This is a genomic window from Glutamicibacter sp. AOP38-B1-38, from assembly GCF_052377485.1.
Lineage (GTDB): Bacteria > Actinomycetota > Actinomycetes > Actinomycetales > Micrococcaceae > Glutamicibacter.
On sequence record NZ_JBQSWU010000011.1, the window covers coordinates 55,343 to 112,117 of the forward strand.

Here is a 56,775-nt window from a genome sequence, read left to right on the forward strand (position 1 = left end):
TTGCAGATTGGTTTCGGCGCCGGGCTTGTCTTCGGCGCTCAGGTAGTACTCCTGCCCTAAGCTTTAACCCGAAGGCGAACACCGCCTGGTGGGAACCAGTAAAATTTTCACTAAGCCGGACAGTGCCCCGCACGGGGAACTGCGCCACACACAATGACCGGAATATTCCGGCACTACGAGAAAAGGAGCCACCTGATGGCTAGCAACGAAGAAATCCTGGCGGGCCTCGCCGAAATCGTGAACGCCGAGACCGGCCTGGACGTTGCCGACGTGCAGCTGGACAAGTCCTTCACCGAAGACCTGGACATCGACTCGATCTCGATGATGACCATCGTCGTTGAGGCAGAGGACAAGTTCGAGGTCAAGATCCCGGACGAGGAAGTCAAGAACCTGAAGACCGTTGGCGACGCAGTGAGCTTCATCGCCGCCGCACAGGCCTAAGCATTATCGCCCACCCGTAGCGGTGCGGCAATCCGTCGTGCGGGAAAGCCGCACGCACGGGCCGGTACGTGAAGCCGGCCCCCAATATTTTTACACCGCCCAGTAGAGAGTTTGATGATGGCGCGCAAAGTAGTGATCACCGGTCTCGGAGCCACAACCCCCATCGGTGGGGACGTCCCCACCCTTTGGGAGAACGCCCTCAAGGGCGTCTCCGGCGCCGCCACCCTGACCGATTCCTGGGTGGAGGAATACAACCTGCCCGTCACCTTCGCAGCGCGCGCCTCGGTCCCGGCCACCGATGTGCTTTCCCGCGTGGAAGCCAAGCGCATGGACCCTTCCACCCAGTTCGCCGTGGTTGCCTCGCGCGAAGCGTGGAAGGACTCGGGGATCGAAGAATTCGACCGCAATAAGCTGGCCGTCGCCTTCGCCACCGGCATCGGCGGGGTCTGGACCCTGCTGGACGCCTGGGACACCCTGCGCGAAAAAGGCCCACGCCGCGTGCTGCCGATGACCGTGCCGATGCTCATGCCAAACGGCCCGGCAGCTGCCGTGTCGCTGGACTTGGGTGCCGAAGCCGGCGCGCACACTCCGGTCTCCGCTTGCGCTTCGGGCACCGAGGCCATGCACGTGGGACTGGAACTGATCCGCTCGGGCAAGGCCGATATCGTCATGGTCGGCGGTGCGGAAGCCGCGATCCACCCGATGCCGATCGCCGCTTTCTCTTCAATGCAGGCGCTTTCGCGCAGCAACGACAACCCGCAGGGTGCCTCGCGCCCCTACGACATCGACCGCAATGGCTTTGTCATGGGCGAAGGCGCCGGAGCGCTGGTGCTGGAGGCCGAAGAGCATGCGCTGGCACGTGGCGCACGCATCTACGCCGAACTGGCCGGTACCTCGGTCACCTCCGACGCGCACCACATCACCGCGCCGGACCCTCAGGGCCTGGGCGCGACTCGTGCGCTGAAGGCGGCCATGTTCGATGGCCTCATCCAGCCCGAGGACGTCGTCCACGTCAACGCCCATGCAACCTCCACCCCGGTCGGCGACAAGCCGGAATACACCGCGCTGAAGGCCGCTCTGGGAGATCACCTGGACGATGTCTGGGTCTCGGCCACCAAGTCGCAGATGGGCCACCTGCTCGGCGCCTCCGGTGCCGTCGAGTCGGTGCTGACTACCTTGGCGATCTACAACCGCAAGGCTCCGGTCACGATCAACCTGGACAACCAGGATCCGGAGATCCCGTTGAAGGTCGTCACCGGCGAGCCTGCACTGCTTCCGGCAGAGGGCAGCATCGTGGCGCTGAACAATTCCTTCGGTTTCGGCGGGCATAACGCCGTGGTGGCAATCCGCAGCGTCTAGCGACCGCTTGATTCGATGGCGGGGCGCCTCTAGTTCTCTAGAGGCACCCCGCCATCGGTGTTTTAACCACCGGTTGGCGGGGCATAACTATTGTTCGCCGCCCCCAGCGTTGTTAGGCTCGGCGGTATCGGCAACCTAGGGAGAAGGGAACTGCCATGCGCAAGCTCATCGCGACAGCGTTTGTTTCGGCGGACGGGGTCATGGAGGCCCCGGGCGGCGAACCGGGGTACCGGAACACCGGGTGGACCATGTCCAGCGTCGATTTTGATCCCGCGGCCTATGAGCTGAAGGGAGCCGAACAAGATGAAGCCGAAGCCATGCTGCTGGGCCGAGTCAGCTACCAATCCTTCAGCGCCGTCTGGCCGGATTTGACCGAGGATTTCCCGAAGTACAACGCGATGCCCAAATACGTGGTCTCTACGACACTGCACGATCATGATCTGGTGGACAACTGGGGCCAGACGCAGATCTTGCGATCTGCCGCCGAGGTGGCGCGGCTCCGTGCCGGCGATGGTGGACCGCTGATTGTGCACGGGTCCGCGACCTTGCTTCATTCCCTGCAGGAGCACCAGCTGGTCGACCGGTACCACCTGTTGGTGTTCCCCGTGCTGCTCGGCGCGGGCAAGCGGCTGTTCAGCGAGGCTTCGTTGCCGGCGCAGAAATTGGAGCTCATCGATTCGGCCGTGTATTCCAATGGCATCCAGAAGAACGTGTACGACGTGGTGCGCTAACGAACCAACACCGGCAAACGGGATCCCGATTCACATCGGGATCCCGTTTGTATTGCGGTAACACCCCGCACCACCGGGGATTTACTCGGGAAGACGCAGACGGTCTCCCGGAGACTTATTAACCAGTTGTTATACCACCTGGTTGAGCCATCGAACAGGGATATCTTCACCTGCGTGGCGGAAAGGTTCAAGTTCTTCGTCCCAGGCTTCACCGAGGGCAATGGACATCTCCTGGAAGAAGACGGCCGCGTTCCCGTCGCCCTTTTCGTAGGCCCAACGGATGCGCTCTTCGCCGACCATAATGTTGCCCGAGACGTCGACGGTTGCGTGGAAGATTCCCAGATCCGGGGTGAAAGACCAGCGGCTGCCATCGCAGCCTTCACTTGGTTCTTCGGTGATTTCGAATCGCAGATGCTGCCAACCACGCATGGAAGAGGCGAGCGTGGCCCCGGTACCCTGTGGGCCGGTCCAGCTAATTTCGGCGCGACGAAGTCCAGGCGCTACGTGCTGGTCGGTCCAGTCCATCTTGACCGGTCCACCCAGCACCGCCTCTATGGCCCACTCCAGATGTGGGCATAACGCGGCAGAGGCCGAGTGAATAAAGATCACGCCTCTGGTCATCGGTGCAGACATGCCATCCTCCGTTACGATGTTGATCGTCTTCCCCTACGTCAACTTCGTCGAAGTGCAATTCCTACCGACAAGTACCATTTTGCCCGAACTGCCGCGCTTTCGCCAGCTGTACCGGGAACTTCTCCTAGATTTCACCCAAATCATCAGGCACGCGGGTGCGCTTGCCGGTAACTCTGCCGCAGGCGCTCCACCGATACGTGGGTATATAGCTGCGTGGTTCCCAAAGATGAGTGCCCCAAGAACTCTTGCACGGCACGCAGATCTGCTCCGCCGTCGAGCAAATGCGTTGCCACGGTGTGCCGCAACGCGTGCGGTCCGCTCGCCGAGGTGTCCCCCAACGATTCAAGAGCCTGCGCGATTACCTGGCGGGCCTGGCGCACATTGAGCCTAGCCCCGCGGGCTCCGACCAGCAATGCGCCTTCGGCTTCGGGCAGTGCCAAGACGCGGCGGTGGTTTTTCAGCCAAGGTTCGATGACGCGCTCTGCAGGCTTGCCGAAGGGCACCACGCGTTCCTTATTGCCCTTACCTGTCACCCGCAAGGTGCGCCGTTCAAAATCAATGTCTGCAATGTCCAGGGACACCAGCTCGCTGATGCGCAGCCCCGAGGCGTAGAGCAAATCCGCGATCACCCGATCTCGGGCTGCGATCGCCTGGCGTTTTTGTTCCGCCTGCCTGTCGGCCTTGGTCTTGGGGATGTCCGAAGATTCTGCGGGCGGCTCCGGCGCTGGCCGGGAGAGCAACCGGTCGATCTGCCCGGACTGCAGCACATGCGGCAGGCGCTGCTCCTTCTTTGGGGCCACCAACCGAAGCGCCGGATCCTTGGCGACAATTTGGTGTTTGAGCGCCCAGGCAAAAAAATTTTTCACCGACGAGATACGCCGGGCGATGGTGGTGCGGGAAATTTGGGCCTCGTGCAGCTGAGCCAACCATTCGCGGAGCATCTCCACGCTCACCTCGTCCAACTGCCGGACCTTGCAATTTCCGGCCAGATGGCCAGCGACGAGGCGAAGGTCAACGCCATAAGCACGCAAGGTATTCTCGCTCCGGCCGCGTTCCAGGCGAAGATAATCCAGATAGTCGGCGATCGGCTCGGCAATGGCCGCCGGGATCTGTAGAGGTGCGGGGCTGGAAAGTTCGGGCTTCATCTCCTTCAATTTACCGCGTTCTTCGCCGAAACGGATCCGCGGCGCACCAACCGCCAGCGCGCCCCATTGGACTCGACCTTTCCGAGCCGTTCCAAGGCGCTCAGAGCACGCAGGGTGTCCAGAATCGGAATGCCACTCAGGGCCGAAATTTCATCCGGCACGTTTCCCTGCACAAAATTCATCACGTCGTAGATCATTGATTGCGGCTTGCTCAGCCCGTCGGTCGGCCGCGCGTCCTGGACATCCACGGTTTCTGGCACCGGCCGAGGTGGCTCGGATGGAACACCGATCAGCTCCAGCACATCTGCCGCGCTGGTCACCAGGGCTGCGGTACCGGCGGCGAGCAGTCGGTGGGTGCCGGCCGAATTTGGTGAATAGACACTGCCCGGAACCGCGGCGACATCCCGCCCCAGGTCCACCGCGTGACTGGCGGTGTTCAGCGCCCCGGACCGGTGCCGAGCCTCCGTAACTAGCGTAAGCCTACTGATCGCGGCGATTAATCTGTTGCGATTGAGGAATCTGAAGCGAGTGGGCGCGGTCCCCGGAGGCACCTCGGAGAGCAGCAACCCGGTGTCGATGATCTGCCCGAGCAACGTCTCGTTTCCCGCCGGATAGGGCTTATCCGCTCCCCCGGCCAGAATCGTGATCGTCGGATAGCTTGGCGCCTCCAGATCCGCGGCCGAGAGCGCCGCTCGGTGGGCGCTGGCGTCGATTCCGTAGGCGCCACCCGAGACAATGGTAAATCCGCGCAGGGCCAATTTGCGTGCCAGCTCGTAGGTGATCTGGTGTCCATAGTCGCTGGAGTCTCGTGAGCCGACAATCGAAATGCAGCGCTGCGCCTCCTGCACGGCCAGTAGCTGCGGACGCCTGGTGCGCCACCATAGGCACAGGGGCTTGCCCAGGCCGAGCTCATCGAGCTGGGCCGGCCAGGCTGCATCGGTCGGCGTGAGTAATCCGCCGTTGAGCGCAGAGATGCGGTCAAGTGCGTCCAACGGGTTGCTGAAGCCCAGGCGTTTGCGCCAGCGGGTGAGCGCCACCGGCAAGCTCAGCGTCCGGCTTCCCGATGCACCCTGCCCCAGCACCTCGGCCAAGGCAACTGCCAGCCCGCCAGGTACATGGTCTTCGCGGCGAATGAGCCGCACGAGTTCGGCCGGGCTCATCAGTTGCAGCAGTCCATTGCAGGCGTAGTCGTTTGGCTCAATTAGCGTGTTGAGTTCTGCGAGGCACAACTGCTCGGGAGTGTAGGAACAATGCATGACCGATCTCCTATCGGGGCTCGAGGTTTTGCCGAAAATGCAGTGCGGCGTCCAGATCGTCCACCGTCGGCTCTTGGTGTTCTTGCTGGTCGGCTATGGTCCACGCGACACGCAGCATGCGGTCCATGCCGCGGGCCGAAAGATCCGCCTGCTCCGAGATGAGTTCCAGCGCCCGCCGCGTGGCCTGCGGGTAGTGAAGTTCTCGGCGCAAGACCTTGGCCGATAGGCGTGCGTTGCAATTCAGCCCCCAAGGCTTGAGTCTTTCGGTGGCCCGCGCGCGGGCCTGCAGAACTCGTTCGCGGACCTGTGCGCTGGCTTCAACGGCATCCCGCCCGAGCAGCTGCTGGCCGGTGACCGCGTTCATGCGAACCTGGAGGTCGATGCGGTCCAGCAGGGGTCCGGAAAGCTTGGAGAAGTAGCGCCTCCGGGCGTTGGGGGTGCAGGTGCACGCGGTGCCGGTTCCAAAGTTGCGTCCGCAAGGACACGGGTTGGCGGCCAAGATCAGTTGGAAACGCGCAGGCAATTGTTGATGTCCGCTGGCTCGGGCGAGGTTGATCCGCCCTTCCTCGACCGGTTGGCGCAGCGCATCGAGCACACCGGCTTGAAATTCGGTGGCTTCGTCGAGGAACAATATTCCGGCATGGGCCCGGGTGATCGCACCGGGGCGAATGGCTCTGCTTCCGCCGCCGAGCAAGGCCGACGCCGAGGCGGTATGGTGTGGCGCGACGAAGGGAGGCGTTCGTTGAAGTTGCTTGATGCCGCCTTGCCCGCCGCGGGTAATCGAATGGATCGCCGTCGCTTCGAGCGAGTCGGGGTCATCGAGCGGCGGGAGGATGCCCGGCAGGCAGCGCGCCAGCATCGTCTTGCCCGCTCCGGCCGGTCCCACCATGATCAGATGGTGACCGCCCGCGGCTGCGATTTCCAAGGCCAGCTTGGCTTCGAGCTGGCCGTTGACCAGGCATAGATCTTGGGGTGGCTCATCGGCCGCGGGCACTTGTTCGGTGGGTTGGCGCCGATGCCGAAGGTAGGTGCGAATGCTTTCCACCGGTGCCCCGCAAAATTCCAGCACTTCTCCGAGATGCTCCGCCCCGGTAACCCGCATACCGGGGACGAGCGCTGCCTCCTGGGCGTTAGCGGCACTCACCACCACATGAGTGTAGCCAGCGCCGAGCGCAAACCGTACGGTGGGCAGCACCCCGGCCACCGGCCGCAAGGTACCGTCCAGGGCCAGCTCGGCTAAGAAGATCGTCCGTGCTGGCACGGACAGCTGGTTGTCCGCGGCCAAGGCCGCGATGACGATCGCCAAGTCGAAGCCCGAGCCGAATTTCGGCAGCGTCGCCGGGCTGAGATTCACCGTGAGCTTCCGGTTGGCCAGGGGAATCCCGCTGTTTCGGGCGGCGGCTTTGATTCGTTCGCGGGCCTCGTTCAGGGAGGCATCCGGCAGGCCCAGAATCAGGAATCCAGGAATGCCGTTGCCAAGGTCCGCCTCCACATCGATCAGCGCGGCTTGCACCCCGTGCAGCGCGACCGCACAGGTGCGTGCCACGCTCATGCCCGCACCTGCTGGTGATGTTCGCAGCTGAACCCCGCGGCCTTGGGGTAGACCTCCACGATGTCGATCCGCAAGATGCCGATGTAGCGTTGGCGGGCTTGGCTCCATTGGATCAGCAATCGTTGCAGGCGACGATATTTCGTCGGAGTAATCGCCTCGAAGCCGGTGCCATAGCGTATCGAGCTTCGGGTTTTCACTTCGACTGCCAGCACAAACCCGTCGGCGTCTGCCGCCACCAGATCGAGCTCCCCGGATTTGCAGCGCCAATTGCGATCGAGGATCGTATAACCCTGTGCGGTGAGGTAGTCGGCGGCGGCTTGTTCGCCTTGCGCACCGAGAACTTGGTGTTTGTTTTTCATGACGAAACTTTCATATAGGACTCATGACTTGTCATTCATCATGCGGGCGCACGGGTTCAACGCGTGTTGCCTGGCTACCAGTTGTGGAGAAACCGTGGATTCAGGAAAATCCAGTCATCGGAGGACCTCCCCGCCGAACCGATCTGCTGGTTGGATCCGTTTCCCACCGACGGCAATCCCTGATTGCGGGCGCGACAGCGAGCCAAAGGGGCCGCGGCACTCGGAGCATCGGACTATTCGCCACTTCTGGAGTCCTCGCAACTTGGTGAATCGAAATCATGATGGTGCGCAACTTTCATGGAATAACGACCAACCAGCGAATTCTTGAAACTCGCATCCCTTTGGATTCTCCATGGATTCTGAATTTGCCCACGGAGTTTTACGCATGCATAACTATCTATAAAACAGGCCTACTCAGCGTTGCTCTTGCTGATATTTGATAAATCCCCGTCTTCAATTTCGGTCGTTCGTCTACGAAGAATTGGGCGTTTGAAATACGGCGACCAAGAAACTTCGTTCCCGGAAATAATCTTCATGAATATTCAACTTGGCAAGATTTCCATTAACTCGGCACATTGCGCACCGGACCCGCGAAGCCGGAATTCTGCTTGCGTGCGGGCGCCGATTGAACCGCACTGTCCGGATTCAAGCGGCTCTATGGGTCAGCCGGAGATCGGATCGCTGACCAGGATTTTGACCCACCGTCTATAACAATTGGGTAACTTGCGATTCAGCGCCTAGAATCCGCGATAAGTTGAGGTTTTAGGAGCATGATATTGGAGGATTTTGCACTTAGCCAGAGAACAATTCTCCGGCAATTTGTTAGTGTGGATATCCGGTCTCGACATGCAGTTTGTGTCGACCAAGAATAAAAGAATCAAGGACCCTGCACGAGCTGGAGGTTTACTTCGGGCCGTGCAAGCAAGAAGCGAGTGCCAGCGATCTTTAGTTCGAGGATTCGACTGCTGCGACCGCGGCTTGTGGTCCCCAATCGGCCCGTGCCTTCACAGGTAGACGGGCAGTGGAGACAATGACCAGCAACATCGCCGTCAAGGTCGAGAACTTGTATAAGGTCTTCGGTCGCAAACCGCAGGAAGCGGTGAAGAAGCTCAAAGCCGGTACGAAGCGGCAAGATCTGCCTGCATCGAACACCGCAGCCGTTATCGATGCCTCCTTTGAAGTTAAAGAAGGCGAAATTTTTGTCGTCATGGGCCTCTCCGGCTCGGGCAAATCCACGCTGATCCGCACGCTGAACGGCTTGTGGGACGCTACCTCGGGGCAGATCACCGTCGGGGAAGACAAGATCACCGGGATGTCGGCCGCGAAGCTGCGCGAGGTGCGGCGAAAACGTGTCTCTATGGTTTTCCAGCACTTCGCCTTGCTGCCGCACCGTTCCGTATTGGCCAATGTGGCCTACCCGCTCGAGCAGCAGGGCGTGGGCCGGGCCCAGCGGCTGTCCACCGCCGCGAAAACCTTGGATCTGGTCGGCTTGACCGGCTGGGGCGACAAGATGCCCAGCGAACTATCCGGTGGCATGCAGCAGCGCGTGGGCATCGCCCGGGCGCTGGCGGCAGACACCGAACTGCTGCTTATGGACGAGGCGTTCTCCGCCCTTGACCCGCTGATCCGCCGCGAGATGCAAGAACAGCTGGTTCAGCTGCAAGCCAAGCTCGGTAAGACGATCGTGTTCATCACCCACGATTTGAATGAGGCGATGTTCCTCGGGGACCGGATCGCGGTGATGCGCGACGGGCAGATCGTCCAGGTGGGCACCCCGGAGGAAATCCTGATGGATCCGGCCAACGACTACGTGGCCCAGTTCGTGCAGGATGTGGACCGCGCCCGTGTGCTGACCGCCTCCTCGGTGCTCGAGCCGACTAGGGCGGTCATCCAGGAGACGGCCGGGCCGCGCAACGCCCTGCGCACCATGCACGAGATGTTCCTCTCCGCGGCGATCGTCACCGACCGGGACCGCAAGGTGCTGGGGATGATCACCGACCGCGACGCGCTGAAGCTGGTCCGCCAGGGCGAGACTTCCATCGCCTCGAAGATCCAGCCGCTGGAATCGGTGAACCGCGACACGCAGCTGATCGACCTGTTCGTTCCCTCGGTGGAGTCCCCCTTGCCGGTGACCGTCACCGATAGCGAGAACCGCTTGCTGGGAGTGATCCCGCGGGTGACGCTGCTGGCGGCCCTGGCTTCCACTGCCCCACCGACCGAAGAAATGACGGTGCTGGATCAACCGCTGCCGGGCAATGTTGTCAGCGCGGCCCTGCAGGGCGCCGGGGAGGAAAACTAATGAACGACTTCATTATTCCGGTTGGAGATACCGCCGAAAAGGGCGTCAACTGGGTCGTAGACAATCTGGGCCCGTTCTTCGATTTTCTGCGCGCGATCTTCGTGGAGATGTATGACGGGGTCTATTACGTGCTGGGCACTCCGCACTTCTCGATCATCATCGCGTTGGTGGCACTCATTGCGCTCTTCGCCCGCGGCTGGCAGTTCATGCTCGGCGCGGCGCTCGGGCTGGTCTTGATCGTGGGCATGGACCAATGGGATAACGCCATGATCACTCTGGCTCTAGTACTCGTGGCAACCTTCTGGGCGCTGTTGATCTCGCTGCCGCTGGGGATTTGGGCGGCCAAGTCGCAGACCTTCTCGCAGATCGTCCGGCCATTTTTGGACTTCCTGCAGACCATGCCGGCCTTCGTCTACTTGATTCCGGCGCTGATGCTCTTCCGCGTCGGCGTGGCCCCGGGCATCGTGGCCACGATCGCCTTCGCGTTGGCCCCCGGCGTGCGCTTCACCGAACTGGGCATCCGCTCGGTGGATCGGGAAGTGGTCGAGGCCGGCCAGGCCTTCGGCTCCTCCCCCGGGCGCATCCTGCGCCAGATCCAACTTCCACTAGCCCTGCCGACCATCATGGCCGGCGTCAACCAGGTCATCATGCTTTCGCTGTCCATGGTCGTGATCGCCGGCATGGTCGGTGCCGGCGGCCTAGGCGGCGACGTGATCGCCTCGCTGGGCCGGCTGGATACCGCACTGGGCGTCGAGGCAGGACTGGGCGTGGTGATCCTCGCGATGATCCTGGATCGGTTGACCAATGCCTTCGGACGGCAGTCCGGGCTCTTCACCTGGTTCGCCAAGCGCCGCAAGGCCGCAGCCAAGGCGAAGGAACAAGAACTCGCGGCCTGAACCCCGTGCTGAATCACCAATGAATCCGGCGGAATTGACCGCCACACCGAAAGGAAACACGATCATGAAACGCAATTACTTCAAAGTTGGAGCGGTTCTCGCCGCCAGCGCCCTGGCGTTGACCGCCTGCGGCAACGATGGCGGAAACGAAGCCGCCGGAGAAGACAAGAAGCTGAATATCGCGGTCTTCAACGGCTGGGATGAAGGCATTGCCAGCAGCGAGCTGTGGAAGGCGGTGCTGGAGGAAAAGGGCTACGAGGTCGAGCTGACCAACTCCGACGTCGCTCCCCTCTTTGAGGGACTGTCCTCGGGCGACTACGACCTGACCACCGACGTGTGGCTGCCGGTCACGCACGCCTCCTACCTGGAAGACTACGGCGACGAGATCGAGGATCTGGGCGCATGGAACACCGAGTCGCGGCTGACCGTAGCCGTCAACGAGGACGCGCCGATCGATTCACTGGACGAGTTGGCGGCGAACGCGGACAAGTTCAACAACCGCATCGTGGGCATCGAGCCCGGTGCCGGATTGACCGAGGCCATGAACGAGGCGGCCATCCCGGAGTACGGTCTGGACGATATGGAATTCCTGACCAGCTCCACCGCCGCGATGCTCACCGAGCTGGAGACCGCGACAAATAACGGCGAGAACATCGTGGTCACCCTCTGGGAGCCACACTGGGCGAACGCCGCATTCCCGGTGAAGAACCTGGAAGACCCGAAGGGCTCCCTGGGTGACGCCGAAGGCATTCACACCTTCAGCCGCACCGGCTTCGCCGACGACCACGCCGAGGTAGCCAAGTGGATGGGCGACTTCAAGATGGATCTGGAGACCCTCTACGATCTGGAGAACCTGCTGTTCGTCGAGAACGACACCGACGACTACCAGCCGCTGGTCAAGCAGTGGATGGAAGAGAACCGCGAGTTCGTCGACGGCATGACCGACTAGTCACTAGCGTAAGCACTTGAGCACGCGGAAGGCTCCCAACCAGTTGCTGGTTGGGAGCCTTCGTGCGTTCGGTGCGTTTAGCCCTGCAATCCTTCTTTGGGGATCTGCAGTTCGTCGCGGTTCAGTTCCTCGACGTTCACATCCTTGAAGGTCAGTACCTTCACGGTCTTCACGAAGCGGCCCTGGCGGTAGATATCCCAGACCCAGGCGTCGGTGAGGTTCAGCTCGAAGTACACCTCGCCGGAATCGGTCAGGGTCTTCACATCGACCTGATTCGCCAGATAAAAGCGGCGTTCGGTTTCCACCACATAGTTAAACAGCCCCACCACGGCCTTGTACTCGCGGTACAGCTGTAATTCGAGGTCTGATTCGTAGTTTTCGAGGTCTTCGGCAGCCATGGTTCGTCCTTTGTCTCTAGGTTTTACCTTGGGCCTTTTCGGGCTTGGAAGTCAAGTTCCAACTTTTCCGGTGCAGGTTGCAGGGGCCAAGTTTTTCGATTGCCGCCCGATGCGTGGCGGTGGCATAGCCCTTGTTGATTTCCCAGCCGAAGGCCGGATACTCGGTGGCGGCCTGGACCATGATCCCGTCGCGCTCCACCTTCGCCAGGATCGAGGCGCCGGCGATCGCCTGGCAGGTCATATCTCCCTTGATGATCGTGCGCACCGGAATGTGCAGCCCCACCGGTTCGCGCTCATCGTCCAGCAGGTCGAAAAGATCCTGCTCCGGAGCGGTGAGCCAGTCGTAGCTGCCGTCCAAGAGGATCGCCTCGGGGGCCACGGCGCTCTGTGCGACGGCGCGGGTGCCGGCCAGGCGCAGCGCCCCGGTGACCCCGAGCTGATCGATCTCCGCGGCGCTGGCATGCCCCACGCCGTAGCCGAGCGCCCATTCGCGCACCGGGGTCACAAGTTCTTCGCGGCGCGCGGGGGTGAGCAGCTTCGAATCGCGCAGTTCGGGGAATTCGGTCACCTGCTGCATGTCGATGACGCTGACGCCCACCGTGATGGGGCCGGCCAAGGCGCCGCGGCCCACCTCATCCGCCGCGCCGATGAAGCGCACGCCGTGCTCGGCCGCCAAGGCCCGTTCGTGCTCCAGGGTCGTGGGCTGTGCCTTAGTCGTGGCCATGGGCCGGGGCCTAGTTGCTGCCTGCGTCAGGGACGTTGGCGAAGACTTCTTCGTGGGTGTCGATCCCGCCGAGTCGGTTCAGCGGCCAGGAGATGACCGAGGCGCGGCCCTGGACGGACTCCAGGTCCACGAAGCCGCCCTGGACATCGACGTGGAAGCGCGAGTCGGCGCTGGCGCCGCGGTGATCACCCATGACCCAGACCTTTCCCTCCGGAACCGTCACCTGGAACTTGATGTCGCTCGGTGCGTCGCCCGCGAAGATGTACGATTCGTCGATGGGTTCGCCGTTGATGGTGAGCTTGCCATCGGAGCTGCAGCACTCGACGGTGTCCCCCGGCATGCCGATGATGCGCTTGACCAAGTACTGCTCGTCGGCGGCCGGCAGGATGCCAACCCAGGACAGTGCGTTCTCCAAGGCAGTCGGGTCGTTTTCCAGCGGCGGCAGCCACTGCAGGTCGTCGCGGAAGACCACCACGTCGCCGCGTTCGAGGTCGAACGGGCCGGGAGTCATCAGGTTGGCGAAGATGCGGTCGTTGATCTGCAGCGTATTCTCCATCGACCCCGAGGGGATGTAGTACGCGCGGAAGAAGAACGTCTTGATGAGCAAGGAGAGCGCAATAGCGATGACGAGAATGATCAGCACTTCTCGTACAAATCGCCAAAGCCGGTACAACGGGCCCCGCGCTGGGGGTACTTCTGCGGATTCGGCGCTCACGTTCGGTTTCTTACCTTTCACTGTCATGCAATACTTCTCATCTTACTTGGCGCGCAGGTCATTGCGCCGGAGGCCAGCTCAGCGCGTAAAAATCGCGGCTTAACGTGCAAGGCCGGCCAAGCATCAGATGTGCTTGGCCGACCTTTTCCACTACCGGCTAGTTGGCTCGGGTGGCGATGCCGCCGCTCTTCTGGAATTCGACCGGGACGCCACCCAGTGGCTTCTCCGCTTCCAGCAGGGTCTTGATTTCCTCCAGGTGGCTGGAATCCACCGACAGGGTCAGTCCACCGATTTTCGGGTTCAGGGTGTAGCCGTGGATCGAAACGTTCAGCGGGGATTCCAGCCCTGCCTGCCACTTCATCACGTCCTTGATGGCCTGGCGAAGGTCGTCGGCGGAGTAATCCACCAGGTGCGGCTGCGCACCGGCTTCCTCGATGGCCTTCATCTGGCTCTCGTCGGTGGTCGACACGTTGAGCTTGCCGTCTTCGATCCAGCCCTGCACATAGTCCTCCCCCAAGGTGGCGGACAATGCGTCATTGGTTTCTAGCAGTGCGTTTTGGTCCACAACATTCTCGCTGCCGGTAGGTTCACTAGTTCCCTCGCCGCTGGTGGACGCCTGCCCGCAACCGGAGAGCATGAGCCCTGCGACGACTGCGGTGGATGCCAGTGCAAGTGAACGACGAGCTGATGGGGATTTGTAGAACATGGTACTACCGCCTCAAGGTCATTAGGATCACCTAGGAAGATGATAACTGGGCTTCTGCAAAGTATTCGGTGAGGCACATGTGTGCCAAGTGAAAGTGCCCCGCTACCGTTGCCGGTAGCGGGGCACTTTCGGGTCGCGGCCGAAGCTACAACCGTTTAGGGATTATCCCTTAGCTGTGGCGACGGTTTCCGCGGCGGAACAGCAGGAACATTGCGCCTACGAGAGCCAGGGCTCCACCGGCGGCGATCAGCGGAACGGTGCTGGAACCGGTATCGGCCAGCGGGTCCTTCTGCTCAGGCGACTTGGTTGGAGTCTGGTCATCCTTTGGAGCCTCGGTAGGCTCTTCGGAATCGTCCTCGGTTGGAGTTGCCGATTCGGTTGGCTTCTCCGTTGGAGTTGCCGACTCGGTTGGAGTAGCCGATTCAGTTGGCTTCTCCGTTGGAGTAGCCGACTCGGTTGGCTCCTCGGTAGGAGTAGCCGATTCGGTTGGCTCCTCAGTTGGAGTAGCCGACTCGGTAGGTTCCTCAGTTGGAGTAGCCGTTGGCTCCTCAGTTGGAGTAGCCGACTCGGTAGGTTCCTCAGTTGGAGTAGCCGTTGGCTCCTCAGTTGGAGTAGCAGACTCGGTAGGTTCCTCAGTTGGAGTAGCCGTTGGCTCCTCGGTAGGAGTAGCCGACTCGGTAGGTTCCTCAGTTGGAGTAGCCGTTGGCTCCTCGGTAGGAGTCGCGGTTGGCTCCTCAGTAGGAGTTGGAGTTGGAGTCGGAGTTGGCTCCGGCGCCGCAACGAGTACCGAACCAGTTGCATTGCCCGACTTGTTGAAGCCGTTCACTGCGGTCATGCGGAAGCTGAACTCGCCTTCTTCTGCAGGTGCGACGAAGGAGAAGGTTCCGTCTGCCTTGACATCAGCAAGCTTGTACAGTTCGCCGTCGACAACGATACGGACCTGGGTGCCTGCCGAAGCGCCTTCAACCTTACCGGTGATGGTTGCTCCCGGCTTGACCTCAGCGCCAGTTGCTGGCGAGGTCTGAGCTGGTGCCTCCACTAAGAACTTCACTTGGTAGTCGGCAACGCCTGAAATGCGCTCCTGTGCATCAACTAAACCAGTGTAGAAGGCAAGGTCATCGGCAGTGTCTTCCAGACCATCTTCGCCACCGGAGTTCGCCGAGTTGATACCGACTGCTTTGTTGCCGATGAGCACGGCACCACCCGAGTCACCCTGGTCCAAAACACTCTGGTTCGGGTTTGGCGCGGTGTAGCCCCAGACAGCGCGGACGTCATCATCGTAGCCACCTACGAAGAACAAGCCCTCACCAATGATTTCTGAGCAGCTCCATCCGGTAGTGCGTCCCGAGGAACAAGCCTGGGCACCAACAGTAGCGGTCGCTACTCCAGTAACCTGAATGGTGCTTTCACGCTCGTCCTGGTTCGCTGGCCATTCCGAAACCTGGTCATGCAACATCAGATCGGGGTTGATCGCGTCAATAACGGCAATGTCGGTACCAAGCTCCGGCTTCTCCGGAACACCTGGCGTGCCGGAATTGTTCGGGCCACCGAATTGGCTGAAGCCAAACGTGCCAAGCTTGTTGCTAATACCCTCGATCTGATCCGGGTCGCCATGCTCAACTACGTAGGTGTCGGTCATTGCACCGTCTTGCGTGCAGTGTCCCGCAGTGATAATCGCGTCAGCGCCTGATGGGTTCCAAGCATTGAAGCCTACAGAGCAAAGGAATGTCGGATCCTGCCCTGATGGAGCGATTCCGTATCCCATTCCACCGTAGATATCTTCGATGGCGCTGGCGCTTGCTTTGCCTTCACCCTCAGTCTCCACCAGGTCGACGCCGGCTTGTGCGGCGAATGCATCCAAAGTGAGCTTGTTCTTGACTGCAGACTTCGAAGCGCGTGGGCTGGCCGACTTGTCCTGCTGAGAGGACTTTCCGTTCATCTTCGTTGGACCTTCATTGCTGGCAATGCCACCCGCAATGATCTGAAGCCCTTCTTCGGTGTCCAAGATAGCCGTCAGTTGTTCAACTTCTTCAGGCTGAACCTTCTCAACTACCTCGGAGTACAGCTCGTTGACACTAGTTATCTTTGGGACAGTAACTAGCTCGGCTTCGAGGGGGGCGGCGGATGATGCAATTACATCCTTCGTCTTCTTCGCGTCCTTTGCGGCAACCTTGAACTCGGCCTTGCCGTCTTTGACGCTGGCCTTGACCTTTACGCCTTCGGCTTCAAGTTTCTTGGTGACCTCGGCAACGGTGTCGTTTGCCTTTGCATCTTCAAGGTACTTCTCTGGCGACTTGTTCAAGTCGCGCTCGATTGCTTCGTCCAAGCCCTTGGTGTCAACTGCAACATCCGAGGCCGATGGCGTAGCGCTTGGGCTCTGCGACGGTGCCGGAGTGCTTTCAGCCTTATCGGCTGCAACTGCGGGAGCAATGAAGCTACCGCCAACCACCAGTGCGGTGGCCGCGGCAGCGACGATGCCACGCTGCGCAGTCATGTTCTTTGGTTTTGGCATTAATGCTTCTCCCAGTTAAGTGGTGCGATCGCTTGAAGGTCGCGACCCGGTCTGGGCGCACTTCAGAGCAGTGTGTTGTTACCAAATTGAAACAATATCGGTTTTACAGAGGGAGTTTCAAGGAGCGAGTCCAACAAACGGAGATATTCACGCGAACATTTACCCTTGTCATTCCATCACCGAAGGATCTTGTCTCGAATCGATGCCGAACCAGGGAAATAGTTTAAGATTGCAGTTCGGTTACTTATCGCTAGTCAGCTAAGTGCGACCTGAGAATTCGCAATGAATTCTCAGCCACACCAGAAAAGCTTGTATTTTCAAGCATTTATCATTTGGGGATATTCGCGCTGAGTGAAAAGTTTTTAAAGTTTTTCGCCAACTCGGGGATGTTGCGGGCTTATTACTCGATGCCGGTGCGCTGATCCAGCGGCCAAACAATCTGCGTGGCCTTGCCGACGACCCGGTCAACACTGATCATCCCGCCGCCACTGGATCCGAGGAGGGCTCTGGAATCTTCAGACCTTGACCGGTGATCGCCCATGACCCACAATCGACCCTCCGGGACGACCCCCGAGAAATCTTGTTCGCTGGCCGCATCTCCTGCATATATATAGGGCTCGTCTGCCGGCACACCGTTGATGCTGAGCTTCCCATCCACACCGCAGCACTCTACCGAGTCGCCGCCGACGGCAATCACGCGTTTAATATAGGTATTTTCGGTTCCACTGAGGCGCAGCGCGCCGAGCAGGTCATCGGCGAAGGATGCGCGGGCATATGGAAGAAATGAGCCGCGGCCGTCGAAGACGATCACATCCCCGCGTTGCGGATCGGCGCCGGCATAGGCGCGACGGTCGACCAGGACGCTTTGCCCCGGATTGAGGGTGCTCTGCATGGAGATGGACTCGATGCGGTAGACATCCAGCACCAGTGCGCGGATGAATAGGGTGGTGATAAGGCCACAGATAACGGCGAGAACAACGAAGCGCCAGACCCAAAACCAGGTCCGGCGCTTCGTGATTGCTCGCTCAGGGCTAGCAATCTCGTTCATCAGAGAACAGAGATTACTTCTTGCCGCTGAAGTCGCGCTTCTCGCGGATACGTGCAGCCTTGCCGTGACGATCGCGCATGTAGTAAAGCTTTGCACGACGCACGTCGCCCTTGGTCACTACCTCAATCTTGTCGATGATTGGGGAGTGGACTGGGAAGGTACGCTCAACACCGGTACCGAAGGAAACCTTACGCACGGTGAAGGTCTCGCCCAGGCCGGAGCCGTGGCGACCAAGGACGTAGCCCTGGAAAACCTGAACACGCGAGTTCTTACCTTCGATGATGTTGACGTGAACCTTCAGGGTGTCACCCGGAGCGAAGGCTGGAACGTCGGAGCGCAGCGAAGCTGCATCTACTGAGTCAAGAATATGCATTGTGCATCCTCTAGGATCAATGCCACAGGTCACCGAATCCTCGTAGCGGAGCCCATCGACCGATAAGGCGATCTCTCCGAAACGTGTTACCACCGGCAGCCTGTCGCTGCCGATGCGGCGGTTTTCCCGTGTCCCTCATCCCCCTGTGGCAGGAGTAGGACAAAAACACACCAAGAAACAATTTTGCCATATTCTGCCTAGGGGCGCGAGCACGCGCACCCGGCTCGATGGTGATCTAGGACTCTTTAGCCCAGTCCAGCTCCGATTTTGCGATGATTTCACCGTCGACGACGGCGAATCCGGAGTGCCAGAGCGCGTCGCGGTCCTTGCGGTTCAGCTTGCTCGCATCGAGCAGTTGAATGAGATCCGGGCGGCGGGTGGCGGTGCGGCGAATCTGTTCGTCGCGGCGGAAGCGCGCCACTCGCGCGTGGTTGCCGCCGAGTAATACCTCCGGCACCTCGCGGCCGCGCCAAGCGGCAGGCTTGGTGTATACCGGGTATTCGAGCAGCACATCCGAGTGGGATTCTTCAACCAGGGATTCCGGGTTGCCGATCACTCCCGGGATGAGTCGGGCAATGGCCTCAACCATGACCATCACCGCTACTTCTCCCCCATTGAGCACGTAGTCCCCGATGCTGACGGGAATGACGGTGAAGTTCTCGTGCGCGTATTCGATGACGCGCTCGTCGATTCCTTCGTAGCGGCCGCAAGCGAAGACCAAGTGCTCTTCTTCTGCGAGGTCATAGGCCATCTGCTGGTCGAATACTGCTCCGGCCGGGGAAGGAACGATCAAGATTGGCTTGCGATCCGCCGGGGCCGAGGCACGCACGGTGTCCAGCGCCTGGCCCCAGGGCTCAGGCATCATCACCATGCCGGCGCCGCCGCCAAATGGCGTGTCGTCGACCTTGTGGTGGCGGTCGGTGGTGAAATCACGCAGGTTGGTGACGTTCAAGTTGAGGATGCCGCCCTCGCGGGCGCGGCCAATCAGCGATAGATCCAGCGGTGCTAGGTACTCCGGGAAGATGGAGACTACGTCGATGCGCATCATGCTTACTTTTCTTCCTCGGAATCGTCCTGGTTCAGCTGCAGCAGCCCGGATGGCGGGGTAATGGTCAGCGTGCCGGCTTCCAGATCAACGTCGGGGACAAATTCGTCCACGAACGGCAGGTAGATCTCCTCGCCATTGTTGTCCTCGAAGACCAAGAGGTCTTGTGCCGGGTTGGTGCGCAGCGCGGTGATCACACCGACCTGCGTGCCTTCGTGCATCACCTTCAGATCGAGTAGCTCATGCTCGTACCATTCGTCCGATTCGCTTTCTTCCTCGCCGGTGACCTCGATTTCGAGGCGGGCCTGGCGCAGGGTTTCTGCGGTGTTGCGGTCCTTGATTTCTTCGAAGGCGACCAAAAGAATGGTTTTGTTCCAGCGCGACTTGCTGACGGTCAAGGTTTTGACCGGACCGTCGATGACGTGGAGCACCTCTCCGGGTGCGAAACGCTCATCTGGGACGTCGGTGAGGACCTGAACGGTCACTTCGCCACGGATTCCGTGGGGCTTGCCGATACGTGCTACCTGCAATCGCATAATCTGGTGATCATTCTCCTTGGATTCACGGGACGGTGCCACGCGCTGTGGTGCCAAAAGCTGGCGGGTGAAACACGAGAAGGAGTTTCCGCCCTGTTGAGCGGAAACTCCTTCTGTGGTGAGATCAGCTTGCGCCTGACCTCAAAGTTGCTTGGCTAGCGGCTACGATCGGTGTCGATTACATCAACACGAATCGGCTCCTTAGCCAACGCTGCCATCACGGTACGCAGTGCCCGTGCGGTACGTCCCTGGCGACCGATCACACGACCGAGATCATCCGGGTGCACCCGCACTTCGAGCAGGTCGCCGCGGCGGTGGGACTTCAGGGCAACCCTGACGTCTTCCGGTTCCTCGACTACCCCGCGAACCAAATGGTCCAGCGCATCGGCGAGCATGATTACTCGGCCTCGGTGGCTTCAGCTTCTGCCGGCTCGGCAGCTGGCTTCTCAGCCTTCTTGGTGATGGCCTCCTTGAGGATCACCGAACCCTTATCAGGAGCAACGAATGCTGGCTTAGGCTCGGCAACCTGGTAGGTGCCTTCCTGGCCTTCGATGCCCTTGAACTTCTGCCAGTCACCGGTGATCTTCAGCAGTGCGTGTACCTGCTCGGTTGGCTGAGCGCCAACGGACAGCCAGTACTGTGCACGATCCGAATCGATCTCGATAACCGATGGGTTCTCGGTTGGGTGGTACTTGCCGATCTCCTCGATGGCACGGCCATCGCGCTTGGCGCGCGAGTCCATAACAACAACGCGGTAGAAAGGTGCGCGCATCTTACCGAAGCGCTTCAGACGAATCTTTACGGCCACTTTAGTGGTCTCCTGTTTCTCAACATGGGCGAGCCAAACGTTTCGCGCCTGTGGGGCAGGCCGTACTAGTTCAACTCTAAAAAAGGACAGGATCTATCACGGAGAGAGGGTCCACAATAAATCGAGTACCTTCCAATCATGCCAGAGACTCACAAGCGATACCAACTCAATCTTTGTGGGATGCGCTACTGAGCCGGTATCTCCCGGGCTCCGGGCAGGCTCGCGTCAGGCGACGGCGGAGAAGTAGTTATTGCGCCGCGGTATTTGCGCCGGGTCCAGATATTTGGGCAGCAGGATGTGCGGCAGGCCATCGACCATGACAATTCTCAGCAATCTTCGATGGATTGCCGTATGGTGCTGCCGGCAGAGCACCGCGCAGTTTTCCACGCAGGTCTTTCCGCCGCGTTCCCACCAGTTGCAATGATGGTATTCGAGCATTTCATGCGGGGCCGTGCATCCGGGCACGATGCACCCGCGGTCCCGGGCGAAGGCCGCTCGCTTGATCGGCTCCGGGAAGAGCCGTTGGGATCTGCCCACATCGAGCACCTGGCCCTTGCCGCCGAAGACGATCGGGATGATGTGGGCATCGCAGAGGAGCTGGCGAAGCTCGCCGGGCTCAAGTTCCACACCGTGTGCGGTCAGCCCCTTGGCCTGGGCCAGATCTTCGAGGTTCTGCGCCTGCATGTTCACCAGGATCTGCGGGGTAACGGTCTTGGCGCCCGGTGCCGAGTGGGTCAAGGCGGCGAGCAGCGCGTTCAGGCGGCGCTGGGCCACCGTGGCTTGATCCGCTTCGGCTGCATGATCCGCGGGCTCTGCTGGCGCCTCCGGGCCGGGAGCGAGATTTCCGTCGGTGTCCGGTGCGCAGGATTCTTGCTCATCCGGGATCTGCGCCCACGCGGGGGCGGGCCGGTCGCTGTCGAACAGCGACTCGGGGGCCGGCGCCGGTTGCTTGGCGGCGCGCGCCGCCTTGCCGCTTCGCGTGCGCGGGTTGTCCGCCTGTCCGACAAATGAGCGGAATTGCTCGGCTTGGGCTCCCTTGACGCGCACCAGGTAGGTATCCACCCCGTTGCGGGTGCCGCGGCTGAAGAACCCGCATTCGGGCTCGGCGGCCGGTTCGTGGGATTTGCGGTAGCCGGCCAGCAGGTCCGAGAATTTCTTGTCCCCGGTGGCCAGGTCTTCTTCGGTGAGCAGCTTGACCGCGTGCGCCTGCATCGGCCGGCCGTCGTGGTGCGTTGCCACCGGGTCCAGTGGTGCGCCCTGGAAGCTGGTATCTGCCGGTTCCAGCTGCTCCAGGCTGCGGGCGGTTTTCGCGACACGTCGTGGGTCGAGGCTTTCATGCGCCGAATGCAGCGTTGCGAGTTCTGCGAAGCGCGGCGAGAGTGCGCTGCCGTCCATATTGCGCCGGGCCACCAGCAGGTGGGCGTCGCGCACCCGCCGGTCCGCCTCGTGGAATTCCAGCCCGAGCCAGCCGGCGGTGAACTCGGCGGCATTCCGGTAGAGGGTGCGACCGGATTCCTGGCGTGCCGGGCGGGAATAATCTGCCCGCTGGTCACGCACCGCGCTCAGCTCTTCTTCGGCGAGCAGATGCGCGCCGGTTCCCTCGCAGTGGGCCGCCGAGCGAAGTTGCTCGCGCACGGCGTAGCGGAAGATGTTTTCGATGCACAGCGCGTGGGCGGCGGCCACCCGCGGGTCCGTTGAGTCGCGCAGCCGCGCCGAAAGCTTCTGCAGTACCTCCAGGCACAGCTCCATGACCTCAAGGAGCACGGCGATGGCGCCTTGCGGGATGCTCCCGGTCACGAATTCACGCAGTCCGGTCAGTCCGGCCGCTAGCTGGGAAATACTCATGCAGCCATCATCACGCCGTTTCCGGGCGTGCGCGGCCGGCACCGACGGGCTGTGGAGAACTTCGTCCGGGTTAGTGCCCGCCGCCGAGTTTTCCGCCCAGGCGTTCGCGCATCTTCAGGCTGGCGGTATTCAGGCCCTCGATCTGAACGGTTTTGCCGTATTTCTCGTACTTCTCCGTAATGGCATCCAGCGAAGCGATGGTGGAGGCGTCCCACAGGTGCGAGTTGTACATGTCGATGACCACGCGGTCCGGATCCTCGGCGTAGTGGAACTGGGTGTAGAGGTCGTTGGAGGAGGCGAAGAAGAGCTCTCCGTTGACCTCGTACTTGGCGATCTGCTCCCCGAAGTGCTCCTCCAGGCGGCGTTCGACGGTGACCAGGTGGGCCACCCGGTTGGCGAAGAGCACCATCGCGGTGAGCACCCCGACGCCCACGCCGATGGCCAGGTTGTGCGTGGCGACGGTGACCACGACGGTGGCCAGCATGACGGTGGTTTCGCTCTTGGGCATCATGCGCAGGGTGGCGGGCTTGATGCTGTGCCAGTCGAAGGTGGCCACCGATACGAAGATCATCACGGCCACCAGCGCTGCCATCGGGATCAGCGCCACGATATCGCCCAGGACGACGACCAGGATCAGCAGGAACACCCCGGCCAGGAAGGTGGAGATGCGGGTGCGCGCCCCGGAGGCCTTGACGTTGATCATGGTCTGCCCGATCATCGCGCAGCCGCCCATGCCGCCGAAGAAGCCGGTGATGATATTCGCCGCGCCCTGCCCCCAGGACTCGCGGGTCTTATTCGAGCGCGTGTCGGTGACGTCGTCCACCAGCTTGGCGGTCATCAGGGATTCGAGCAGGCCCACGAAGGCCATGGCCAGCGCGTAGGGGAAGAGCACCTGCAGGGTTTCGAGGTTCAGCGGCACATCCGGGAAGAACAGTGCCGGCAGGGATTCGGGCAGCTGGCCCTTGTCCCCCACGGTGGGAACGGCCAGCGAGGCGAAGACGGTGATCAGCGTCAGCACCACGATGGCCACCAGCGGGGCCGGCACGGCGGTGGTGAGCCTGGGCAGGCCGAAGACGATGAGCAATCCCAGAGCCACCAGCGGGTAGACCAGCCAGGGCACGCCGAGCAGTTCGGGCACCTGGGAGAGGAAGATCAGGATGCCCAGGGCGTTGACGAAGCCGACCATCACCTGGCGCGGGATAAAGCGCATCAGCTTGGCCACGCCGAGCAGCGCGAGCAGCACCTGGAAGATGCCGGCCATGATCACCGCGGCGATGAAGTAGTCGATGCCGTGGCTGGCCACCAGCGGCGCGATGACCAGCGCGATGGCGCCGGTGGCCGCGGAGATCATCGCCGGCCGCCCGCCGAGGAAGGCGATGGACACCGCCATGGTGAAGGAGGCGAAGAGCCCGAGGCGCGGATCCACCCCGGCGATGATGGAAAAGGCGATGGCCTCGGGGATCAGCGCCAGGGCCACCACCAGCCCGGCGAGCACCTCGGTCTTGAGCAGCCGCGGGGATTTGAGCGTGCGCAGCACCGATTGGCGCTCTTCCGGCGTGGGAACCGGGGGTGCTGCCGTGGTTTTCGTGGCCATTGATGGCTCCGTTCAAAGGATGGGGCGAGCGCGGGGGCGCCGCATTGCATAGAATCAGTGGGGTGTGCGCGCCATTGCGCCGGGCTAAACCTGGCCGGGGGTGGGAATGGCCCCGGCGGCGCAGCAACCGATTTAAAACCTACCTTAACGTAAGGGTAGAGTTTAAATCCGAGGGACAAAGGAGAACCACATGGACAAGCCAACCGGGACCGAGGCCGCGTCGAGAATGCACATCGGGGACATCGCCGAGGCCACGGGCCTCTCCCAGCGCACCATCCGCCACTATGACGAGGTGGGCCTGCTGCCGGCGACCACGCGCAGCGAGGGCGGCTTCCGGATCTACACCGCCGCCGATCTGGCGCGCATGCTGGTCATCCGCTCGATGAAGCCGCTGGGCTTCACCCTGGAGGAAATGGGCTCGCTGCTGGACACCGTGGATACCCTGGCCGGCGATCCGCAGAATGCGCCCGCCCGCGCCCTGCTCGCGGACTACCTGCAGCGGGCCACCGAGAAGCGCAATAAGCTCGCGCTGAACCTCGAACGCGCCGACTCCTTCCTCGAGGACCTGCGCGCCCGCTAGTCTGCACCACCTGCACGCCAAGGATGAAGCAGCTGGCAGTGCCCTGCGAATCGGCCGGGATCCGGCCCGCCGGCCGGCTTGACCGCCTAGAGTCATCAGCGTGATTGAACTTACCGCGCTCAGCAGCTACGAGGATGAGCTGGGGAACCGGATCGAGTCCCCCACCGTCTTCGAGAAGAACATAACGATCAAGATCCGCGGGAAGAACAACCGCGTGCTGGTCGACCCGGAGGCCAAGATCGGCCGGCTGGACCTGGTGTTCGACTGTGACAACGGGACGCTGCTCATCGGCCCCAGCAAGAAGAAGGGCTGGCAGCTGAACATCCGCATCGGACAGGATGCCACGGTGCAGATCGGCCGCGACCTGACCACCACCGCCAAGGCCTTGGTCAGCGCGGTGGAGGGGGTGACCGTGCGCTTCGGCGATGATGTGATGATCGCCAGCGGAAACCAGTTCCGCGCCGATGACGGGCACCCGATCTTCGATGTGAAAACCGGCAAGCGGATCAACCCGGCCAAGGACATCACGGTCGGCAGCCATGTCTGGATCGGCGCGCAGGCCGCCTTGCTGGCCGGGACCAGCATCGGGGACGGCTCGGTGATCGGCTACCGCAGCCTGGTCACCGGCAAGATCCCGAATAACGTCATCGCCGCGGGCACCCCGGCGCGGGTGCTGCGCAGGAATATCGCCTGGGAGCGCCCGCACCTCTCCTTCCACACCCCGCCCTATAAGCCCGATGCCTCCACGGTCACCAAGAGCCAGGCATACTGGAACAACACCGTCGAAGCGCAGGAACACGCGGCGATCGCGATGCCGCAAGTGCAAAGCCAGTTGCCGAAAAACCTCATCCGGCGCGCCGCGGCGAAACTGGGCCGGATCACCGGCGCCTAGCCCCTTGCGCTATTCGACGGTCCAGCCCTGGGCCTCGGAGCTTTCGCCCGCCGAGAGCCCTCCCAGCTTTTCCATAAGCTCCACGTACTCCGCGACGCTGTCCAGATCCTTGTATACGCCTTCGATGGGCATCTTCCGGTAGCTGTCAACGAGATGGGCCGCGTGATTGTCGAGAGTGGATTCGGCGTAGGAGATCGCCAACTGGTTGCTGCTCTGCGGCAGTCCGGTTTCCGGGTCCATGCTGGGCAGAGGGCTCATGGTGATCTCCTTTCGGCTACCTTCAGCATACGAGCTTTGTCCTAGTTCAACCATGGCCGCGGGGAGAAAATTTCCTCGGCTTGCGCACGGCCCGCTCGGCCAACCAGAACCCCAGCGCGAAGGCGCCAAATGCGTAGGCAATCAGCCAGAGCAGGGTCCACATCCGCGGCGACCACTGGACGGATAGGGCTCCGGCCATGGTCAGCATCGACAGGGCCAGGAGAATATTGATCAGGCGGAGCCGGTATAGGGCCCTGGCCACAACCCCCGGCTCGGGCGCCCGTGCCATCCAGGACATGAAAAGCGCCGGCGCAACGAGTATCACCGAGGAGGAAATTGAGCCCGACCAATTCCGGCTCAGGTAGTAATCGGTCGGACCCAGCCAAATCGCGAAGCTGGCGAGGATGAATACCCAGACTAGGAGCAAGGCCCACCGGGTGAACGCGCGGATCCCCGTCGGAGCGGGCCGGATTCGGAATTCCACTCCGGCTTTGGCGAAACGCGGAATGAAAATCAGGTTCTGGATATGAGATATCGGACCCAAGGTGGTTGCAGTGGCAATGCTTCTGACCACGCGTCCGGTCACGCTGCCGTGCTCGAGGCTGGTTTCGAAAATCGCAAGCTCTGGCGGGACCAGTACCTCATGATGCAGGCTTCGCGAAAAACCGGGATCGGACACGTCGAAACTGTAGACGTCGTTGTCTTGGAGAATCCTTGGCGGCGGAACCGGGTTCATGGGCAGATCGTACCCATAGCTGAGAATGGTTCGCTGCCCCAAGGCGCCCTCGGGGACTTCCACGAGCACAACCCATGAGTTCGCGAGCAAATGGATGAAGTCGTTGATGAACCGGATCGTGGGATTGGCCGCCTGCAACTGCGGATAGGCCTCAAGCAATGCGGTCGGTGGAACCGGAGCAATGGCTTCGGAATTATTGACAAATTTTAGCTGCGCCCGGCGTTCGGCAGCATTGGACGTGAATTCGATTCCCGCCTGTTCAACGACGCTGACCAGCATGTCCGCCACCAGTCGGGTTGACCGTTCCTGATTAATCACGGCCAGCGGAGCTCCCGAACTGTCCCTGACCCAGAATCCGGTTAACACCTTCTTATCGAGGATCGCGATGGGAATGACCACCCGGGAACTACTGCCGGCTATTCGTGCCGAAGCTGGCGGGGTCAAATCCAGGGAATTCTTCAGCAGTACCCGGCCAGGTGTTGTGTGGTCACTGGTCTGGATTCTGCGGTGCACCCACTTGGGCGAGGCGATAACCATGCTCCGAAGCCTGTCACCCTCATTCGAGGCCATCGCAGGTCACCCCTCTCCGCATCCGATGACTGGAGATTACCACCGCGCAGCGAATCTGGATATGCGCAAGGCGAAAACGGCCGGGGCAATACGCGCGGCCAAAACTCCGCCGATCCGGCGGCGAAATAGCTAGCGGACCGCCACGCGCAGCTGGTTGTTCCACGGATCCATGAAGCGCAGCTCGGCGCCGGTGTGGTGGTTTTCCACCTTCGCGAAGCTCAAGCGTTCGGCGAGCTTGCCGACCTCATCCTCGGTCGGGACGTTGATCAGCACCTCGCCCAACCCGAGGGTGTCCTTGCGCGGTCCGGCGCCGCGCGAATTCCACACGTTCATCGCCATGTGGTAGTGGTAGCCGCCGGCGGAGACGAACAACGCCTGGTTGCCCAGGGAGGTGGTCTCATCGAAGCCCAGGGTATTGACGTAGAACGCCCGGGCGGTGGCCACGTCTCCTACCTGCAGGTGCACGTGGCCGATTTCCGCCTCCGCGGTACGCTGCGCGGCCATGGCCTGCTCACTCAGGTGCGAGTTGAGGAAAGCGTTCGGGTCCAGATGCACGGTGTCCATGGCAACCTGACCATCGGACCACGACCACGCCTCGCGCGGGCGGTCCCAGTAGAGCTCGATGCCATTGCCTTCCGGATCGGTGAAGTAGAAGGCCTCGGAGACCAGGTGGTCCGAGCTGCCCACGAAGCGGCTCTGGTCGAATTGCGCGGCGGAGAGCACCGTGGCGGCGAGATCCGCCTGGGTCTCGAAGAGCAGCGCGGTGTGGAAGAGGCCGGCCTCGCCGGCGGCCGGCAGCTGGAGCTCCGGAGCACTCTGCAGGTTCACCAGGGTCTGCGCGCCGCGGCCGAGGCGCGTGCCCTGGGCGGATTCGCCCAGCACCTGAAGTCCGAGGGCCTGCTGGTAGTAGCCGCTCATGGCCTTCATGTCCCCCACCTTGAGCTGGACGGCATTCATCTGGAGGTCTGCGGAGAGCTTGTCTGCTGGGAGGATCGTCATGGTGAGAGGCCTTTCTGGGTACCGGTCGACTGTTCTTGATTACTACCCTACTCCAATTTAGTTGAAGCTTCAAGTGTTCTGCTGTCTACGTGCAGGTGTTCTCCCTTACCAACCACGGGCTCGCCGCCCGCGGTTCACAATAGGAATTAAGTTGACGCGACAATGCTTCTCTTCTTGAATGAGCGAAGGGAGCTCATCACCCCGCCTCACTCGCAGCTTCACGAAGGAAGTCATCAATGAGCAAGAAAAGAACCGCCTGGATTTCGATAGGCGTGACGGCCGCCCTGGTCACCGGCGGAGCGGTATACGCGGGCACCTTGACTAGTGACTCGCGCGGCACGGTCGTCCGCGTGATCGACGGGGACACCGTGGATATGCGCATTGCCGGCGAGGAAACCCGCGTGCGGCTCCTGAACATCGACACCCCAGAGACGGTGGACCCGGATAAGTCCGTCGAATGCATGGGCCCCGAAGCCTCCGACTACCTCAAATCGCTGCTCGCCCCAGGGGACAAGGTGAAGCTCGAGTACGACATCGAACGCACCGACAGGTACGGACGCACCCTGGCCGGTGTCTACAAAGATGACAGCCTGGTAAATGCCGAGATCGCGGCCGCGGGACTAGGCATCGCGGTCAAATATGAACCCAACGTCCGCTTCTATGATGAAGTGCTTCGGGCAGAGAGCGAAGCGTCGGCCAAGACCGCCGGGCTCTTCGACCCAAGCGTCGAATGCACCATCCCAGCGCAGCTGGAAGATGCCAGCCAAGCCTTGGACCAGTTGGGCGACGCTCCGGCGGACTCCATCAACGAAGCCGAAAGCCTGGCCGGAGAGGCCGCCGCGGCCATAGCACTCGGACATGGAGCCAAGAGCGCACTGAACAAGCTCACCCCGAACACGCATCCCGTCGCCTATGCGCTTCTGGCCACGCACTTTGCCAAGAACGTGGCGAATCTCGATACGTCAATCCTTCGCGCAAACGGCATCGAACAAGCGCACCAAGATCACAAGACCGCGCTGATCAAGGCCGAGGAAGAGCGAAAGGAAGCCGAAAAGAAGAAAAAAGAGGAAGCAGCCAAGAAAAAGAAGGCAGCGGAAGAAAAAGCAGCCATAGAGCGACAGCAACAAGCCGCCGAACAAAAGGCCGCCGAGCAACGTCGCCTCCAGCAGCAGAAACCGAAACCGGCCGCGCCCAAAGTTCAGCAGCCGCGCCAGCAGGGCCCCAGCAATTACACCGGACCGCGCTGCTACGCACCCGGTGGCAAGTCATGGAAGCCGTGCCCCTAGAGCCCGCTATGGTGGCCTAGCTTCGCCCAACCCCTCGGATCCCCCGCTTCACGCGGTGGCCCCGAGGGGTTTGCCATCTCCACTACCCTTGGTCCCGCCACTCGGCTGCCGCTAGTTCAAAAGGCAGCGCGCGGGTGCTTTGAAATGCTTTGACATCCAAGTAGATTGGCACGTAACGCAGGTCACCTTTTGAAGCCACACGGAAGTTGGAGGACATCTATGAACGTCAGCGAGGAATTCCGCGCCGCCCGCAACCAGCTCTTGGAGCTCCGCAAGGACTACTCGAAGGCCAGGGAATCCTTCAGCTGGCCCGAGTTCACCCACTTCAATTTCGGCACCGACTGGTTCGACCACCTCGCCGCGGATCCGCAGCGAGGCGAGGAGCCGGCGCTGATCATCACCGAACTCGACGGCAGCTCGACCCGGCGCAGCTGGCGGCAGCTCTCGGATCGCTCCACCCAGCTCGCGCGCTGGCTCAGCGACCAGGGCGTGCAGCGCTCGGACTCGATCGCCGTGATGCTCGGCAACCAGGTTGAGCTGTGGGAAACGATGCTGGCCGGCATCAAGCTCGGAGCGGTGCTCGTCCCCTGCACCACCCAGCTGACCCCGGCAGACCTCGAAGACCGGATCGAACGCGGCCACGTGTCCTGGATGATCACCAATGAATCGGAAATGCACAAGTTCGAGACGGTGCGCGGAGACTACCGGCTGATCCAGATCGGCGGCGCACCGGCCGGCGGGATTCTCAGCTACGAGGACTCGCTCACCGCCAAGGCCGAGTTCGAATTGAGCGAGCCGACCCGAGCCGATGAGACCCTGCTGCGCTACTTCACCTCGGGAACGACCTCCAAGGCAAAACTCGTGGAGCACAGCCACACCTCCTACCCGGTGGGGCACCTGAGCACGATGTTCTGGATCGGCTTGGAGCCAGGAGATGTGCATCTGAATGTGGCCTCCCCGGGCTGGGCAAAACACGCCTGGTCAAACCTGTTCACCCCGTGGATCGCCGAGGCCACGGTCTTCATCTACAACTATGAACGATTCGACGCCGCGGCGCTGATGGGCCAGATGGCCAAGGAGCAGGTCACCAGCTTCTGCGCGCCGCCCACGGTGTGGCGGCTGCTGATCCAGGCGGACCTGTCGCTGCTTCACACTCCCCCGACCAAGCTGGTCTCCGCCGGGGAACCGCTGAACGCCGAGGTCATCGATCAGGTGCAGCGCGCCTGGGGGCAGGTGATCCGCGACGGCTTCGGGCAAACCGAGACCACCGTGCAGATCGCCAACCCGCCCGGAGAGCGCATCACCATCGGCGCTATGGGCCGTCCGATGCCCGGATACGAGGTGGTGCTCCGCGATCCGGCTACCGGCACGGAAGGCGATCTCGGCGAGATCTGCCTGGTGACCGCGCCGCGGCCCCTGGGGCTGATGAAGGGTTATTTCGAGGACGCGGCGAAGACCGCCGAGGTGTTCCGGGACGGGGTTTACCACACCGGAGACATCGCCGAACGCGATGAACACGGGGTGCTCACCTATGTGGGCCGCGCCGATGACGTGTTCAAGTCCAGTGACTACAAGCTCAGCCCCTTCGAGCTGGAATCGGTGCTGATCGAGCACCCCGGCGTCGGCGAGGCGGCGGTGGTTCCGGCGCCCGATGACCTGCGCTTGACGGTGCCCAAGGCGTATATCGTCCCGGCGGCGGGCTATGAGCCCTCCGCGGAACTGGCGGAGAGCATTCTGGGCTTCTGCCGCGAGCATCTGGCGGCCTATAAGCGCATCCGCCGGATTGAATTCGCCGACCTGCCCAAGACGATCTCGGGCAAGATCCGCCGGGTCGAGCTGCGCCGGGCCGAGGAGGACCGGCACCGCACCGGTTCCGGCCCAGGTTTCGAGTACCGGGATATCGATTTTCCGAATCTTCGGAAAAAGACAAATTAGTCCTACAAAAACGACCTGAGAACTCGTGTCGGTGGAGCCCATCGACACGAGTTGCACTAGTCATTCGTGCCTTCAATTTCACTGCCTCAATGAGGGCGATCACCACCCCATTCCGGTAGGGCATCGATTCTGTATCAGTGAATTTCGAATTTTACCAACGCCGCTAGCCAGAGCCGCCGGAATTGAAACTTATGGAAACCTCTGATTCTGAATAACTCACACGTGCTCCTTGATCGCGTAAATCACCCTTAGAATCAGGTCGGTTCAAGGATGAATAAGAGGCATTCATTCTGCCTCATCGACTGGTTCTCCAAACCGAAGGTCAACAATTTCCGTTGTCCGCAGCATGCTTCGACGACCCGTCCAAACTTTGAATGGATCTCATGGGCGCAGCACCGCAGAGCCCATCCACAATATCCAACACATTGCCAGGCTCAGGGCCCATCAACACAACGGCCCACACTTGGATATGGAGGACCCCACCAGCTCTGTGGCTAGCGTGGTGGATTTCGAGGAAGCGGCGCCCTTCAATACCCGGCCGAAACACGAACATGTGGCCCACATATCCCACGCGCTCCCCGTCGGTGTTCTGATGGTCCTTGAATTCTGGTCAAGTCTCACCGTCTGACAAGACGATTTGGGAGGCAACCGTAAGGTACAGGTCATATTGTCATCCAGCACCCTCTGGACGAACGCTTCAGCGATCTAGGAACAATATAGGTATCGCACTTATTCGGAGTGGACACTGAAGTCCTACTTTTCCATTAGCCATCGCTCCAAAAATCGAAACATCTCATTTATGCGACTTCTGTAGGTAGCTTGTTTTATGAAAGAAACTCATATCCATGGTCTAATAATGATCGATACTGAATCTTTTAGGGGAAGAATGAAAAAGCCATTTGTTTTCACGGTCGGAATTGCGCTAGCAATCACATTGGGCGGTTGCGCTTCACAGGGTTCAGCTCAGACTGGCGGAGGGAGTAATTCGACAAATGAAGTCGTAGCAGAATCTGAACCAGTGGCTCCCGTCACGCCTGGGACAACGAACGACGCAATTAAAGCAGGCTGGCTGGCTGGCACGGCCAAGCCGAAATTTGGATCCGGAACGGCTGACAAAGTTGACGTAGTTGCGACCGGTCCAGTGAAACCAAAATACGGAAATACGACGATAGTTATTGCAGTTCGCAACAACACCAGCGACACCATTACGTCTGTAGAAGCAACTGGCGTCGCGAAGGACAAAACAGGTAAGATTATCGGTTCTGGAAGCAGTCAAGGATTCAATCCTTCGAGCATTCCAGCGGGAGGTATCGCTCTTGGCTACGTTTACTACGGCAGTGAAATCCCTGCTAGCGCCAAGATTGATTTCACCGTTGCTTCTCAGCCTCTACAAGGTGATCCCTACTTTCAAGATCTAACGATTGATGAGGCGAACCTAGTAGGTGATGTTATAACAGGGCAGGCGACAAATAATTCTTCGTTTACACTCAATGGTCCCTACGGTGTTGAAGTGACATGTTTCGACAAAGAGAACAAAATACTGAGTAAAACTGGGGATTTTGCCACACCAGATGCCGACTTAGCACCTGGTCAGAGTGTAACGTTTCAGGCCAACCTTTATGACAACTCGTGCCCAAAATTCTTGGTCGGAGCTAGCGGTTACGGTCCGTTGTTTTAGTACATTTGCCGATAGGTTGCCCGTACCTCAGATCTAAGTAAAAACATAGGCAAGGTACAGATTAAATATTAAAAACCCTTTGTGCGGGCCGAATTAGAATCGCCGTCGACGCAATTCAGATCCGGCCCGCTCTCCCCCTTGAGTAATTTCAATCCTCCTATGAGAAAACTCCTTCCGTCGGAATTGACTCGGTTTCGTACAACCTCGTCTAGAAGCGCTGAATATATAGTCAATTTTGCTGTCCTATACGCTTCATACCCTTCGTAGTAATAAAAAATTCAATCAACACGGATCATCAGCGTGCATTCAAGAAGTGCGCAAATCGCTTGGCTTGTGAACTGATATGTTACCTACGCGATGGCTGAAATGAGTTATGCCGATAAATTCCAAGTTGACATGGTTCTCCTGCTGTCCAGACGCACCACATTCTTGTGAGGGCAATTGGATATCTTCGTTTTGTCTTCGCCTGATTTAACAGATCAGCCCAAGATTCAGCCCTAGCCAACACTTCTACACTCATCCTGTCAGTATTCGGCGATTCGGGCAGTTGCGACGCAAGGCCTGAGCTTTAGACGAAAAGTTAGGATGGTCGAGATGCTCGGATCGATCACCCTCTGTTCAATTACGTTCGCATTCAAGTCCAGCGACTACAAGCTCAGCCCCTTCGAGCTGGAATCGGTGCTGATCGAGCACCCCGGCGTCGGCGAGGCGGCCGTGGTCCCGGCGCCCGATGACCTGCGCTTGACGGTGCCCAAGGCGTATATCGTCCCGGCGGCGGGCTATGAGCCCTCCCCCGAACTGGCGGAAAGCATTCTGTGCTTCTGCCGCGAGCATCTGGCGGCCTACAAGCGCATCCGGAGGATTGAATTCGCCGACCTGCCCAAGACGATCTCGGGCAAGATCCGCCGGGTCGAGCTGCGCCGGGCCGAGGAGGACCGGCACCGCACCGGCGTGGTCGCGGGCACCGAATTCCGTGATTCGGACTTCCCCGCGCTGCGTCCGCGCGCCTAGCTCAGGCGCTGCGCACCCGCGACTGGCGGATCACCAGATAGATCAGGTACGGCGCGCCAATCACCGCGGTGGCCACGCCCGCGGGAAGCACCACGGAGAACAGCCGGGCCGCGGCCAAATCCGCGAGCAGCACGAAGATCGCCCCCACCAGCGCGCTATGCGCAACCGGCGGCACGGTGCTGCGCGCAATCAAGCGCGAGGCGTGCCCGCTGGCCAGCGCAACGAAGGCCAGCGGCCCGGCAATCACCGTCGCGGCCACCGCCAGCGCTGTGGCCAGGCCCAGCATGATGATGCGGTCCCGGCCCAGATTCATGCCCAGCGCGCGGGAGGTATCGGAATCCAGGGCGAGCACTTCTCGCTGGTTGCGCAGCGCCGCGGCCAGCGCGACGCCTATGGCGATGACCAGCGGGGCGATGGCCAGATCCGCCCAGGAGACGCCGTTGACGGTGCCCGCCATCCAGGTCAGTGCCTGCTGGGCGTTGTACACGTCGCCCAGGGTCAGCATCCACGAGGTCAGTGCGGCGCAGAGCCCGCTCATGCCCAGTCCCACGAGCACCAGCCGGTTGCTCTCCAGCGAGCTATGCCAGACCAGCGAGAAGACCAGCGCCGAGACGAGCAGGCCGCCCAGCGTGGCGGCGATCGGCAGCCCGTAGGCGTGCAGGAACATCGGCAGCCCTTGCACCTGGCTGGTGAGCGCCAGCAGCGCGACGGCGCCGAGCGCCGCGCCGTTGGTCACCCCGAGGATATCCGGGCTGGCCAGCGGGTTGCGCGCCACGGTTTGGGTCAGCGCGCCGGCCACGCCGAAGCCGACGCCGGCGAATAAGGCCGCGAGGCTGCGCGGCAGCCGGAATTCCCTAATGGCCAGCTCGGTGCGCGGATCCGGGGATATGCCGAGCAGGCTGCTGACCACGTCGGGCAGCGGAATCGGGGTGCCGCCGATGGAAAGATGCAGGCAGAGCACCGCCAGCGCGGCCAGGAACAGCAGCAGCGCCGTCGGCGCGGTGCGCCGGGCGCTCATACCGTGACCGGCTTGCGTCGCCGGGCCACATAAATGAAGAAGGGCGCGCCGAGCATGGCCACCACCACGCCGACCGGAAGTTCGCCGGGACGCGCCAGCATGCGCCCGAGCACGTCGGCCAACACCAGCAGCAACGCTCCGCTGACCGCGGAGCCCGGGATTACCCAGCGGTAGTCCGCCCCGAAGATACGCCGCGCCACATGCGGCACCAGGAGCCCTAAGAATGCGATGGGCCCGGCGAGGGTGACGGCCAGGCCGGAGAGCATCACGATCGCCGCCAACCCGATGCCGCGCGCCCGGGGCGCGGTGATGCCCAGGGCCCGGGCCGAGTCTTCGCCGAGGGTCAGGGCGTTGAGCCCGCGCGCATTGGCCAGGGCGAGTCCGGTCCCGGCCAGCAGCAGCGGCCAGAGCACCAGGAACGAGTCATAGCCTTGGACCACGGAACCGACCTGCCAGAAGCGCAGCGTCTCCAACGCCGCCTCGCTGAGCAGCACGATGGCCGAGACTACTCCGGCGCACAGCGCGGTCACCGCCGCTCCGACGAGCACCAAGGTGATCGGCGAGGCGCCGCGTCCATCCACCCGGCCGATGCCGAAAACGATCAGCGACGCCGCCAGTGCGCCGCCCAAGGCCAGCAGCGCTTGCGGCCAGGGCTGCAGCGGACCGGAGAATACCGCCACCGAGACGATGGCCAGCGCGGCTCCCTGGTTGATGCCCAGCAGGCCCGGTTCGGCGATCGGGTTGCGGGTATGGCCCTGGATCAGGGTTCCTGCCATGCCCAGCGCGGCCCCCGCGGCCAGCGCGGTGACGGTACGCGGCCAGCGGATCTCCCGGATGGCGATGTCGCTGACCCGCTCATCGGGGCTGAAGAGCGCATGGCGCAGTTCGGCGATGCTCGAGGTGCTGCTGCCGATCCAGAGGCTCAGCAGCACCGCGGCGAGCACACCGAGGGAAAGGGCGAGCAGGCTGGCGGCCCGTGCTGTGCTACGTGAAATGACTCATTACCCTTCGTGCGACGCGGGATGTTGCCCAAGTGGGCCAGAACCATGCTACTGTACATTTCGCAGATTGAGTTTACCCTTACCTAAGCTCGCGTCTAATAATTAGACTATGCGCCAATAAGTAAATCATCTTCACGGAAAGCACTCGCATGCATACTTCGCGCTTGATCGGCCTCACTGCTGCCTTGGCCGCCGCAACCCTCACCCTCGCATCCTGCGGCGGCACCGCCACCTCCGAAACCCCCGCCAAGGAAAATTCAGCCGATAATGCCGGGTTCCCGGTCACCATCGAGCACTTCCGCGGTCAGACCGAGCTGGCCGAACGCCCGCTGCGCGTGGCGGCGCTGGATCCGTCCTATGTGGACGCCACGCTGCTGCTTGGCGCCGAACTCGTGGCGTACACCGAGTACCGCAAGTCCGGCAATCCCTTCCCCGAATACCTCGGAGATGTCACCGAGCTGACCGACGACGCGGTGAACGTGGGCACCACCACCGAGCCGGATCTCGAAAAGCTGTTGGCCGCAGACCCGGACATCATCATCTCCGCCGACGTGCGCCAGGGCGGCATGTATGACCAGCTGAACAAGATCGCCCCGACCATCTTCTCCGAGTCCACCGGACCGACCTGGAAGGAGAACGTCGTGCTGCTGGGCGAGACGCTGGGCAAGAAGAGCGAGGCGGAGCAGGCAGTGGCCGACTACGAAACCCGCGCGGCTGCCGTGGGCAAGGAAATCCTCGCCCAGCAGGCCGATACCACCTATTCGCTGGTGCGCTTTGCCGGCGAAGACACCGCCCGGCTCTACGCCACGGATTCCTTCATCGGTGAAATCATGGCGGATATGGGCATTCCCCGCCCCAAGGACGCTCCGGACACCACCGAGTCCATCTTCGTACCGCTGTCTTCCGAGGAGATCCTGAAGGCCGACGCCGAGGTCATCTTCCAGTCCACCTGGGCACCGGAAGGCGCCGAGGGCGACGCCTCGCGGGATCAGGAAAAGAAGTTCACCTCCAACCCGCTGTGGAAGAAGCTGACCGGGGAGGTGCTGCCGGTGGACGACTCGATCTTCCTCTCCTCGGTCTCGCTCCAGGGCGCCAATGAGGTCATCACCCAGGTGGCCGAGCACTTCGACGTGGATCCGCAGCTCCCCTAAACTGGATTGCCCGCCAATAACCGGCGGCAGAACGCCATCGAGCCCCTGCCCGGCGATCATTCGCTGCGGTACAGGGGCTCGATTGGTGTTTAGTGCTTAGTGCTTAGTGCACAGCGCTCATGGCTGGCTCTTAATTATTTGGCTGACTTCCGCACCGGCTCGGTGGCCGTGTCAGCATGCTTCAAGCGCTTTTCGGCGCGCTTTTCCTTAATGGACTTACCGGGTTTTTTCGCATCGCTCTTGCGTGGTGACTTGTTCGACATAATGTGCCGTCCTTGCCGGAAATGCTGGGCATTTCCAAAAATGGGGAGGGTACCCCGTTAGCCCTAGCCTAGGATAAGCGGCAGTTATTCTCTAGCTTTCGTCCGCCAGCGAAATGCGAATGTACGGTGTTGCAGCTGGATACCGGAAAAGCAGTCCGTAGAAAAATTCCCATCCGGGATTCGGGCTCGGACCTGCATTGGCGGATTCAACACAAGACGCTTGCGAGTTCTTACCCCAGGGATCCAGAATCCTTCGAGACCATCGGGAAGATCCCCCTAAGCGATAGCCGGTGGATCGCTTTCTATCAGATAACCGGATAAGCGATAGAAGGTACGCCACGTGGTCGCGCGCAACATGTCAACTCCCGTTTCTGCCGGTCTTCTGGCGGACATCGGCGCCTACCACCGCTGCCTCGATGCGTACCGCGATGGCAATCCCGAGCCGATCATCACGCTCTGCTCGGAAGCCTCATTCCGGGCAATCAGGAACGGCACACAACTTGCCGAGGACGTCACATCGATTGCAGACTTCTGGAAAGCCGACCCGTGATAAATGCCGCGGTTCTGGAAGCAGAGCTGGGACTCGACTACCTCAGGTCCAAACGGGGCAGATTCTGGCTCGCTCCCGAGATGCTCAATGCCCTGGAAGCCTTCGCAGAACGGGCAGACCGCCGGCAGCAGTCGGGTTCCGTCTAGAGCGCCTGCGCGCTCAAAAGGACTGCATGAGCTGCGGCCGGATGCTATCAACCAGCTGTTCCTCAACCGAGCAACCGAGTTCATTTTCTATCCCGCGGGCGCCCACGCTGGCGATCGCGAAGTTCACCACTTCGCGATTCGAGCCGCAAAACGAGGCAAAAGAAAGTTTGCCCTCATCCATATGGGCAATTTCTGAAATGGCAACAACTGTGAGCACGAGGCTTTGCCATCAAGCCGCGCCGAGGAGTTCATCGCCTCGATCAGGTTTGAAAGAGATGAAGCTGTCCGTCAGTCTTTAAAGCTTGTCGATACGATCACATTCAGCGGACGTACCTGGGTTGAGCGGCAGTAGAAGTTCGCCGCGATCTACTTTCGGTTTGAAAGTTCTGCCGTGAATAACAGTCGGCACCAACCTCGGCGAAGTGAACCTGCCCCATGCTTCCTTGGATGGGTTGATGCAGGCTCGGTTTTGGGATGAATGGGTTTGAGAGAATCAGTTGGCTATCGCATAGCTGCAGGACTGCCCAATGGGACCCAACCAGGACCCCTCAACAATCGAGAGGCCCGTCTCCTGACAGATCCACTGGTTCAACCTACGTAGCCGTTCGCGAAGGACTTAGCGGCTTCAGCCACGTCCTTGTACCGCTCTTCGCGAATGGCTTTCGGAGGCAACTCGTAATCGAGCTGCTCGTTAACCGGGGTCGGCCATGCGGCAGCGATCTCCTGCGATTGGTTCTGGGCAATGCATGAAGCTTGATCCAGGAGGAAGCGAAGCCGGGCAGCGGACGCCGCGGTGGGCTTCAGCGCCCCACTGCTCCACTTGCGTACCTGGCCTGGGTCTTTGACTCCTGCGCCGGAAGCGATCAGCACCATGGGCAGGAAGCCAGTGAGTGCTTCAACGACCTCTGATTCTGCAGCCCGGACCGAGTGGCCACGCGCTGAAGTTGGCATGATAGTCATTGGGAGCCTCCCTCACCTAGGTTCGTCTCTCCGTCATACGCCGTTTTCCTCCCGTATGACACTCCTATGACTGGAATATTCCTGCATAGTCACTGCTAGGAGTCCTTCTGCGCTTCAACCGCGCGCGCGTCGGCCAGCTCTGGAGGCAAAGTTGTCCAACGCCTCAATGACCTTCGGTGCGACCCATACCCGGTGTCCGTTGATATGTCCCGAAAGCTTCAGGGCTCCCAATTGTTCCAGGCGATCGATATTGCGGTATGCGGCGCTGGAGGACTGCCCTGCAGTGTCACTGAGCATCTGGGCGGTGATGGCCGGCTCGCGCACGATCAGCTCGATTGCCCACTTCAGCCCTTCACCTGGGGTGCGTCCGAACCCGGTGTAGATCTCTTGGCGAATGATGCGGATGTCCTCTGCCAGTTGCCGCCCATTGGCGGTGGCCCGGAAGGTGGATTCGGCGAACATCTCCACAATCGGTTCAATCTGCCCCTCGCGGAAAGCTCCCAACGCATCGAAGTACGCCTTGGTGTCGGTCAGCAGGCCAGAAGAGACGGGAATGGTGACCTTCTCGGTAACCCCCTTGTTCCTCAGCATGGACCCAACCAATGCGCGTCCGGTGCGTCCGTTGCCATCCGGAAAAGGATGGATGGTCTCAAATTGAGCGTGGGCGATCGCCGCTTGGGTCAGCGCCGGGATGTCATCGCGCTGCATGAAGCTGATCAGGTCCTCCATGTCCTGCGGAACTCGTTCATGGCTAGGAGGCACGAACATGGCTGCGTGCGGGGAGTTGCCGCCGATCCACACCGCTTCGGTGCGGTAGCGACCCGCCATTTCCGGTTCAGAGCTAGCCATCAAGGCGCGGTGCATGGCCAGGATGTTGGTTTCATCCAGGTTGTCGGCCAAGTCGACTGCGGCCACCATCGCGGAGATGTTCGAGGCCACCAGAGCTGCGTTGCTGCTGGAGCGGTCTCCTAATTGGGCCAAGGCGATGCGTTTAGCCCCGACGGTCAGGTTCTCGATTTGGGAGCTGGCTGCGGATTCGCTTCGCAGGAGCAGGGCTGCGAATGGTGCGGCGTCGTCACCCAAGTCGCGGTCGAAGCGGACCGTTTCGATGGTCGCTTCCTCCACCAGCGCTGCGGCCTGTCCGGAGATTGCCGGGTTGGCGTTAGCGATGTTGGGGACGATGGCAGCTTGGTAGGGACCTCGTGCTCTCAGTCGCTGTCGTCGCGACTGGGCCGGATCGTGCTGTGCTTCCCATTGCTTTTCCTCATAGGCAATGGATGGCCATTCGGCTGCCGGTAGGCTGACTCCTGGTTCGGAACGGTGACGCTGAGCGAACTGCGCTCCAGAGCTGATACCTCGTGGGACACGTGGTTGATCCAAGGAGTCTCCCCTTTCTCGGGTGGGAATGCCTAGGTTCTATATTCCCACATTGTCAGATATATGGGAATACGAGCGGTAGCGACTACCACTTAGCTACTGCCGCCGAGGAGTACCTAAGTCCCACCCGACGATATCGAGGGCGCGCAGCGGTGTGATGGAGACCGCGGGGTCGGCCATGGCTACGATTTCTTGCCACACGGACATTTGTTGCACCACATCCCTTTGCAGTTCCGGCAGCCAGGCGATGGCGAAGTCACGATGAGTCCGCGACCCGATCGGTGGCACCGGTGCCGCGCCGATCAGGCTGTAGCAACGGCGAATGTTCTCGTCGAAGAGCGGGATGAGCTCAGGACGTTTGCGATGCAAGACCTTCAGCAACTTCGTCTTGCCTACCTGCGTCGTTGGCTTAGCACCCAGGATCCCAAAGAAGTCAGTGATGGTCTCCAGAGTTTCTAGCGAAGCTTCGGCAAACGGCTCGTCTTTTGGGAGTCGTGCTAAGACTTCATTCATATCCGGTATGCGGGACTGCAACCCGTAATAAATCGGGATCGGTTTCTGACCGGCGTTCAAAAGGCAAATAGCCAGCAAGTCAGCATCACCTACCTGATCGCTGTCAGTGCCGGGATAAGCATCATAGGCCGGATAAGCATACCGCCCAATGCCCCTCAAATAGTCTGCAGCGTACTCGAGCACTTCATCTCGCGGCTTTTCGGCTCCGCCAACCTTCACCATTTCGCTCATCCGAGAATCTTGGCATGCTTGCGCGTATCGCCGAGCTTTGATGAGCCGCTCCCCATCGAATCCAGAGAACCCAGATTTGTATAGGTCCACTTGCAGATCTACGAAGTCTTCGCTGCTCCTTCGCCTGGCAGTCCATCACGCACGCTCAATGGGTCTCCGATGCGTTCCGCTCAGGGCCGGTGCCGAGGTGAAAATGTTAAAGTCTAATGGAACAGTCCTAAGGCCCAGTGGACATGACGAAGCGGATCACCCGAAGATAGCTCGCCTCGCGAATCGCCATGCATCAGGAGTTGGTGATGTAATTCGAATGCGCCACCCCTGACAGGGCCCGGTTGATGAACGGGCTCAGCGACCTGCTCATGGTCCTGAAGAAGCCAGGCCCCGTCATGCTTGAGTACAGGAAGCGGCCGACCGGTAGAGCATCAATAAGTCCAGGTTCAGGCTGTCCTTTCGCATCAGCCGCTTCGCTCTGGGACGATGGCTCCGCTCTCGTCTGCAGCGCCCGGATTCGCCGATCCCTATTTCCGGTGCCGCGGCTAGACGCAGGTCCGTGGTTGCCGACGACCGAATTGATCTGCATACCAGACCCACCAGCAATCAACGGAAGAGGGACCCCCGGCTGCCCGCACGCCGATTCGGACCATGGGTTGACCGGCCGCGGCCGCTGGGCTCGTTGCAGTGGTGGTCGCCTCCGAAGGAGTACTTCTCCAGAGCCGGTGTGAGCGCCAAATTCGGATCCCACTGACTGCGAATCTTGCCTTCCAGTACTCATAGCTTCGCCGCCCTTCTACGGGTGGCTAAATCAAGCTGGGATGCGACGCCGAGCTAGTCGCTTCAGGAAGACTTGGCTTGCTGCAGCACCGGTTCCAACGCTTCCTTGACTCCCCTGGCCAGGTAATACACACCGTCCGAGTACCAGAAGAACATGAGGCCCCGGCGCAGCGGCTGAGGCACTCGGGACAGCCTTGGCGAAGTCTTCATGGCACGGTTTGCGATGGCTCCGGCGGCCAGGACGGCCACGCTGGAGAAAATCAACGCCCGGGGGCTCCACCCGGTGCGGGAGAGCAAACCCATCAGGCCGGTGGCCTCGCGTTCGAACTCTTCGAAGGTGACGCGGATCGAGTCCAGTACCCCGTGGACATGGATTTCTCTTGCGTCTTCGGGAACCGGTGCGCCCGAGACGAAGTCGATGCTCCGCGGGTCATAACCATGAAGTGTCAGGAACCTTTTGAGATTGTTCGCCGAGCGTGGCGCGCGCAGAATCGATTTTGCTTCTTCCCGCGCGGGGCCGGCTGCCAGCAGCTGATCCGCGATCTCATAGTCGTCCGTGTAGACCCCGTCGTTCCACTCGTCCATTGCACTCAACAGCAACTGCGCATCGCTGCCGGTACTGGCCTGAAGAATCCTCATGCGTTCCAGATCGATCTGGTAGGACACGTGGTCGGGGAAGAGCTGCGGCCGCAGCGGGCCCTTGGAGTGGATCGATGCGGTGAGCACACTGCCGCTGCGCGTCAGCGTCAGGTACGGCCGGCTGGACCGCGAGACGTTGGGCTCTTCCAATGGATTACTGGGCAGGACCGTCAGCCCGGCGAGATTTCTGAATACCGTGAAGGTCTTGCCTTCGACGCTCGGGGAAAGTGTCAGATCCGAGACCTTCAGGGTAGCGCCCTGGAATAACTGCGCGTCCGGAGCGTACTGGCCAAGCTGTTCTTCTCCCGGGGCCGGGCCGTCCAATTCCTCGCCGTTGATCAAGACATACCGCGCACCGCTTGCCGCTTTGAGATTGTGGGCTAGCTCCGTCAGCCGCGGGCCTTGGATGAGTACATCTTCCGGGCCGAGCTGGCACAGCACCGGGTCCCTGGCATCGTTCAATGTCGCCAGTTCGGCGAGCACCTCCGTGGCATGCTCCCGGGATCTCGCACCGTCGATAAAACCGACTAGCCGATGTTCGGCGAGGACGGCGTGGACATCAGCGGCCGCTTCAGGCTTTGAACCGGCGAAGATAAATTCAAGGTTGATAAAGCTGAACTCATTATCGTCCACGATCTAGGACCCCTTTTTCACGCTTTGATCAATCGATTTCTCACTAGTTTAGGCATGGGCAGGAATCACGCGAAATCCTGTCTAATTCGGGCATGGCGTCGGGGTGAAGCAGTTTCGGCCCGCGCTGCCTGCTTGAGAAAATCTTGGAAAGCAGCAAGCCTCCGCCGGACGGTGGCTAACCGAGAGGCAGAGGCTTGGCTAGGCGCTGTCTTTAGGCCGCTGATTCGCTACCTAAGGATCGGACGCTGATGCTTATTTGGCGTTTTTACGTGCTGATTCGGTGAGGGAATCAGCACTCTTCAGCCGCTTCTCGGCGCGTTTTTCCTTGATGGATTTTGCGGGCTTCTTCGCTTCGCCCTTGCGTGGTGACTTGTCGGACATGATGTGCCGCCTAGCTGGAAATGCCGTGCACTTCCAAAATACGGGGAGAGTACCCCTGCCTTCCATCCTACGGCGCGTGAACCGGAGCCGAAACCAGTGGTCTCGATAACTGGCGTAGCGCAAAGAAAACTGCGCCCCGCGAACCGAAAAGGTTCACGAGGCGCAGTCTGGTAAAAACTGGAGAATTACTTGTTGCCCAAGTACTTCTCAAAACCTGCTGGCAGGTTCAGGCTCGACGGATCGAAGTCCTGCTGGGCGCCCTGACCGAAGGCCGAACCGGCAGGCGCCGCGGACTTCTTGGTCTTGGCTTCCAGCTCGGCCTGCGCGGCCTTGGCCGGGTTGCCGAACTTCGCCTGCTTCTTGCCCTTGCCCTTGGCTTTCGCCTTGCGCGCGGCACCCTTGCCAGCCCCTGGCATTCCCGGCATGCCGCCGCCGGCGGCCATTTTCTTCATCATCTTCTGCGCTTCGGTGAAACGCTCGAGCATCTGGTTGACCTCGGAAACCGCGACACCGGAACCCTTGGCGATACGCGCACGGCGCGAACCGTTGATGATCTTCGGAGCCACGCGCTCGTGCTGGGTCATCGAGCGGACGATGGCCTCCACGCGATCGATCTGGCGCTCGTCGAACTGCTCGAGCTGCTGGCGGGAGATCTGCGAGCCGGGCATCATGCCCAGCATCTTCTTCATCGAGCCCATCTTCTTGATCTGGGCCATCTGGGCGAGGAAGTCGTCCAGGGTGAAGTCTTCCTGGTCGGCGAACTTCTTCGCCATCCGCTCGGCTTCGCCCTTGTCCCAGTTCTTCTCGGCCTGTTCGATGAGCGTCATCACGTCGCCCATGTCCAGGATGCGCGAAGCCATGCGGTCCGGGTGGAAGATCTCGAAGTCGTCCAGGTTTTCGCCGGTGGAGGCGAACATGACCGGCTTGCCGGTGATCGAGGCGACCGAGAGGGCCGCGCCACCGCGGGCGTCGCCGTCCAGCTTGGAGAGCACCACGCCGGTGAAGTCGACGCCTTCGTGGAAGGCCTGGGCGGTGTTGACTGCGTCCTGGCCGATCATCGCGTCGATGACGAAGAGGACTTCGTCCGGGTCGATGGCCGCGCGGATGTTCGCGGCCTGGGCCATCATCTCGGTGTCGACACCGAGTCGACCGGCGGTATCGACGATGACGATGTCGTGCAGCTTGGCCTTCGCCTCGGCGACACCGTCACGGGCTACGGCGACTGGATCTCCGGTGGCGGTATCAAATTCCGAGGAGACGCCCGGGTGCGGGGCGTAGACCGGAACGCCTGCGCGTTCACCGTTGATCTGCAGCTGCTTGACCGCGTTGGGGCGCTGCAGGTCGCAGGCCACCAGCATCGGGGTGTGGCCTTCGGACTTCAGGTGCTTTGCGAGCTTGCCGGCCAGGGTGGTTTTACCTGCACCCTGCAGACCGGCGAGCATGATCACCGTTGGAGGGTTCTTGGCCAGGTTCAGGCGGCGGGTTTCGCCGCCGAGGATGCCAACGAGTTCCTCGTTGACGATCTTCACAACCTGCTGTCCCGGGTTCAGCGACTCGGAAACCTCCAGGCCCAGTGCGCGTTCCTTCACCTGGGCTACGAAGGCGCGAACCACCGGTACGGCGACGTCGGCGTCCAGCAGGGCGCGGCGAATTTCGCGGGCGGTACCGTCAATGTCGGCCTCTGTCAGGCGACCCTTGCCGCGCAAGTTCTTGAAGGTCGCTGTCAGGCGATCGGAAAGTGAATTAAACACGTGCCGGGCACTTCTTTCGATAGGTCTTACGGTGCGCATAAAAAATCACACAGGACTCGATTACTTAGAATATCAAGAATCGGGCGCGCTCCAACATTACGGGAGATGGAGGTGATACATCCTACTGTGATAGCAAGCGGGAAGGCCGGGTTACTTTTCTCTTATTTTGAGGTAGGGATGTCAATTAGCCATGGCATGCCAGTCGATGAGTTAGGACCAATCTCCCCAGGTCCCAACTTCGGATTAGCTCGGCGTGCGATTTGGCATGCACGTTTATAATTCTCGACGGGGAATTTGGGCGATAACGATTTCTCCTTCTCGAAAATCTTTTGCTCACTCATCATCCGGTCCAGTTGCTTCGATTCGAAATGAGACACACTTTCAACTACGTGCCAAAGCAACCAGACCTCAAACTTGAGATTGGATACAACAACGCTGATCTCGTAGCGAGCCGCCAGAGCCAGCGCTTCCTTCAACTTTGCATGCGTGTCTACATCTATCAGGCAAACTGCGATATCGAAGGGATCAATTGCCTTGTCTCGAACAGCCATGCATTTTTGCACGATCTTGACAGGATCTCGGCCTACACCAACAGTGCGAATCGTTACGGATTCTCCAGACGTTCCCAAAATCTGCTTCAACGAATCAATATACTGCGGCTCCGTTACTGTCCCTTCAGTGCAAATCAGAATCCGTTTCTTTTCAGACCTCTTACGGCGCGCCACTAGCTATCATCCGATCCGATCACTCTTGCCAGCAGGCTCGGAGCCGTACGTGGCACGGCGCCATATCGTCCCGCGAGATATCGACGTTCAAAGTTGGCGTCCTTCGGATGAGGGAAATCTGCTAGCGAATAAATCTCCGTTGCACCGTCTGCATCTTTATCTGCGAACCAAATTTGCTCGGCTTCAAGATCAAAACCAGATTCCGGAGACAGAAGATTTGTGTCATGACTTGTGAACAGGAGCTGAGCGCCAAAGCGGTTGATTCGGGGATTCAGAAAAAGGCTGATTACCAGCTCAACTAAATGCGAGTGGAGGCTGTTGTCAAGTTCGTCGACCACCAGCATTGTCCCGTATCGCAAAGCCTCTACTGCAGGCGTAATTAATGAAAGCCAGACGATAGTGCCTGCGCTTTCCTCGTTGACCCCGAAAGCCCGAGGGTCTTTTTTCCTGCCCTTATGCAAAAATTCCAGGGTTCGAACTACAGCATCGGATTCAAGGGGTTCGATATGAATCCGCTTCTCTTCACCAACAATCTTTTCGGCTTCAGAATCAACGAGTTCCGCAAATATTTTCATTAGTCGAACAGCTTCTGGAGGAGCTTGATCTTCCTTGACGGAAATCGACCGAACACCGATATCGGCAACTTGCAGAAGGGTCGTCAAGTCCTCAAAGCTCATCTCTTGCTGCAGCAATGAGTCGGTGATGCTTGCGAGTCGGCGTTCTCTATTCGTGTCACCAAATGGTGCGAGTTCGATCCCATCTAGCAATGATTTGCCGAGGTCAGTAAGCTCTTCGTGCTCCAGCAGAATTGCTCGCGAAAGGATCAGCTCACGTCGAGTTACAGCAACCAACCCATTCTTCTCCTTAAAGCGAACTTGGGTGGGCGACTCAGAACTACGATCACGATCGATTAGCGTTCGCCAGCGGGTGCGAGGAAGATCAAGCAACCATTCTTTTTCGATTCCCTCCGGGGTAACTGTGAAACCATATTTATGACGTACGCCCTCGAATACCCAATCGAATTCATACGAACTAGGCCCCTTAGCTGACTCATCGTCAAGAGCGAACGGAACATGTACCATTTCCGGCCTCTGTTGCCAGAGTGTAGACGAATGGTTAATCGCCGCTTGGGCGTACTTGAATGCGTCAATGAGCGTAGATTTACCGGAGGCGTTCGGGCCGAATACACCAACCACAGGATAAGTGACGGCAGGCCAATCGCTATCGACGCCCGGCTTCAGCTTCTTAAAGCTGGGACGCATAAACTCCAAAGTGCACTCATCACGAATACTCTTATGGTTCGATACCGTAAAGTTGAGTAGCAACATACTCTAATCATAGCTTAGAGTCGAGAAATTTGACGATTACCGTCAAAATTTGATAGCTCAGATAATTCTCGATACGTGAGCTCGCTGAGAAAGCTCCGAAGGTACACGACTTGCTGAGTAAATTTCCCTTCTTCAATGCGCACTTTACAAGCGCCACACAACCTCGCGAATCCGTTAAATACTACGTACGCTAACCCGTGAAACTCTCGCGAACTAAGGACTCCCCTCTAACCAGAGCGGAGCCTGGACGGGCCTGGTCGTATTTGGCCGACATTCCCCCTTCTGAAACTATCGCCTCTCACGGAGTTACCAGCGTCCACACGCGTGCAATCCCCCATAGCGTTTCGTTCGCATCTCATTGCCCAAATAGCAGCTACGTTATCTCCCGACCTTCCCTAAACAGGGAGCTGACGGTATATGGCAGCTCAATATGACATGTTGGTTTTCTTGCGCGGCATAGGTCTGCTCTTTGCTTCGACTTGAAAAGGTTGACCACACCCAAGGGGGGCGTGTCTTGCTAGAGGATTGCCTAGCAAGAAGCTAATTTCAGACGGACTACCAGGGCCACGAATAACCACTGGCACGGAAACTCCGCTGCGGCACGACAATAGCCCCGGCAAAATACTTCTAGTTTCATGGACCCTTCAGATATCTGTCCTCACCATAGATCAGATTCGAGTCCTGGCCGACGATTCCGTGTGGGATACCGGTCATCACCGGCTTTCGTATTGATCATCGTCCGAGGCGTTCAGATCCGGATCCTCACCGATCGCGGGATCGTCTTCGTCGAACAAGCCGTCGTCCCCTGTGCCGTTGCGGGTTTCCTGCTCGATGTCCTCCTCTTCCGGCGGCTTCACCTTGCCGAGAAGGTTTTCAATCTTTTCCTTGGCCTCTTCGAAGAATGACATGATGCTCCTCTTCATTGCGCGCGGCGCCGATTCTGCCCTTGGCGGGATAATTGCGAGAATTCCACATCGACTCGGAGAGCGCAAGGAATTCCGGGCAAGGCGGAAGACTTTCTGGCTCTGCACTGGCTTGATTCTCCAAAAAGACTGAGATTGCTTGGCGATTGCCCCTGCAGTTCCTAGAGTGGGCATAGTGGCAGCCGCCGCCGAAAAATACCATGCCGCACTTCGGAGGTCCATCATTCCAAAGCAACAGCCGGCAGTGCGCACCGTGGGAATGCTTGCCGACCCGGGGATCGCTCAGGTGCTGGCAGGCAAGGTGCGCGAACGCTTCGAAAACGCGTTGAATAGCGAGGAGGAGGATCAAGTCCGCTGGTCGGTCAAGGTCGGCCCGCTCACGCTCCCACTGGACGAATCCGGGCAAGTGATGCTCAATAAGCACGTCGGCGCGCTGCGCGAGAAGTTCGGCTGGGAATACATCATCTACCTCACCGATATCCCGCAGTACGGTCAGGGCAAGCCGGTGGGTCGAAGCATCAGCCAGCTCCACGGGGCCGCGACGCTGGTGGTTCCGTCTCTGGGAATGGCCCGTCCGCGCAACCTCACCAACTCGTTGGTTGACATCATGGGCGAACTGTCCAGCGACCGGAAGCCGATGATGCCGACGTCCCTGTCGGCACGCGCCTTCTCGGTAAGCGGAAGCCTGGACGAGCCGAGCGAAGACGGCCGCTCATCAACAAGATACGTCAGCCTCAAGGGCCTGCGTGGACGGATTTTTCTGGTCTGCGGAATGGTGCGCAGTAACAGGCCCTGGCGGCTGGTCCCCCAGTTGTCCTCGGCCCTCGCCGGGGCGGCGGCCACCGGTGCCTTCGGCGTATTCTATACCAGCATCTGGTCCATGGCCGACTACCTCAGCAGCCTCCGCCTGGCACTGATTACCGTCGTCAGCATCCTGCTGTTCGGGCTATGGCTGCTGTTCCACAACAGGCTCTGGGAGCGTCCGCGCGGAAAGCACTACCGCGAGCGCCTGGTGCTCTACAACACCTCTACGGTGCTGACCGTGATGCTGGCGGCAGCCGCAATGTACCTATTGCTGTTCGTCGCACTATTGCTCGGTTCGCTGGTGGTCATCGATCACGGATTCCTCGCCTACCAGCTGAGGCATCCGGTGGGCTTCGCCGAGTACTTCAACCTCGCCTGGCTGGCGGCGTCGCTGGGAACCCTGGGCGGAGCCATCGGGTCGAGTTTCGACCAGGTCGAATCGATCCAGCAGGCGACCTTCAGCCAGCGCGAATACGAACGCCGGAATATGGATTTCGGTGTGGACGGCAGCGGAACGCAACAGCCTTGATTGGTGCCGGCCGGAGGCCGCGGACAGGTTACGGCAAACGCAGAGGAAGCCTGCCGCTGGCCCCATGAACCATTGGCAGGCTTCCTGCGGAACTGCCGAGTCGCCCCGGAGTTCTACCCCTTATTCATCCCTCATTGCTATTTGCTGACCCAGTGGTACCCGCTTTCGTTGTGCTCGGAGACGTCGATGCCTTCGATCTCGGTTTCGGCCGAGACGCGCCACGGGGCGATCTTGTCGATGACCGTGGCGATGACCCAGGTCATGGCCGCCGAGAAGAGGATCACGACGAGCAGCGTCATGAACTGCGCAAGCAGCTGGCTCAGTCCGCCGCCGTAGAACAGGCCTCCGGCGTTCTCCTCGGTGGGCAGTGCGAAGAAGCCCAGGTACAGGGTGCCGATGATTCCGGCGACCAGGTGGACACCGACCACGTCGAGCGAATCGTCGTAGCCAAGCTTCCACTTCAGGTTGACCGCCCAGGCGGCACCGGCACCGGCGATCAGTCCAAGCAGCAGGGCCGCCCAGGGAGACAGATCGGCGCAGGATGGCGTAATGGCAACCAAACCGGCGACCAGGCCGGAGGCGACGCCTACCGAGCTAGGGCGCTGTCCGCGCAGCTTCTCAACCAGAATCCAGCCAAGCACCGCCGCGGCCGGAGCACCCATGGTGTTGATCCAGATCAGCCCGGCCTGCTCAACGGTGGTGGCGGCACCGGCGTTGAAGCCGAACCAACCGAACCAGAGCAGTGCTGCGCCCAGCATCACCAGCGGGGTGTTATGCGGCTGCGGACGGTCGTGGAAGTTGTGGCGCTGTCCAAGCTTCAAAGCCAGGACAAGAGCTGCGATACCTGCGTTGGTGTGGACCACGGCGCCGCCGGCGAAGTCGATGGCTTCACCGAAGAGCTGGCCGAGAACGCCGTCCTCGGAGAGCAGCCCGCCGCCCCAGATCCAGAAGGCCACCGGCGCGTAGACCAGTGAGACCCACAGCGGCACGAAGAGCAGCCACGGGGCGAAACGGCTGCGGTCGGCGATCGCGCCGGAGATAATCGCCACCGAGATCAGTGCGAAGGTGCCGGAGAATCCGGCCGCGAGCAGCCCGCTGGGTTCGGTGTTCTGCATGGCGATGTCGCTGAACGGGTTGCCGATGACTCCGGCGATGGCCGGCTCCCCGGCCGAGAGCGAATAGCCCCAGAGAATCCAGACGATCGCGCTGAGCGCGGCCGCCGAGAAGCTCATCAGCATCATATTGACCACGCCGGTAGAGCGGGTCATTCCGCCGTAGAACAGGCCCAGTGCCGGTGTCATGAGTAGAACAAGCGCTGCGGCGATCATTATCCATAGGCTGGCTGTATCTAACTCCATGGGGTCCACATCTCCTCAAAGGTGTTAGGTGTATCGGTGAGTGAATCAAATGCTTTCAAGTACTAATTCTTGGCCACCGATATTTCGCGGGCCTCCACCTTTGGTTTCGGGGATGTGACATTTCACCGGTTAGCGTGACGGTTTGTTCTCTTCGGTGTTTCCGGCAGGTTTCGCAGTTCTTATGCGCGCAGTTCGGCCCGGCAGCCACGCGTGGCGGCTGCCGGGCCGAAGAACGAGTCCCTGGTGTGCTCAGAGCCGTTTGATCTTGACGATCTGGAACTGCGGGACGGTGGTGGAGCCGCCGATCTGCGTGTCGTAGCTCAGCGCGCCGGAGACCGTGGCGGTGAGCTGAACGATGTCATCTGCCAGCACATCATCGAGGATGGAGCAGTCGGTGATCCCGTCACCGGCCGTGAAGTATGAATTGTGCTCGAAATCGTACTTGCCCACATGTGCATGAGCGACGTTGGCCCGGAAGGAACACAGCCCGGTGGCCGCATCGAATTGCGTGACACGGGCATAGATGATGACGTTCTTATCCACATAGGAGTCCGGCTTCTTCACGATCTGCGCCAGTTCACGCTTGGAGATCTTCTTGGCCCTGTTGGCCTTCTCCTTTTCCGCCTTTTTCGCCGCTTCCTGCTTGGCTTTCTCCGCTTCCTTCTCGGCCTTTTCCTTGGCCTTGCGTTCTTCTTCGGCTTTCGCCTCGGCTTGGCGCTGCTCGTCGGCTTCACGCAGCTTCTCGGCTTCGGCTTCCGCGGTGTCCAGTTTGGCGGTGACGGTATCGAGCTGCGCTTGGAGTTCCTGCTTTTCGCTATCCAGCGCGGCGGAGGAAGCCTGAACCTCCTCAAATTGAGCCGCGGAGACTCCGCAGGCGGTCAGGGCAAACAGCAGGGCGAGGAAAATGGCCGGAACGGCCATGAACTTTTTCATTGTGATCCATTCCTTGGTGCGAGTCACCGGACGCCCCATGCGTCCAGTAACAGGCATCATCACACCGGCAACCGACAGTTAAGCGGTGCTTGGCATACTTGAATGATGGACCGAGATCTTTTCCTCCCAGATGCGCTGCAGGTCGCACCGAGGCTGCTCGGGGCGCTATTCTCGGTGGATTCGCCCGAGGGGACCGTGTCCCTGCGCATCACCGAGGTCGAAGCCTATATGGGGCTGGGCAGCGCCAGCCCCTATGATCCGGGCAGCCATTCCAGGGATCGGCGCACCGAGCGAAACTCTTCGATGCTCCTGAGCCCCGGGCACGCGTACGTGTATTTCAGCTACGGAATGCATTTTGCATTCAACTTCGTCTGCTCCCCGGCAGGCATAGCCTCGGGAGTGCTGCTCAGGGCAGGCGAGGTAGTCGAAGGCGCGGAACTGGCGCGAACCCGCCGGCGTGCGTGGAGAACCGGCACGGACATCAAGGATGCCCAGCTGGCCCGCGGTCCCGGGAATGCGGCCCAAGCCCTGGGAATTACGCACACCGAGCACGACGGCCGTGACCTATACGCCGCCCCGTTCCGGCTGAGCGATCCCCCGCAGCCTCCCGCCCAGATATCCACCGGGCTGCGGGTGGGCGTGGCGGGAATGGCCGGTGGTCCCGAATTCCCGTGGCGCTTCTGGCTGCCCGGGGAACCCAGCGTCTCCGCGTTCAGGCGCGGGCCGAATGCCCCGTCGCCGGCCGGGGGAAGTTCGCGCTGAGGCCAGGTCATTCGCCGGTGGCTTCGGCCTCCGGCGGCTTCGTGGACTTCTCTTGAGCCGGGGAGCTTGGCTCCTTCGATTCAGCTAGGTCCGGGGGCACCTTGGCGCTGGACTCCGGCAACTTGGGCAGCGTTGCGCTGGGGCCGAGCAGGGCGTCTGGGGACTGTTCCGGGGACTGGGTCGTCTTGGTGCTGGCGGACGGTGTGATGCTTGGCGTGGGTGAATTGCTCGGCGGCTGCGGCGCCGTTGGCGCCGTGCTGGGTTCGGGTGATTTGCTCGGCTTCGGCGTAGCCGAGGGCACCACGGTTGGCGATCCGCTGGGGCTTTCGCTCGGCTTCGGCGTAGCCGAGGGCACCACGGTTGGCGATCCGCTGGGGCTTTCGCTCGGCTCCGGCTCTTCGCTCGGGCTTGGCGAGGGCGAGGGAGACTTCGAAGGCGCCGGCGAAGGTTCGGACGTCGGAGATTTCGAGGGCTCTGCAGTAGGCGATGCCGAGGGCTTTTCCGTAGGTTTGGTCGATGGCTTTGCCGTTGGCGATGCCGAGGGCGCAGGTGTCTTCTTAGGTGTTGGGTCCGGGGCAGGTTCCGGCACCGCAGGAGTGTTGTCCTTCGGAACGACCACGTCCGGATTCTGCTCTTTCCTCGAAGGACGCTCCGGCTGGCCTTTGGGCGCGCTTCGCGCGTCCACCGTCAGCCGCGTCGAGTCAATCAGCGCCGGCCCCTGGCCGGGGATCCGCGGCAGATACAACCGTGGGTCACTCCAGCGTCCATTGACCAGCACCTCGAAGTGCACGTGGCAGCCGGTTGAATTGCCGGTGGTTCCGGACAAGGCGATCACCTCGCCTTGCTGCACCCGCTGCCCGACGGCAACCAGCAGCTTCGAATTGTGGCTGTAGCCGGTCTGCACGTTGTGCCCGTGGTCCAGTGTCACGCGCATCCCCGAATGCCCGGCCCAGCGCGAGACGCTCACGGTGCCCGACTCGCTGGCGTGCACCGGTGAGCCGCAGGCAATGGGATAGTCCTGTCCGATATGGATCTGGTGGCCCGCCCCCGTGGGGTTGGCGCGCCACCCGTAGGGGCTTGAGATGCGCCGGGTGGCCACCGGATGCATGAGCTGCAGGTTGCCCGGCAGCCGGCCCACGGAGCCCACCGTCCCGAGCAACAATGCCCGCTGCGCAGAGCTCTCCGAACCGCGTGGCGGGTTCTGGCCGATGGCCGCCGCGGGGACGGACGGCGCACCTTGCTCTTCCGGGGCCACTAGCGGCAGGTCCACGGGGCGCCCGTCGATGGCCAATTCCTTGCCCGCTCCCCCGAAGGCCGCCAGCGGCGCATACTCGCTGACCGCTATCGGGTAGCTCTCAAGGGTTCCGCCATCCAGCGCAGCCAGTGCCGCCGCGCTGGTTCCGGCGCGGTTTTCGGCCGGCAGCGCGAGCAGCGGCCAGGCCAGCGCGCCGGTGAGGGTGGCCGCGGACAGCGCGGAAACAGTCCAGAGCACCAACGATTTTCTTCGCTGGACAATTTTGCGCCTGGGCAAAAAGTGGGTTGCATGATGACGGCGATTCACAAAAATTCGGTCCCCCCAAAGCACGAATTCCTTGCAGGACTCAAGGGTATGCCCAATTCCGGAGGGAATCTAGATGCGCAGGGAGATCAGCGGCAACCGATCCAGCTCGTGCGAGGCGCGAAGCGCGGCTTCGCTAGTAGTTCCAGGTCCAGCCGCCGGTTTTCTCCGGGTCGTAAACCACCTGCCCGGAGGCATCGGGGACGTCCAGCACCAGCTTGCCGCGCACCTGGTCACCGGCTCCCACCGCGATATCCAGCGCACCGTTCACCTCGCAGGAGTAGGCGGCGATCGTGTCCACGTCGTAGGACACCGCACGGTTGGCCCCGGGCGAGGTGCCGAAGACCGAGGCGTCCAGCGGCATCAGCGCGATCTCTTCCGCGACGGCCTCCGCGGCCGAGGAGGCAAGGCTGGCGCTGACCTCGATCAGCAAGAAGGCACCGTTTTCCGGCGTGATCCTTTCCCCGTAGCCACGCAGGATGCACGAATCCAAAACCTCCGCGCTGTGCACGGTGATCTCGAATGAGGGCTGGGTTTGCCCCTCAACGGTCAGCTTCCCCGCTTCGCCCAGGGCCTTGACGACCTGGGCTTGGGAATCGACCATGACCTTTTCCCCGGTCTGCGGATCGGTTTTTGCCACATCGGCTAGCTGCTCCGCCAGCTCGTTTCCGGTCGTCTCGGCTTCGGCCGTGGAAGCGCATCCGCTCAGGCCCGCGGCGCCCAGCGCGATGAGTGCCGCCGCGGCGGTGAAAGCCAGTTTCTTGGGGGTCGCACGGTCAATCGTTGGGTTCTCCAGTTTCTGCCTCGCCGGGATGCTCATGAGTTGTCCGCCTGCGCCTAGGAACGCTTCAAGAAGTCGCCGGAGGAAATGTATCGGCCCGAATTCTTAACAACCTTCTCGGAAAAGGCAGTGGTCTTATAGGTCCAGGACTGCGAGCCATCGGCCATTCTGACGTTCTGCCGCGTGTACATGGGCCTGCCCTGGTAGCGCAGCTGGCTTTCATAGATATCCAGTTTCCTGAGCATGCCCGGTCCCCTGGCATCCGAATACTGGAACTGTTCGGCCACCACCGTCTTGGGTCCGTTGGTCAAGAACGTCCAGTTCCGATTCCAGAGCTGGTAGAGCGATGACCGGGAGAATCGCTGATTCATCGCCTTCTGCTGGAATCCACCCATGACGTTATAGGCGGATTGTCCCGTGCGCAGCGTCCCGTAGACCGCCACCGAGTACGGCCCATGCAATCGCAGGTTGTCCTTTTCCTTGATGAACCCGGAGAGCGAACCCACCTTGACCTTGACCCAGCCGCCCTCGGCCTTGTGGGTGACGGTGACCTTCATTCCCTTGTCGACACGGCCTGCGGATGCCGCCTTGAAGCTGGGATCCTTGAGCAGGGACAGCGATTTTGTGGTGAAGCGGGCATAGTCGGAAACATTGCTGACCGGCGGGAGCGAGCCTGCGGGTTTCTGGCGGTTGGTCACGTCGGTCCAGACCCATTTGCCGTTGACCTTGACCTCGTCGCGACGGTTTGCGGCGTTCCAGGTCGCCCACTGGACCTTGGTTCCGCGCCCGATGGTGCCGATCTTCTTGTCCCGCGTTTGATCCGCGCGGTCGTAGAGGTTCCCGTTCTTCTGTGCGTAGCGGTATTCGGTTCGCGGCGCCGTCCGGCTGGTGACCCCGGCCCAGGCCCAGCGGCCATTGAGCTTGATTTCGTCTCTGCGGGTCTTGGAATTCCATGCCCCGTACTGGACCTTGGTCCCGCGGCGGATGGTTCCGGTCACCTTGCCGCTGGCCGTGTAGACCGGACCGGTGCTTTGCGCATAGCGGTATTGCAAGGCCACTGGCCGGCGATCGGTCACCGCGGTCCAAACCCATTGGCCATCGACCAGGATTTCGTCGCGCCGGCTGCTGGCCGCCCAGCGGCGCACCTCGTATCTTTCGCCGAGGTGGATGCGCCCGAGGACCGTGGATTTCTTCGGATCCCAGTGCGAGTAAGTGGCTCCGCTTTGCTGCACGTAGCGATACTGCTTGGCCGCCGGGTTGCCGCGCAACAGGCTTTGAGGCTCCTGCTTGGCTTCGCCGCCAGTGTTCAGGTACCGGGTGGCAGACCAACCGGTCTTGGACCCCCAGGTGAGCTGGCTCCAGCGGCCTTGCACTTGGCCGGTGAGGCTCACGACGGTTCCCTTGTCCATGGTGCCCAGGGATGCGGAACTTATGTCGGGGCGCTCACGCAGTTTCAGATTGACCGTGGTGCTGGCCGCGCCGGCTTTCTTCCGGTCCGTCATCGGTGCTGCTTGCTCGGATTCCTGCCCGGTGACTTGAAGCTGTACGAAGTTGACCGGCACAAGACCATGAGCCGGCGGTGCAAGAGGCACCGCCAACGCGAGGAAGCCAACGATTGCCATGAATCGTTGGCCGAGATTAGGTTGCTTGCGCATTGGACAGCACTCTCCACCCATCGCCCACCAAGGAACTGTTTTTTCCAACTCTCGATTACCTACCGGAATCGGCCACGATCCCGAGCATAGATAGCCCGGCGATGCCCCGCAAGCTTTTTATCGATTGTTTGTAATTTGTTCATCCTTGCAAGCACTTCACTTGCC

The 56,775-nt window shown here is 60.9% G+C and carries 55 protein-coding genes and 1 pseudogene (1 of these 56 running past the window's edge); 17 read left to right on the forward strand and 39 right to left on the reverse strand.

What is annotated here, in order from left to right; genetic code table 11:
• From ACT3TP_RS08180 to ACT3TP_RS08195, 4 genes are all read left to right on the forward strand, one after another.
• Positions 1-60 carry the end of a beta-ketoacyl-ACP synthase III gene (locus tag ACT3TP_RS08180; protein ID WP_444620340.1) on the forward strand. The gene continues 1,002 nt to the left of window position 1, outside the view, so the window shows 60 of its 1,062 coding nt (coding positions 1,003-1,062); its start codon lies off the left edge, out of view; its stop codon occupies positions 58-60.
• A gap of 135 nt (positions 61-195) precedes the next feature.
• The gene (locus tag ACT3TP_RS08185) at positions 196-441 is read left to right on the forward strand and encodes an acyl carrier protein (protein ID WP_096287019.1); all 246 of its coding nucleotides are present in this window, start codon (positions 196-198) and stop codon (positions 439-441) included.
• A 117-nt stretch (positions 442-558) separates the two neighbouring features.
• Positions 559-1,800: a beta-ketoacyl-[acyl-carrier-protein] synthase family protein gene (locus tag ACT3TP_RS08190; RefSeq protein WP_105552470.1), complete on the forward strand. Its 1,242-nt coding sequence runs from the start codon at positions 559-561 to the stop codon at positions 1,798-1,800.
• A 155-nt stretch (positions 1,801-1,955) separates the two neighbouring features.
• A complete protein-coding gene (locus ACT3TP_RS08195) occupies positions 1,956-2,531 on the forward strand; it encodes a dihydrofolate reductase family protein (RefSeq protein ID WP_105552025.1) in 576 nt (191 codons plus the stop codon).
• A gap of 129 nt (positions 2,532-2,660) precedes the next feature.
• Here the strand turns inward: ACT3TP_RS08195 and ACT3TP_RS08200 are convergent, their stop codons facing one another.
• The 5 genes from ACT3TP_RS08200 to ACT3TP_RS08220 all read right to left on the reverse strand — a co-directional run bounded on the left by ACT3TP_RS08200 (position 2,661) and on the right by ACT3TP_RS08220 (position 7,476).
• Positions 2,661-3,164 (reverse strand): DUF3145 domain-containing protein, encoded by a 504-nt coding sequence (locus tag ACT3TP_RS08200; protein WP_096287023.1) that lies wholly within the window; start codon positions 3,162-3,164, stop codon positions 2,661-2,663.
• A gap of 143 nt (positions 3,165-3,307) precedes the next feature.
• On the reverse strand, positions 3,308-4,309 hold the full coding sequence (locus tag ACT3TP_RS08205) for a tyrosine recombinase XerC (RefSeq protein ID WP_444620343.1): 1,002 nt from the start codon (positions 4,307-4,309) through the stop codon (positions 3,308-3,310).
• A gap of 5 nt (positions 4,310-4,314) precedes the next feature.
• Positions 4,315-5,565 (reverse strand): DNA-processing protein DprA, encoded by a 1,251-nt coding sequence (dprA, locus tag ACT3TP_RS08210; RefSeq protein ID WP_444615847.1) that lies wholly within the window; start codon positions 5,563-5,565, stop codon positions 4,315-4,317.
• 10 nt (positions 5,566-5,575) lie between these two features.
• Positions 5,576-7,117, reverse strand: coding sequence for a YifB family Mg chelatase-like AAA ATPase (locus ACT3TP_RS08215; RefSeq protein WP_105552022.1), 1,542 nt, complete (start codon positions 7,115-7,117; stop codon positions 5,576-5,578).
• Positions 7,114-7,476, reverse strand: a complete 363-nt coding sequence (locus ACT3TP_RS08220; RefSeq protein ID WP_105552021.1) for a YraN family protein — start codon at positions 7,474-7,476, stop codon at positions 7,114-7,116. The genes ACT3TP_RS08215 and ACT3TP_RS08220 overlap by 4 nt, the downstream gene beginning before the upstream one ends.
• 1,030 nt (positions 7,477-8,506) lie before the next feature.
• Between ACT3TP_RS08220 and ACT3TP_RS08225 the strand changes: the two genes are divergently transcribed.
• The 3 genes from ACT3TP_RS08225 (at position 8,507) to ACT3TP_RS08235 (ending at position 11,620) form a co-directional block, all read left to right on the forward strand.
• Positions 8,507-9,775, forward strand: a complete 1,269-nt coding sequence (locus tag ACT3TP_RS08225) for a quaternary amine ABC transporter ATP-binding protein (protein ID WP_105552020.1) — start codon at positions 8,507-8,509, stop codon at positions 9,773-9,775.
• On the forward strand, positions 9,775-10,671 hold the full coding sequence (locus ACT3TP_RS08230) for an ABC transporter permease (RefSeq protein WP_096287035.1): 897 nt from the start codon (positions 9,775-9,777) through the stop codon (positions 10,669-10,671). Before ACT3TP_RS08225 ends, ACT3TP_RS08230 begins: the two co-directional genes overlap by 1 nt.
• A gap of 64 nt (positions 10,672-10,735) precedes the next feature.
• Complete coding sequence (locus ACT3TP_RS08235; RefSeq protein ID WP_105552469.1) at positions 10,736-11,620, forward strand: glycine betaine ABC transporter substrate-binding protein; 885 nt, start codon at positions 10,736-10,738, stop codon at positions 11,618-11,620.
• Positions 11,621-11,697: 77 nt separating this feature from the next.
• Here the strand turns inward: ACT3TP_RS08235 and ACT3TP_RS08240 are convergent, their stop codons facing one another.
• The 13 genes from ACT3TP_RS08240 to ACT3TP_RS08300 form a co-directional block, all read right to left on the reverse strand.
• Positions 11,698-12,018 carry a DUF2469 domain-containing protein gene (locus tag ACT3TP_RS08240; protein ID WP_096287037.1) on the reverse strand — a complete coding sequence of 107 codons (321 nt, stop codon included), beginning with the start codon at positions 12,016-12,018 and terminating at the stop codon, positions 11,698-11,700.
• Between the two features lie 16 nt (positions 12,019-12,034).
• Positions 12,035-12,742: a ribonuclease HII gene (locus tag ACT3TP_RS08245; RefSeq protein ID WP_444620345.1), complete on the reverse strand. Its 708-nt coding sequence runs from the start codon at positions 12,740-12,742 to the stop codon at positions 12,035-12,037.
• 10 nt (positions 12,743-12,752) lie between these two features.
• On the reverse strand, positions 12,753-13,457 hold the full coding sequence (gene lepB, locus ACT3TP_RS08250) for a signal peptidase I (RefSeq protein ID WP_255248458.1): 705 nt from the start codon (positions 13,455-13,457) through the stop codon (positions 12,753-12,755).
• Positions 13,458-13,614: 157 nt separating this feature from the next.
• Positions 13,615-14,163: a hypothetical protein gene (locus ACT3TP_RS08255; RefSeq protein ID WP_444620347.1), complete on the reverse strand. Its 549-nt coding sequence runs from the start codon at positions 14,161-14,163 to the stop codon at positions 13,615-13,617.
• A 169-nt stretch (positions 14,164-14,332) separates the two neighbouring features.
• Positions 14,333-16,657 carry a trypsin-like serine protease gene (locus ACT3TP_RS08260; RefSeq protein ID WP_444620349.1) on the reverse strand — a complete coding sequence of 775 codons (2,325 nt, stop codon included), beginning with the start codon at positions 16,655-16,657 and terminating at the stop codon, positions 14,333-14,335.
• Between the two features lie 418 nt (positions 16,658-17,075).
• Complete coding sequence (lepB, locus tag ACT3TP_RS08265; RefSeq protein WP_444620351.1) at positions 17,076-17,723, reverse strand: signal peptidase I; 648 nt, start codon at positions 17,721-17,723, stop codon at positions 17,076-17,078.
• 13 nt (positions 17,724-17,736) lie between these two features.
• Complete coding sequence (gene rplS / locus ACT3TP_RS08270; RefSeq protein ID WP_096287846.1) at positions 17,737-18,096, reverse strand: 50S ribosomal protein L19; 360 nt, start codon at positions 18,094-18,096, stop codon at positions 17,737-17,739.
• Positions 18,097-18,331: 235 nt separating this feature from the next.
• Entirely contained in the window at positions 18,332-19,141 is an 810-nt protein-coding gene (gene trmD / locus ACT3TP_RS08275) for a tRNA (guanosine(37)-N1)-methyltransferase TrmD (RefSeq protein ID WP_096287886.1), read from the reverse strand.
• Positions 19,142-19,146: 5 nt separating this feature from the next.
• Positions 19,147-19,677, reverse strand: a complete 531-nt coding sequence (gene rimM / locus ACT3TP_RS08280) for a ribosome maturation factor RimM (RefSeq protein WP_096287848.1) — start codon at positions 19,675-19,677, stop codon at positions 19,147-19,149.
• Between the two features lie 155 nt (positions 19,678-19,832).
• Entirely contained in the window at positions 19,833-20,072 is a 240-nt protein-coding gene (locus ACT3TP_RS08285; protein WP_096287850.1) for an RNA-binding protein, read from the reverse strand.
• Between the two features lie 2 nt (positions 20,073-20,074).
• On the reverse strand, positions 20,075-20,485 hold the full coding sequence (rpsP, locus tag ACT3TP_RS08290; RefSeq protein WP_096287852.1) for a 30S ribosomal protein S16: 411 nt from the start codon (positions 20,483-20,485) through the stop codon (positions 20,075-20,077).
• A 225-nt stretch (positions 20,486-20,710) separates the two neighbouring features.
• A complete protein-coding gene (locus tag ACT3TP_RS08295) occupies positions 20,711-22,330 on the reverse strand; it encodes an HNH endonuclease signature motif containing protein (RefSeq protein ID WP_096287854.1) in 1,620 nt (539 codons plus the stop codon).
• A 70-nt stretch (positions 22,331-22,400) separates the two neighbouring features.
• Complete coding sequence (locus ACT3TP_RS08300) at positions 22,401-23,924, reverse strand: SulP family inorganic anion transporter (protein WP_444620354.1); 1,524 nt, start codon at positions 23,922-23,924, stop codon at positions 22,401-22,403.
• A gap of 226 nt (positions 23,925-24,150) precedes the next feature.
• Between ACT3TP_RS08300 and ACT3TP_RS08305 the strand changes: the two genes are divergently transcribed.
• Both ACT3TP_RS08305 and ACT3TP_RS08310 read left to right on the forward strand, forming a co-directional pair.
• On the forward strand, positions 24,151-24,504 hold the full coding sequence (locus ACT3TP_RS08305) for a MerR family transcriptional regulator (protein ID WP_255248495.1): 354 nt from the start codon (positions 24,151-24,153) through the stop codon (positions 24,502-24,504).
• 100 nt (positions 24,505-24,604) lie between these two features.
• Positions 24,605-25,396: an acyltransferase gene (locus ACT3TP_RS08310; protein ID WP_444620356.1), complete on the forward strand. Its 792-nt coding sequence runs from the start codon at positions 24,605-24,607 to the stop codon at positions 25,394-25,396.
• Between the two features lie 9 nt (positions 25,397-25,405).
• Here the strand turns inward: ACT3TP_RS08310 and ACT3TP_RS08315 are convergent, their stop codons facing one another.
• The 3 genes from ACT3TP_RS08315 to ACT3TP_RS08325 form a co-directional block, all read right to left on the reverse strand.
• The gene (locus ACT3TP_RS08315) at positions 25,406-25,654 is read right to left on the reverse strand and encodes a hypothetical protein (protein WP_105569149.1); all 249 of its coding nucleotides are present in this window, start codon (positions 25,652-25,654) and stop codon (positions 25,406-25,408) included.
• A 46-nt stretch (positions 25,655-25,700) separates the two neighbouring features.
• Positions 25,701-26,960: a hypothetical protein gene (locus ACT3TP_RS08320; RefSeq protein WP_444620357.1), complete on the reverse strand. Its 1,260-nt coding sequence runs from the start codon at positions 26,958-26,960 to the stop codon at positions 25,701-25,703.
• 129 nt (positions 26,961-27,089) lie between these two features.
• Positions 27,090-27,959, reverse strand: coding sequence for a VOC family protein (locus tag ACT3TP_RS08325; RefSeq protein WP_444620359.1), 870 nt, complete (start codon positions 27,957-27,959; stop codon positions 27,090-27,092).
• A 236-nt stretch (positions 27,960-28,195) separates the two neighbouring features.
• Between ACT3TP_RS08325 and ACT3TP_RS08330 the strand changes: the two genes are divergently transcribed.
• The 4 genes and pseudogenes from ACT3TP_RS08330 to ACT3TP_RS08345 all read left to right on the forward strand — a co-directional run.
• Positions 28,196-29,245 carry a thermonuclease family protein gene (locus tag ACT3TP_RS08330; protein WP_444620361.1) on the forward strand — a complete coding sequence of 350 codons (1,050 nt, stop codon included), beginning with the start codon at positions 28,196-28,198 and terminating at the stop codon, positions 29,243-29,245.
• 219 nt (positions 29,246-29,464) lie between these two features.
• Entirely contained in the window at positions 29,465-31,180 is a 1,716-nt protein-coding gene (locus ACT3TP_RS08335) for an AMP-binding protein (RefSeq protein ID WP_444615820.1), read from the forward strand.
• Between the two features lie 856 nt (positions 31,181-32,036).
• On the forward strand, positions 32,037-32,858 hold the full coding sequence (locus tag ACT3TP_RS08340) for an FxLYD domain-containing protein (RefSeq protein WP_444620362.1): 822 nt from the start codon (positions 32,037-32,039) through the stop codon (positions 32,856-32,858).
• A gap of 633 nt (positions 32,859-33,491) precedes the next feature.
• Positions 33,492-33,869, forward strand: a pseudogene (locus ACT3TP_RS08345) (AMP-binding enzyme); the annotation flags it as partial.
• Position 33,870: 1 nt separating this feature from the next.
• On the opposite strand, the gene ACT3TP_RS08350 reads toward ACT3TP_RS08345, so the two are convergent.
• Together ACT3TP_RS08350 and ACT3TP_RS08355 are read right to left on the reverse strand one after the other, a co-directional pair.
• Entirely contained in the window at positions 33,871-34,887 is a 1,017-nt protein-coding gene (locus ACT3TP_RS08350) for a FecCD family ABC transporter permease (RefSeq protein ID WP_444620364.1), read from the reverse strand.
• Entirely contained in the window at positions 34,884-35,831 is a 948-nt protein-coding gene (locus ACT3TP_RS08355) for a FecCD family ABC transporter permease (protein WP_444617322.1), read from the reverse strand. The genes ACT3TP_RS08350 and ACT3TP_RS08355 overlap by 4 nt, the downstream gene beginning before the upstream one ends.
• A 206-nt stretch (positions 35,832-36,037) precedes the next feature.
• Here ACT3TP_RS08355 and ACT3TP_RS08360 point away from each other — a divergent pair, with 206 nt between their 5' ends.
• A complete protein-coding gene (locus ACT3TP_RS08360; RefSeq protein ID WP_444620366.1) occupies positions 36,038-37,039 on the forward strand; it encodes an ABC transporter substrate-binding protein in 1,002 nt (333 codons plus the stop codon).
• 134 nt (positions 37,040-37,173) lie between these two features.
• Here ACT3TP_RS08360 and ACT3TP_RS08365 read toward each other — a convergent pair whose 3' ends face one another.
• Positions 37,174-37,302: a hypothetical protein gene (locus ACT3TP_RS08365; RefSeq protein WP_255248498.1), complete on the reverse strand. Its 129-nt coding sequence runs from the start codon at positions 37,300-37,302 to the stop codon at positions 37,174-37,176.
• A gap of 340 nt (positions 37,303-37,642) precedes the next feature.
• Here ACT3TP_RS08365 and ACT3TP_RS08370 point away from each other — a divergent pair, with 340 nt between their 5' ends.
• Complete coding sequence (locus ACT3TP_RS08370; protein ID WP_096287876.1) at positions 37,643-37,852, forward strand: hypothetical protein; 210 nt, start codon at positions 37,643-37,645, stop codon at positions 37,850-37,852.
• A gap of 159 nt (positions 37,853-38,011) precedes the next feature.
• On the opposite strand, the gene ACT3TP_RS08375 is transcribed toward ACT3TP_RS08370, so the two are convergent.
• The 10 genes from ACT3TP_RS08375 to ACT3TP_RS08420 form a co-directional block, all read right to left on the reverse strand.
• Positions 38,012-38,215, reverse strand: a complete 204-nt coding sequence (locus ACT3TP_RS08375; protein WP_105554615.1) for a hypothetical protein — start codon at positions 38,213-38,215, stop codon at positions 38,012-38,014.
• A gap of 371 nt (positions 38,216-38,586) precedes the next feature.
• Positions 38,587-38,958, reverse strand: a complete 372-nt coding sequence (locus ACT3TP_RS08380; RefSeq protein ID WP_096287878.1) for a hypothetical protein — start codon at positions 38,956-38,958, stop codon at positions 38,587-38,589.
• Between the two features lie 114 nt (positions 38,959-39,072).
• Positions 39,073-40,338, reverse strand: coding sequence for a Fic family protein (locus ACT3TP_RS08385; RefSeq protein WP_096287880.1), 1,266 nt, complete (start codon positions 40,336-40,338; stop codon positions 39,073-39,075).
• Positions 40,339-40,431: 93 nt separating this feature from the next.
• Positions 40,432-41,079, reverse strand: a complete 648-nt coding sequence (locus ACT3TP_RS08390; protein WP_105554613.1) for a DUF6308 family protein — start codon at positions 41,077-41,079, stop codon at positions 40,432-40,434.
• Between the two features lie 834 nt (positions 41,080-41,913).
• The gene (locus ACT3TP_RS08395; RefSeq protein ID WP_096287884.1) at positions 41,914-43,122 is read right to left on the reverse strand and encodes a hypothetical protein; all 1,209 of its coding nucleotides are present in this window, start codon (positions 43,120-43,122) and stop codon (positions 41,914-41,916) included.
• Positions 43,123-43,374: 252 nt separating this feature from the next.
• On the reverse strand, positions 43,375-43,503 hold the full coding sequence (locus ACT3TP_RS08400; protein ID WP_255248468.1) for a hypothetical protein: 129 nt from the start codon (positions 43,501-43,503) through the stop codon (positions 43,375-43,377).
• A gap of 185 nt (positions 43,504-43,688) precedes the next feature.
• Entirely contained in the window at positions 43,689-45,254 is a 1,566-nt protein-coding gene (gene ffh, locus ACT3TP_RS08405; protein ID WP_096287220.1) for a signal recognition particle protein, read from the reverse strand.
• Between the two features lie 161 nt (positions 45,255-45,415).
• Positions 45,416-45,979: an RloB family protein gene (locus ACT3TP_RS08410; RefSeq protein ID WP_444620370.1), complete on the reverse strand. Its 564-nt coding sequence runs from the start codon at positions 45,977-45,979 to the stop codon at positions 45,416-45,418.
• Complete coding sequence (locus tag ACT3TP_RS08415; protein ID WP_096287216.1) at positions 45,979-47,307, reverse strand: AAA family ATPase; 1,329 nt, start codon at positions 47,305-47,307, stop codon at positions 45,979-45,981. The genes ACT3TP_RS08410 and ACT3TP_RS08415 overlap by 1 nt, the downstream gene beginning before the upstream one ends.
• Positions 47,308-48,020: 713 nt before the next feature.
• On the reverse strand, positions 48,021-48,215 hold the full coding sequence (locus tag ACT3TP_RS08420; RefSeq protein WP_105649197.1) for a hypothetical protein: 195 nt from the start codon (positions 48,213-48,215) through the stop codon (positions 48,021-48,023).
• Between the two features lie 190 nt (positions 48,216-48,405).
• On the opposite strand from ACT3TP_RS08420, the gene ACT3TP_RS08425 reads away from it, so the two are divergent.
• A complete protein-coding gene (locus tag ACT3TP_RS08425; RefSeq protein WP_444620373.1) occupies positions 48,406-49,563 on the forward strand; it encodes a hypothetical protein in 1,158 nt (385 codons plus the stop codon).
• A gap of 137 nt (positions 49,564-49,700) precedes the next feature.
• On the opposite strand, the gene ACT3TP_RS08430 is transcribed toward ACT3TP_RS08425, so the two are convergent.
• Positions 49,701-50,921 (reverse strand): ammonium transporter, encoded by a 1,221-nt coding sequence (locus ACT3TP_RS08430; RefSeq protein WP_444620375.1) that lies wholly within the window; start codon positions 50,919-50,921, stop codon positions 49,701-49,703.
• A gap of 249 nt (positions 50,922-51,170) precedes the next feature.
• Entirely contained in the window at positions 51,171-51,854 is a 684-nt protein-coding gene (locus ACT3TP_RS08435; protein WP_444620376.1) for a hypothetical protein, read from the reverse strand.
• A 105-nt stretch (positions 51,855-51,959) separates the two neighbouring features.
• On the opposite strand from ACT3TP_RS08435, the gene ACT3TP_RS08440 reads away from it, so the two are divergent.
• A complete protein-coding gene (locus ACT3TP_RS08440) occupies positions 51,960-52,616 on the forward strand; it encodes a DNA-3-methyladenine glycosylase (RefSeq protein ID WP_444620377.1) in 657 nt (218 codons plus the stop codon).
• Between the two features lie 7 nt (positions 52,617-52,623).
• On the opposite strand, the gene ACT3TP_RS08445 is transcribed toward ACT3TP_RS08440, so the two are convergent.
• The 3 genes from ACT3TP_RS08445 to ACT3TP_RS08455 form a co-directional block, all read right to left on the reverse strand.
• On the reverse strand, positions 52,624-54,108 hold the full coding sequence (locus tag ACT3TP_RS08445) for a peptidoglycan DD-metalloendopeptidase family protein (RefSeq protein ID WP_444620378.1): 1,485 nt from the start codon (positions 54,106-54,108) through the stop codon (positions 52,624-52,626).
• 202 nt (positions 54,109-54,310) lie between these two features.
• On the reverse strand, positions 54,311-54,994 hold the full coding sequence (locus tag ACT3TP_RS08450; protein WP_444620379.1) for a hypothetical protein: 684 nt from the start codon (positions 54,992-54,994) through the stop codon (positions 54,311-54,313).
• A gap of 17 nt (positions 54,995-55,011) precedes the next feature.
• Entirely contained in the window at positions 55,012-56,610 is a 1,599-nt protein-coding gene (locus tag ACT3TP_RS08455) for an SH3 domain-containing protein (protein ID WP_444620380.1), read from the reverse strand.
• Positions 56,611-56,775: the final 165 nt, after the last annotated feature.

Bases quoted from the DNA above. Each gene is read 5' to 3' on its own strand.
- ACT3TP_RS08190 (WP_105552470.1), top strand. From the start codon at position 559: ATGGCGCGCAAAGTAGTGATCACCGGTCTCGGAGCCACAACCCCCATC.
- ACT3TP_RS08420 (WP_105649197.1), bottom strand. From the start codon at position 48,215: ATGTCATTCTTCGAAGAGGCCAAGGAAAAGATTGAAAACCTTCTCGGC.
- ACT3TP_RS08185 (WP_096287019.1), top strand. From the start codon at position 196: ATGGCTAGCAACGAAGAAATCCTGGCGGGCCTCGCCGAAATCGTGAAC.
- ACT3TP_RS08305 (WP_255248495.1), top strand. From the start codon at position 24,151: ATGCACATCGGGGACATCGCCGAGGCCACGGGCCTCTCCCAGCGCACC.
- ACT3TP_RS08380 (WP_096287878.1), bottom strand. From the start codon at position 38,958: ATGACTATCATGCCAACTTCAGCGCGTGGCCACTCGGTCCGGGCTGCA.
- ACT3TP_RS08360 (WP_444620366.1), top strand. From the start codon at position 36,038: ATGCATACTTCGCGCTTGATCGGCCTCACTGCTGCCTTGGCCGCCGCA.
- ACT3TP_RS08205 (WP_444620343.1), bottom strand. From the start codon at position 4,309: ATGAAGCCCGAACTTTCCAGCCCCGCACCTCTACAGATCCCGGCGGCC.
- ACT3TP_RS08430 (WP_444620375.1), bottom strand. From the start codon at position 50,921: ATGGAGTTAGATACAGCCAGCCTATGGATAATGATCGCCGCAGCGCTT.
- ACT3TP_RS08200 (WP_096287023.1), bottom strand. From the start codon at position 3,164: ATGTCTGCACCGATGACCAGAGGCGTGATCTTTATTCACTCGGCCTCT.
- ACT3TP_RS08245 (WP_444620345.1), bottom strand. From the start codon at position 12,742: ATGGCCACGACTAAGGCACAGCCCACGACCCTGGAGCACGAACGGGCC.
- rimM (WP_096287848.1), bottom strand. From the start codon at position 19,677: ATGCGATTGCAGGTAGCACGTATCGGCAAGCCCCACGGAATCCGTGGC.
- trmD (WP_096287886.1), bottom strand. From the start codon at position 19,141: ATGCGCATCGACGTAGTCTCCATCTTCCCGGAGTACCTAGCACCGCTG.
- ACT3TP_RS08350 (WP_444620364.1), bottom strand. From the start codon at position 34,887: ATGAGCGCCCGGCGCACCGCGCCGACGGCGCTGCTGCTGTTCCTGGCC.
- ACT3TP_RS08260 (WP_444620349.1), bottom strand. From the start codon at position 16,657: ATGACTGCGCAGCGTGGCATCGTCGCTGCCGCGGCCACCGCACTGGTG.
- ACT3TP_RS08400 (WP_255248468.1), bottom strand. From the start codon at position 43,503: ATGTCCGACAAGTCACCACGCAAGGGCGAAGCGAAGAAGCCCGCAAAA.
- ACT3TP_RS08235 (WP_105552469.1), top strand. From the start codon at position 10,736: ATGAAACGCAATTACTTCAAAGTTGGAGCGGTTCTCGCCGCCAGCGCC.
- lepB (WP_444620351.1), bottom strand. From the start codon at position 17,723: ATGAACGAGATTGCTAGCCCTGAGCGAGCAATCACGAAGCGCCGGACC.
- ACT3TP_RS08230 (WP_096287035.1), top strand. From the start codon at position 9,775: ATGAACGACTTCATTATTCCGGTTGGAGATACCGCCGAAAAGGGCGTC.
- ACT3TP_RS08390 (WP_105554613.1), bottom strand. From the start codon at position 41,079: ATGAGCGAAATGGTGAAGGTTGGCGGAGCCGAAAAGCCGCGAGATGAA.
- ACT3TP_RS08365 (WP_255248498.1), bottom strand. From the start codon at position 37,302: ATGTCGAACAAGTCACCACGCAAGAGCGATGCGAAAAAACCCGGTAAG.
- rplS (WP_096287846.1), bottom strand. From the start codon at position 18,096: ATGCATATTCTTGACTCAGTAGATGCAGCTTCGCTGCGCTCCGACGTT.
- dprA (WP_444615847.1), bottom strand. From the start codon at position 5,565: ATGCATTGTTCCTACACTCCCGAGCAGTTGTGCCTCGCAGAACTCAAC.
- ACT3TP_RS08215 (WP_105552022.1), bottom strand. From the start codon at position 7,117: ATGAGCGTGGCACGCACCTGTGCGGTCGCGCTGCACGGGGTGCAAGCC.
- ACT3TP_RS08450 (WP_444620379.1), bottom strand. From the start codon at position 54,994: ATGAGCATCCCGGCGAGGCAGAAACTGGAGAACCCAACGATTGACCGT.
- ACT3TP_RS08325 (WP_444620359.1), bottom strand. From the start codon at position 27,959: ATGACGATCCTCCCAGCAGACAAGCTCTCCGCAGACCTCCAGATGAAT.
- ACT3TP_RS08195 (WP_105552025.1), top strand. From the start codon at position 1,956: ATGCGCAAGCTCATCGCGACAGCGTTTGTTTCGGCGGACGGGGTCATG.
- ACT3TP_RS08315 (WP_105569149.1), bottom strand. From the start codon at position 25,654: ATGAGCCCTCTGCCCAGCATGGACCCGGAAACCGGACTGCCGCAGAGC.
- ACT3TP_RS08240 (WP_096287037.1), bottom strand. From the start codon at position 12,018: ATGGCTGCCGAAGACCTCGAAAACTACGAATCAGACCTCGAATTACAG.
- ACT3TP_RS08440 (WP_444620377.1), top strand. From the start codon at position 51,960: ATGGACCGAGATCTTTTCCTCCCAGATGCGCTGCAGGTCGCACCGAGG.
- ACT3TP_RS08300 (WP_444620354.1), bottom strand. From the start codon at position 23,924: ATGGCCACGAAAACCACGGCAGCACCCCCGGTTCCCACGCCGGAAGAG.
- ACT3TP_RS08455 (WP_444620380.1), bottom strand. From the start codon at position 56,610: ATGCGCAAGCAACCTAATCTCGGCCAACGATTCATGGCAATCGTTGGC.
- ACT3TP_RS08340 (WP_444620362.1), top strand. From the start codon at position 32,037: ATGATCGATACTGAATCTTTTAGGGGAAGAATGAAAAAGCCATTTGTT.
- ACT3TP_RS08330 (WP_444620361.1), top strand. From the start codon at position 28,196: ATGAGCAAGAAAAGAACCGCCTGGATTTCGATAGGCGTGACGGCCGCC.
- ACT3TP_RS08225 (WP_105552020.1), top strand. From the start codon at position 8,507: ATGACCAGCAACATCGCCGTCAAGGTCGAGAACTTGTATAAGGTCTTC.
- ACT3TP_RS08295 (WP_096287854.1), bottom strand. From the start codon at position 22,330: ATGAGTATTTCCCAGCTAGCGGCCGGACTGACCGGACTGCGTGAATTC.
- ACT3TP_RS08220 (WP_105552021.1), bottom strand. From the start codon at position 7,476: ATGAAAAACAAACACCAAGTTCTCGGTGCGCAAGGCGAACAAGCCGCC.
- ACT3TP_RS08255 (WP_444620347.1), bottom strand. From the start codon at position 14,163: ATGTTCTACAAATCCCCATCAGCTCGTCGTTCACTTGCACTGGCATCC.
- ACT3TP_RS08435 (WP_444620376.1), bottom strand. From the start codon at position 51,854: ATGAAAAAGTTCATGGCCGTTCCGGCCATTTTCCTCGCCCTGCTGTTT.
- ACT3TP_RS08415 (WP_096287216.1), bottom strand. From the start codon at position 47,307: ATGTTGCTACTCAACTTTACGGTATCGAACCATAAGAGTATTCGTGAT.
- ACT3TP_RS08335 (WP_444615820.1), top strand. From the start codon at position 29,465: ATGAACGTCAGCGAGGAATTCCGCGCCGCCCGCAACCAGCTCTTGGAG.
- ACT3TP_RS08285 (WP_096287850.1), bottom strand. From the start codon at position 20,072: ATGCTCGCCGATGCGCTGGACCATTTGGTTCGCGGGGTAGTCGAGGAA.
- ACT3TP_RS08320 (WP_444620357.1), bottom strand. From the start codon at position 26,960: ATGGCCTCGAATGAGGGTGACAGGCTTCGGAGCATGGTTATCGCCTCG.